This window comes from Desulfobotulus sp., from assembly GCF_034006065.1.
Classification (GTDB): domain Bacteria; phylum Desulfobacterota; class Desulfobacteria; order Desulfobacterales; family ASO4-4; genus Desulfobotulus.
Map to the genome: position 1 here is coordinate 1 of NZ_JAVETM010000003.1, position 57,671 is coordinate 57,671.

42 protein-coding genes (1 of these 42 running past the window's edge) are annotated in these 57,671 nt (G+C 56.9%); 19 read left to right on the plus strand and 23 right to left on the minus strand.

Translation table 11 applies throughout. The annotated features are described in order from the left end of the window. The 8 genes from RBR60_RS02340 to RBR60_RS02375 all read right to left on the minus strand — a co-directional run. Positions 1-1,012, minus strand: a 1,012-nt coding sequence (locus RBR60_RS02340) for a TolC family protein (RefSeq protein ID WP_320354138.1), incomplete at its 3' end; no start/stop codon positions are given. A 78-nt stretch (positions 1,013-1,090) separates the two neighbouring features. Then, positions 1,091-4,210 (minus strand): efflux RND transporter permease subunit, encoded by a 3,120-nt coding sequence (locus RBR60_RS02345; RefSeq protein WP_320354139.1) that lies wholly within the window; start codon positions 4,208-4,210, stop codon positions 1,091-1,093. After that, positions 4,210-5,265: an efflux RND transporter periplasmic adaptor subunit gene (locus RBR60_RS02350; RefSeq protein WP_320354141.1), complete on the minus strand. Its 1,056-nt coding sequence runs from the start codon at positions 5,263-5,265 to the stop codon at positions 4,210-4,212. Before RBR60_RS02350 ends, RBR60_RS02345 begins: the two co-directional genes overlap by 1 nt. A 96-nt stretch (positions 5,266-5,361) precedes the next feature. Beyond that, the gene (locus tag RBR60_RS02355) at positions 5,362-5,886 is read right to left on the minus strand and encodes a MarR family winged helix-turn-helix transcriptional regulator (RefSeq protein WP_320354142.1); all 525 of its coding nucleotides are present in this window, start codon (positions 5,884-5,886) and stop codon (positions 5,362-5,364) included. 174 nt (positions 5,887-6,060) lie between these two features. Next, on the minus strand, positions 6,061-7,401 hold the full coding sequence (locus RBR60_RS02360) for an MATE family efflux transporter (RefSeq protein ID WP_320354143.1): 1,341 nt from the start codon (positions 7,399-7,401) through the stop codon (positions 6,061-6,063). A 5-nt stretch (positions 7,402-7,406) separates the two neighbouring features. Further along, positions 7,407-7,832, minus strand: a complete 426-nt coding sequence (locus RBR60_RS02365; protein WP_320354144.1) for a MarR family winged helix-turn-helix transcriptional regulator — start codon at positions 7,830-7,832, stop codon at positions 7,407-7,409. Between the two features lie 253 nt (positions 7,833-8,085). Next, positions 8,086-9,387, minus strand: coding sequence for a histidinol dehydrogenase (gene hisD / locus RBR60_RS02370; RefSeq protein WP_320354145.1), 1,302 nt, complete (start codon positions 9,385-9,387; stop codon positions 8,086-8,088). A 131-nt stretch (positions 9,388-9,518) separates the two neighbouring features. After that, a complete protein-coding gene (locus RBR60_RS02375) occupies positions 9,519-12,560 on the minus strand; it encodes a PEP/pyruvate-binding domain-containing protein (protein WP_320354146.1) in 3,042 nt (1,013 codons plus the stop codon). A gap of 359 nt (positions 12,561-12,919) precedes the next feature. Between RBR60_RS02375 and serC the strand changes: the two genes are divergently transcribed. Next, positions 12,920-14,008, plus strand: coding sequence for a 3-phosphoserine/phosphohydroxythreonine transaminase (gene serC, locus RBR60_RS02380; RefSeq protein WP_320354147.1), 1,089 nt, complete (start codon positions 12,920-12,922; stop codon positions 14,006-14,008). A 234-nt stretch (positions 14,009-14,242) separates the two neighbouring features. Continuing rightward, on the plus strand, positions 14,243-15,448 hold the full coding sequence (gene chrA, locus RBR60_RS02385) for a chromate efflux transporter (protein ID WP_320354148.1): 1,206 nt from the start codon (positions 14,243-14,245) through the stop codon (positions 15,446-15,448). 134 nt (positions 15,449-15,582) lie between these two features. Here the strand turns inward: chrA and RBR60_RS02390 are convergent, their stop codons facing one another. Next, the gene (locus RBR60_RS02390) at positions 15,583-16,431 is read right to left on the minus strand and encodes a flagellin (protein WP_320354150.1); all 849 of its coding nucleotides are present in this window, start codon (positions 16,429-16,431) and stop codon (positions 15,583-15,585) included. Positions 16,432-16,692: 261 nt separating this feature from the next. On the opposite strand from RBR60_RS02390, the gene RBR60_RS02395 reads away from it, so the two are divergent. The 3 genes from RBR60_RS02395 (at position 16,693) to RBR60_RS02405 (ending at position 22,021) form a co-directional block, all read left to right on the plus strand. Beyond that, positions 16,693-17,382 (plus strand): metal-dependent hydrolase, encoded by a 690-nt coding sequence (locus tag RBR60_RS02395; protein WP_320354152.1) that lies wholly within the window; start codon positions 16,693-16,695, stop codon positions 17,380-17,382. Between the two features lie 201 nt (positions 17,383-17,583). Continuing rightward, entirely contained in the window at positions 17,584-19,701 is a 2,118-nt protein-coding gene (locus RBR60_RS02400) for a PAS domain-containing protein (protein WP_320354155.1), read from the plus strand. Between the two features lie 103 nt (positions 19,702-19,804). After that, positions 19,805-22,021, plus strand: coding sequence for a putative bifunctional diguanylate cyclase/phosphodiesterase (locus RBR60_RS02405; protein ID WP_320354156.1), 2,217 nt, complete (start codon positions 19,805-19,807; stop codon positions 22,019-22,021). A gap of 308 nt (positions 22,022-22,329) precedes the next feature. Here RBR60_RS02405 and RBR60_RS02410 read toward each other — a convergent pair whose 3' ends face one another. Continuing rightward, the gene (locus tag RBR60_RS02410) at positions 22,330-22,749 is read right to left on the minus strand and encodes a hypothetical protein (RefSeq protein ID WP_320354158.1); all 420 of its coding nucleotides are present in this window, start codon (positions 22,747-22,749) and stop codon (positions 22,330-22,332) included. Positions 22,750-23,007: 258 nt separating this feature from the next. Here RBR60_RS02410 and RBR60_RS02415 point away from each other — a divergent pair, with 258 nt between their 5' ends. Continuing rightward, entirely contained in the window at positions 23,008-24,495 is a 1,488-nt protein-coding gene (locus RBR60_RS02415) for an ATP-binding protein (protein WP_320354159.1), read from the plus strand. Positions 24,496-24,517: 22 nt separating this feature from the next. Next, complete coding sequence (locus RBR60_RS02420) at positions 24,518-25,207, plus strand: response regulator (protein ID WP_320354160.1); 690 nt, start codon at positions 24,518-24,520, stop codon at positions 25,205-25,207. Positions 25,208-25,257: 50 nt separating this feature from the next. Here the strand turns inward: RBR60_RS02420 and RBR60_RS02425 are convergent, their stop codons facing one another. Together RBR60_RS02425 and cydC are read right to left on the minus strand one after the other, a co-directional pair. Then, a complete protein-coding gene (locus tag RBR60_RS02425) occupies positions 25,258-26,064 on the minus strand; it encodes a hypothetical protein (RefSeq protein WP_320354162.1) in 807 nt (268 codons plus the stop codon). 277 nt (positions 26,065-26,341) lie between these two features. Next, a complete protein-coding gene (cydC, locus tag RBR60_RS02430) occupies positions 26,342-27,991 on the minus strand; it encodes a thiol reductant ABC exporter subunit CydC (protein WP_320354164.1) in 1,650 nt (549 codons plus the stop codon). Positions 27,992-28,177: 186 nt separating this feature from the next. Between cydC and RBR60_RS02435 the strand changes: the two genes are divergently transcribed. Both RBR60_RS02435 and RBR60_RS02440 read left to right on the plus strand, forming a co-directional pair. Further along, positions 28,178-29,422, plus strand: a complete 1,245-nt coding sequence (locus RBR60_RS02435; protein ID WP_320354166.1) for a DUF262 domain-containing protein — start codon at positions 28,178-28,180, stop codon at positions 29,420-29,422. Beyond that, complete coding sequence (locus RBR60_RS02440) at positions 29,415-30,479, plus strand: AAA family ATPase (protein WP_320354167.1); 1,065 nt, start codon at positions 29,415-29,417, stop codon at positions 30,477-30,479. Before RBR60_RS02435 ends, RBR60_RS02440 begins: the two co-directional genes overlap by 8 nt. A 233-nt stretch (positions 30,480-30,712) precedes the next feature. On the opposite strand, the gene cydD is transcribed toward RBR60_RS02440, so the two are convergent. The 3 genes from cydD to RBR60_RS02455 all read right to left on the minus strand — a co-directional run bounded on the left by cydD (position 30,713) and on the right by RBR60_RS02455 (position 34,728). Then, positions 30,713-32,404, minus strand: coding sequence for a thiol reductant ABC exporter subunit CydD (gene cydD / locus RBR60_RS02445; protein WP_320354168.1), 1,692 nt, complete (start codon positions 32,402-32,404; stop codon positions 30,713-30,715). Positions 32,405-32,563: 159 nt separating this feature from the next. Beyond that, complete coding sequence (locus RBR60_RS02450) at positions 32,564-34,018, minus strand: ATP-binding protein (RefSeq protein WP_320354170.1); 1,455 nt, start codon at positions 34,016-34,018, stop codon at positions 32,564-32,566. A gap of 11 nt (positions 34,019-34,029) precedes the next feature. Next, positions 34,030-34,728, minus strand: a complete 699-nt coding sequence (locus RBR60_RS02455; protein ID WP_320354172.1) for a response regulator transcription factor — start codon at positions 34,726-34,728, stop codon at positions 34,030-34,032. A 203-nt stretch (positions 34,729-34,931) separates the two neighbouring features. On the opposite strand from RBR60_RS02455, the gene RBR60_RS02460 reads away from it, so the two are divergent. After that, entirely contained in the window at positions 34,932-35,339 is a 408-nt protein-coding gene (locus RBR60_RS02460; protein ID WP_320354174.1) for a hypothetical protein, read from the plus strand. 78 nt (positions 35,340-35,417) lie between these two features. Here the strand turns inward: RBR60_RS02460 and RBR60_RS02465 are convergent, their stop codons facing one another. Next, complete coding sequence (locus RBR60_RS02465; RefSeq protein WP_320354175.1) at positions 35,418-36,005, minus strand: isochorismatase family cysteine hydrolase; 588 nt, start codon at positions 36,003-36,005, stop codon at positions 35,418-35,420. Positions 36,006-36,231: 226 nt separating this feature from the next. Here RBR60_RS02465 and RBR60_RS02470 point away from each other — a divergent pair, with 226 nt between their 5' ends. Next, positions 36,232-37,101 carry a hypothetical protein gene (locus RBR60_RS02470; protein WP_320354176.1) on the plus strand — a complete coding sequence of 290 codons (870 nt, stop codon included), beginning with the start codon at positions 36,232-36,234 and terminating at the stop codon, positions 37,099-37,101. 77 nt (positions 37,102-37,178) lie between these two features. Here RBR60_RS02470 and RBR60_RS02475 read toward each other — a convergent pair whose 3' ends face one another. The 4 genes from RBR60_RS02475 to RBR60_RS02490 all read right to left on the minus strand — a co-directional run bounded on the left by RBR60_RS02475 (position 37,179) and on the right by RBR60_RS02490 (position 43,686). After that, the gene (locus RBR60_RS02475) at positions 37,179-40,337 is read right to left on the minus strand and encodes an efflux RND transporter permease subunit (protein ID WP_320354178.1); all 3,159 of its coding nucleotides are present in this window, start codon (positions 40,335-40,337) and stop codon (positions 37,179-37,181) included. Positions 40,338-40,340: 3 nt separating this feature from the next. Continuing rightward, entirely contained in the window at positions 40,341-41,552 is a 1,212-nt protein-coding gene (locus tag RBR60_RS02480) for an efflux RND transporter periplasmic adaptor subunit (RefSeq protein WP_320354181.1), read from the minus strand. 62 nt (positions 41,553-41,614) lie between these two features. Beyond that, entirely contained in the window at positions 41,615-43,048 is a 1,434-nt protein-coding gene (locus tag RBR60_RS02485; RefSeq protein WP_320354183.1) for an efflux transporter outer membrane subunit, read from the minus strand. Next, entirely contained in the window at positions 43,045-43,686 is a 642-nt protein-coding gene (locus RBR60_RS02490; RefSeq protein ID WP_320354184.1) for a TetR/AcrR family transcriptional regulator, read from the minus strand. The genes RBR60_RS02485 and RBR60_RS02490 overlap by 4 nt, the downstream gene beginning before the upstream one ends. A 294-nt stretch (positions 43,687-43,980) precedes the next feature. Here RBR60_RS02490 and RBR60_RS02495 point away from each other — a divergent pair, with 294 nt between their 5' ends. Both RBR60_RS02495 and RBR60_RS02500 read left to right on the plus strand, forming a co-directional pair. Continuing rightward, on the plus strand, positions 43,981-45,420 hold the full coding sequence (locus RBR60_RS02495; RefSeq protein WP_320354185.1) for a PLP-dependent aminotransferase family protein: 1,440 nt from the start codon (positions 43,981-43,983) through the stop codon (positions 45,418-45,420). Positions 45,421-45,484: 64 nt separating this feature from the next. Next, positions 45,485-46,429: a DMT family transporter gene (locus RBR60_RS02500; protein ID WP_320354186.1), complete on the plus strand. Its 945-nt coding sequence runs from the start codon at positions 45,485-45,487 to the stop codon at positions 46,427-46,429. A gap of 23 nt (positions 46,430-46,452) precedes the next feature. On the opposite strand, the gene RBR60_RS02505 is transcribed toward RBR60_RS02500, so the two are convergent. The 3 genes from RBR60_RS02505 to RBR60_RS02515 all read right to left on the minus strand — a co-directional run bounded on the left by RBR60_RS02505 (position 46,453) and on the right by RBR60_RS02515 (position 50,970). Further along, positions 46,453-49,422 (minus strand): hypothetical protein, encoded by a 2,970-nt coding sequence (locus tag RBR60_RS02505; protein WP_320354188.1) that lies wholly within the window; start codon positions 49,420-49,422, stop codon positions 46,453-46,455. Between the two features lie 74 nt (positions 49,423-49,496). Further along, positions 49,497-49,910: a rhodanese-like domain-containing protein gene (locus tag RBR60_RS02510; protein WP_320354189.1), complete on the minus strand. Its 414-nt coding sequence runs from the start codon at positions 49,908-49,910 to the stop codon at positions 49,497-49,499. A 133-nt stretch (positions 49,911-50,043) separates the two neighbouring features. After that, positions 50,044-50,970 (minus strand): TIGR01212 family radical SAM protein, encoded by a 927-nt coding sequence (locus tag RBR60_RS02515; protein ID WP_320354190.1) that lies wholly within the window; start codon positions 50,968-50,970, stop codon positions 50,044-50,046. A gap of 135 nt (positions 50,971-51,105) precedes the next feature. Between RBR60_RS02515 and mnmG the strand changes: the two genes are divergently transcribed. The 6 genes from mnmG to RBR60_RS02545 all read left to right on the plus strand — a co-directional run. Beyond that, complete coding sequence (gene mnmG / locus RBR60_RS02520; protein ID WP_320354192.1) at positions 51,106-53,001, plus strand: tRNA uridine-5-carboxymethylaminomethyl(34) synthesis enzyme MnmG; 1,896 nt, start codon at positions 51,106-51,108, stop codon at positions 52,999-53,001. 66 nt (positions 53,002-53,067) lie between these two features. Then, positions 53,068-53,673 (plus strand): ATP-binding cassette domain-containing protein, encoded by a 606-nt coding sequence (locus tag RBR60_RS02525; RefSeq protein WP_320354194.1) that lies wholly within the window; start codon positions 53,068-53,070, stop codon positions 53,671-53,673. 11 nt (positions 53,674-53,684) lie between these two features. After that, positions 53,685-54,488 carry an ABC transporter permease gene (locus RBR60_RS02530; protein ID WP_320354195.1) on the plus strand — a complete coding sequence of 268 codons (804 nt, stop codon included), beginning with the start codon at positions 53,685-53,687 and terminating at the stop codon, positions 54,486-54,488. A gap of 150 nt (positions 54,489-54,638) precedes the next feature. Next, on the plus strand, positions 54,639-55,529 hold the full coding sequence (locus RBR60_RS02535; RefSeq protein WP_320354197.1) for a J domain-containing protein: 891 nt from the start codon (positions 54,639-54,641) through the stop codon (positions 55,527-55,529). A gap of 139 nt (positions 55,530-55,668) precedes the next feature. Continuing rightward, on the plus strand, positions 55,669-56,187 hold the full coding sequence (gene hpt, locus RBR60_RS02540) for a hypoxanthine phosphoribosyltransferase (protein ID WP_320354198.1): 519 nt from the start codon (positions 55,669-55,671) through the stop codon (positions 56,185-56,187). 15 nt (positions 56,188-56,202) lie between these two features. Next, a protein-coding gene (locus RBR60_RS02545) for a DUF3426 domain-containing protein (RefSeq protein WP_320354199.1) crosses the window boundary here: on the plus strand, positions 56,203-57,671 show its 5' portion. Its footprint extends 814 nt past the window's final position; 1,469 of the gene's 2,283 nt are visible here — the first part of the coding sequence; it begins with the start codon at positions 56,203-56,205; its stop codon lies off the right edge, out of view.

Sequence of the window (57,671 nt, forward strand, 5' to 3'; positions counted from 1 at the left end):
CCTCCTGGCGCTCATGGTCCAGACGACTCACCGCCATCCGGTTGCGGGCCAACACAGCGGGCTTTTTCAGACCGTCAAACAGGTTGACGGACAAAGAGAGGGTCAGCCGGGTCTCATCCTTCACCTGGTCGGAAAGGGCGTAGTTATCCGCAGACTGCCCGTGGGAAAGGCTGAGATCGGCCTTGGGGAGGTAGGCGCTTTTTGCCTGACGCACCCCCTCTTCGGCCATGTCCCTTGAAAGGGCAAGAATTTTCAGCTCACTTCTGCCCGCCTGCATCCTCTCCCGCAGAAGCACTTCCTTTTCCAGGGAAGGAAGGTTCTCAAAATCGGAAAAATCCAGATCAGAAAGCCCAAGTGAAAGCCCTGTTGTACGGGAAAGCTGGTTCATGGCCTTAGCCACCGCCGCATCCGCCCGCATCCAGGCCTGTTCCGCATCATCCAGCACCACCTTGATCTTCAGATAATCGGCTTTACGAATCACCCCCACCCCGTGGCGGCTCAGGGCATGCCCGTATTCCTGACGATAAAGGTTACGGGCACTCTGGGCCACTTCCCGCTCCGCCAGAGCCCGGTGTACCCCAAGGAAGGCTAAAGCCACCTCCAGCCGCACATCCTGACGCAGACCTTCCATCAGGGCCTCCTGCACCCCGACCTGACTGCGGGCCACAGCAAGGAGACTCTGATCCTGAAATCCGGAAAAAAGGTTCCACCGAGCCGCGATCTTCCATGCGGCATTTTCATCATTTTCAAAAAGGGTACTGTCGTTCAGGCGATGGGCCGTGTAGGAGGCATCCACACCGGGAAGAAAGGCCGCCTTCCTTTCCCTGACCCCCTCTTCGGCCTGACGCCGGGAGATTTCATACATTTTCACGATATCCCGGTTCTCCAGAGCCGCCTCCATGAGGTTTGCCAGGCAGCGGTTTGCCTCCGAGGCCAGGGCCGGTCCTGAAAGGAGAAGGAGCAGGGCAAAAAGGCAACACCTCATGCCGGATATCTGCAAAGAACTTTTCATGGGAGATCTTCCTTATGTTCCGCATCTTTTCATGGCCGCATGCCTTCAGATGGCAAAACGCCATGCGCCTTGGGGTTTTTAGGTGAAAACGCTGTCATCCCGTTTCTTCTCAAAACCGATGAAAAAGGCGAGAAGTGCGGGAATCACAAAAAGGGTGAACACCGTGGAAAGGGCAAGCCCCCCCAGAATCACGCTCCCAAGCCCCCGGTACAGTTCGCTGCCCGCTCCCGTGGAAAGGGCTAAGGGCAGCATGCCGAAAATGGAGGTGGCGGCACTCATGAAAATGGGCCGGATACGGGTACGCACCGCCTCCCGCACCGCTTCCACCCCATAAAAGCCCTCGTAGCGCACGTTGTTCAGGGACTGATGCACAATGAGAATGGCGTTGTTCACCACCGTTCCCACAAGAATGATGAAACCCAGCATGGTCACCACGTCAAAACCCTGGGGTGCCACAAAGGCATCCACCAGACGCAGGCCCATGAACCCTCCGGCTGCGGCCAGAGGTACGGTGAACATGATGATGAGGGGATAAAAAAAGTTCTCAAACAGGGCCGCCATAAGCAGATAGGTGATGGCAACGGCCAGAAGAAAGTTCCACTGCAGGGCATTGCGGGTCTGGGTGAGCTTGTCCGCGTTGCCGCCGATGCCGATCTCCACGCCGGGAAGCCTACCCGCCTCCTGCATGGGACGAATCACGCCTTCGGAAAGAATATCAATGGCCTCCTGCAGGGGAATAGAGTCCGGCGGGGTCACCTGAAGTCGTACATGGCGCTTTCTTTCCAGATGGTTCACCTGGGTCATGCCCTGGGTATAGACAAGGCTTGCCACATCCCCCACCCGCACAAGGGAACCCTGGGGGTTCACAAGGGGGATGTTGAGCAGCGCCTCCGGAGTGCGGGCCCTGTCCTTTGGCCCTTTCAGCACGATATCCAGCTGGCGATCCCCTTCAGGCCGGAATTCATCGATCTTTCTGCCGTCCATGAGCACATCCACATACACACCGAGATCGCTTTCCGTAAGGCCGATGGCCGCAAGCCTCTCTTTCATGGGAATGAAATTGGCTTCGGGATAGGCCGTTTCCAGGGAAGGCACGGGCCTCACCTGAGCGCCCTGCATGGCCCCCATGATGGATCCGTAAAGCTGCCCGCCTGCGGCGATGATGAGATTGAGATTATCTCCCGTGATATCCACATCAATGGTGCGGCTTCCGCCCAGATCATCCTGAAAGATCCCCGCCTGAAAGCTGACCCCGAACATGTCCGGAATCTCGCGGATAATGCGGGTGAAGAGGGGAATCATGCCAGAAGCTTCCGTTTCATGGGCCGAGACCGCGCCCACAAGACTCAGCTGCTCCGTACCCACGTACCAGATGTCGGAAATCCGGGGAACTCCGTCCTTCCACTCTTCCTCAAAGTAAGGCCGGGTTTCCTCCTTGATGAAGTCTCCCACAGCCGTGCGCTTTTCCACAGAACTGCCCGGCGGCGGAATAAGAATATTGATCACAAGGTTCCGGTTGCCCTGGGGCAGATATTCCGCCTTGGGTGCCAGGCCCACGACAATGGCAAGGGCAATGCCCGTAAAGGCCAGCACACAGAACACCCGGGTCATCCAGTTCTGAAGGAAAAATCCCGCAATGCGCATGATGTTCAGGTGGATGAAGGCACCAAAGGCATAGATCAGCCCCTTTTTTTCCTGAACCGGCTTTTTGGCGTATCCGTAAAGGCGGTTCATGATGGTGGGAATAACGGCAATGGACACAAGAAAGCTGAAAAGGATGGCAAAGGTAATGGCAATGGCAATGTCCCGGAAAAGCTGGCCCGCCTCTTCCTGAATAAAGATAACGGGCAGAAATACCGCCACTGTGGTGGCTGTGGAGGCAAAAATAGCTCCCTGAACCTCCCTTGCGCCATCATAGGCGGCCCGGAAGGCGGACTTACCAAGGCTTCGGTGACGGTCAATGTTCTCCAGCACCACGATGGCGCTGTCCACCAGCATGCCTACGGCAAAGCTGATGCCCGCAAGGCTCACCACGTTGAGGTTACGGCCGAAGATCCAGAGAAAAATGAAGGTGCCGATGATGGAAACGGGAATGGCAAGGGCTGTGGTCAGGGTGGCGCTGGCGCTGCGCAGGAAGGTGAACAGTACGATGATGGCGAGGATGCCGCCCACCATGACGTTCTGCTTCACAAGATCAATGGCCTTCAGAATATAGGAGGCATCCTCATAGACACACTGCAGCTTCAGGCCCTGATCCTTGAGAACCCGCGCGTTCATGTCGTCAATGACAGCCAGCACCCTTTCCACCAGATCCACCACATTGGCGCCTTCTTCCTTGCGTATGCCAAGCGCAATGACATCATCCCCGTTCTGCTGCACGGAAAACTGCACGGTCTCATAGCCGTAATAGGCCGTGGCGATGTCTCTCAGGTAAACCCGTTTCAGACCATCATCATAAATGACCGTGTTCAGGGCGTCTTCCGGTGTCTGGAACTGACTTACGGTGCGGATGCGGTAATCCTTTTTGCCGATGCCGAGAACTCCTGCGGATACGTTGCGATTGGCTCCCCGGATACGGGCCGTCACCTGGTCGATGGTGAGCTTGTTACGGGCCATCTTCTCCGGATCAATCTCAATGTGGATCTCCGTTTCCGTACCCCCGCCCACAAAAAGAGCACCCACACCCTCCACGCGCTCAATGTACTGGCGCAGCTCATTTTCAAAATAGCTGCGGTAGGTGTTGATGTGCCTCGGGTTGTCGGGAAGGGTTTTCAGCATCACCCACATCACGGGATTGGACTGGGCTCCGGAAGCCTCGATGGAGGGATTCTGCACGTTGTCGGGATAGTTGCCCACCTCGTTCATCTTGTTGGAAACCCGCAGAAGGGCCGCATCCAGGTCACTGCCCACGGGAAAGGTAAGGGTGATTTCCCCGTAGTTGTTGTAAGAAGCGCTTTCCATCTTCTCTAAACCCTGAAGACCCTTGAGCACCTCTTCCTGCTTTTCAATGACCTCCTGCTCCACCTCATAGGGGGTGGCACCAGGCCAAGTGGTGCGCACGGAAATTTTGGGCTTTTCCACATCCGGTGTGAGCTGTTTGGGGAGTTTTGAAAGTCCGATGAGACCGAAGAGCAGCACAAGAATCACGGCCACAGCCACGGTAATGGGCTTTTCAATGGCATAGCGAATGGTATCCATCAGCGTTCTCCCCGCACAGAAACGGCCTGTCCGGGCCGCAGGCGTTCATTGCCCTCCACCACAACGGACATGCCGCTTTTCAGGCCATTGGCCAGAAGCCCCATCTGGCGGCCCTCATAGGTCAGCACCGTAACGGGCATGAAAAGGGCCTTGCCTTCTTCAATCACATACACCCCGTCCCCGCCCGGGCTTCGCACCAGGGCATCCCGGGGGGCCAGAATCGCGGCCCGCTTTTCCGAAACCGGCACCCGCACCGTAACGGACATGTTCTCCGCAAGGGGACCTGTGTAGGGAAAACGCAGGCGTAAAACCACGTTTTTGGTTTTGGGGTCTGCCACGGGCCGGATACCTTCCATCACCCCCGTGCCCTCAAAGGCATAGGCATGGAGCAGCACGGGGAGTCTTGCACCCTTCTCGGCAAAACGCACCACGGATTCGGCCACAGCCACCTGAACAAAAAGCTCATCGAGCTTTCCAAGACGACAAAAGGGCTGCCCCGGCTGGCTCCAGTCTCCCACATCCACGGATTTTTCCAGCACAAGGCCGTCAAAGGGTGCCCGGATTTCGTATTTCTCCAGACGGATTTTCAGAATTTCAATTTCCCGGAGCTGGGCCTCCCGCTCCTTTTCCAGACCGGCATAGGTAAAACGCAGCTCATCATAGGTGGCCTCGCTCGTCGCTTCCTTACGGAAAAGCTCGGTGTAGCGATCAAGATTCTTCCGGCTATGCTCCATGCGCACATCCAGCTGGGCCAGCCTTGCCCGCTGCAGGCCCAGCTGGGTTTCCAGCACCCGGCTGTCAAGGCGCAGCAGCACATCCCCCTTTTTCACCTTATCCCCTTCCCGGAAATGCACGGAAAGCACCCGGCCTCCCTCTTCCACGGAAAGGTGGCCTGCGGTTTCAAAATAAAGGGTGCCGATCATCTCCGCATGTTCCGCCACCACACCGTCATTTACCCGGCTCAGCACCACACCCGCAGCAGGCCCTTGGGCATAGGCGCTTCCCAGGATCAGGCAAAACCATATTCCACATCCAAGCAGCGCAGATTTTTTCACAGGGGATGTCTCCTTGTTCCAGGTTATGCGTAAAAATAGACGTCTTTTTTTAAGTCCAATGATTCCGGACTTACGGACTTCAGGCTCAGGATGTCTTCACGCTTCCGGCTCCGGCTCCACGCCTTTTCCCTCCTGCAAGGAACGTGTACCTTCAAGGGGGGAGGCAATCCGTCCACGACCGATGCGGGCTGTGATCTTTTCCATGAGCTCCAGATGCTGTCTACGCTCATCCGCATCCAATACCTCCAGAATGTCCCGGCTGTAGCGTTCCTTGATGGCCCTGTGATCCATGAAAAGCCGCTCTCCCCCCGGTCCCAGGGAAACCAGCACAATGCGCCGATCCTCTTCGGAGCGCGTCCGCACCACAAAATCCTTGGCCACAAGCTTATCCATGATGGCCGTCAGGGTGCTGCCACCGATAAAAAGATGCTCTGCGATGTCTCCCATGCGGGAAGGCCCGTTTTTTCCGAGAAAAACCACCACCTGCAACTCCTGCAGGCTCACCCCCGTTTCAATGAAAATGCTGAGACAGTTCTGTTCCAGCACCCGGATGCTGTAGAGCATCTGCTCCATGAAGCCCACAAGGCGACCCACCTGCTCTTCGAGAATATCCTCTTCCATATGGACCCTATGTATTTCCCATTCCGATATACTTCCGATCCTGACTTATTTCTGATCTTTAAAATTTCAATTTTTGAACTAAATACCCATACGCCTCTCCAAAAGAACTGTCAAAGGATATTTCGAGAACCTAAACTTCAGGCTCTGCGGCCTCCTCGCATGCCTCCCTACCCATCATTCAGCCAAAAACCCCGGTTTTTTCAGTCCTTCCAGCTGACGCATAAAGAGCAGCAACACCAGAAGAGAAAACAGGATATTGGAAAGGGGAAGGGCCAGCCACACGCCATAAAGTCCCAGGGTTTTCGGTAAAAAGGCCAGGAAGGGCAGCTGGATGAGCATGTTACCCACCGCAATGAGAGTGGCTTTCTGCGCCATGCTCATGGACTGGAAAAAACTCGCCGCCAGCACGATGAAACCATCCAGAAAAAGGGCAAAAAGGTGCAGACGCATGCCAAGAGCCGCTGCATCAAAGAGATCGGGATCTTCTTTCACAAAAATGGAAACCGCCCACATGGGGTACAGTACCAGGGAAAGGGTCAACAGCACTCCAGAGCCCAGTACCACCCAAAGCCCCAGACGAACCACCCTGCGGATGGCCCGCGCCTGACCCGCTCCGAAAAAGTGGCTCACCAGGGGCTGCATGCCTCCGGCAACCCCTTCGGCAAACATGTAGTAAAAGGCCATCACATAGCCCACAACAGCGAAGGCCGCCACCTGTACCGCACCGCCGTATTTCATGAAAAGGGTATTGTGCAGGAGGATTTCAAAGCTGATGTAAAGGTACATGACCATACTGGAAAACCCGGCACCCAGAATGGCTGCCCAGAGGCGGGGACGAAGCCTGAAATGCCTGTGTCCAAGGCGTACCCGGCCGTAAGACCCCAGGATAAAAAAAAGACCCATGGCAACGGAGAGGCTTTCTGCCACTACCGTGGCCAGGGCCGCACCCTTCAGCCCCCATCCGAAGTGGGCAATGAAAAGATAGTCAAGGCCGATATTGCCCAGCGCACCTGTAACAATGCAGAAGGTGGCAAGCCTTGGGGCTCCAAGATTCCGGATCCAGAGGGGAAGGGCGATGCTGCCCAACACCACAGGCGCGGAAAAACCCATGACACGGAGGTATTCCGTCCCAAAGGCCTCCACCGGTCCCCTTGCCCCCTGAAGCGCCAGGAAAAAGGCGCTCCCCTGAATCAGCAGCAGGCCCGTGAGGCCTCCCAGAAAAAGAAGAAGCCAGAACCCCTGTCCCAGAATTTCTCCAGCCCTTTCCCTTTCTCCTGCACCCTGAAAAATGGCGCACTGCACGCCCCCTCCCATGCCCACCATAAGTCCCACACCAAAAAGAACCCCGATCCAGGGCCAGGCCATGTTGATGGCCGCAAGCCCCTCCACGCCCAGAAAATGACCGATGAACATCCCATCCACAATCTGATACATGCCGCTCACCATGAGGGCCGCCACAGAAGGAAGGGTGTAGTGCCGGAAAACCCGGGCGATGTTTCTGGATTCTATCTTCATAATGCCTATTCCCTTTTGATTACAGGACATCCCTTGGCCATCAGCCGACAGAATTCCTGGTACTCCGACGCATCCAGGGCCTTTTCAAAGGCCTTTGCCGTGCGCCTGTAAACATTGTCTTCTTCCTTTTCCAGACTGAAGGACTTTTCCGTTGCCTGGAGAAGGGTGGCCCGCCCATCCTCAGGACAGGGAATGCGCCTCAGATATCCCCGGCCTTCGAGTTTTCTCGTCATGGCACTGGCCGAGGCCTTACTCACCTTCATGGACTGAGCCAGATCCGTAAGGCGCATACCTCCAGGCTCTGCCATCAGGGCATAGAGGTAAACCATTTCACTGTGCGTCAGCTCCAGGCTGCCGCTTTCCCGGGCAATCTCCCGCCAGAGCTGCCACATGTGTGATTCCAGTTTTTTAAGACTCTTTGTGAGATCCATGTCCCTCCTCTCCCCTTTTTGTTAGTAAGCCTAACTAATAAAAATTCCCCTGTCAAGCTCCCCAAAGGAGCTTCTCCCGAAGTCCAAGCCATCCCAATCCATAAATCAAAAGACCTTCCAGATCCCCCCACAGGAAAAACCCCATGGTCTCCGCCCCTCCCCTTTTATGCATCCTGAAACAAAAAAAGCGCAGCCCACAGGGGATGCGCCCTTTGTTAAGATCTCATCAAAGGCCCACAAGGGGCCTTGATCCCTATTCTTCCAGCCTCACCCGCACGGAATGGGCATGGGCCTCAAGCCCCTCAATGCCCGCAAGGTGCATGACATCGGAAGCTTCCTTCAGAAAAGCCTCCCGCGTATAAGAAATGAGGCTGGTCTTCTTCACAAAATGATCCACCCCGAGAGCCGAGGCAAAACGGGCCGTGCCTGCGGTGGGCAGTACGTGGTTGGGGCCTGCGATATAGTCCCCCATGGGTTCCGGCGTATGGCTGCCGCAAAAAATAGCCCCTGCGTTGCGCACCTTTCCGATCCAGGACAGGGGCTCTTCCATGAGCAGCTCCAGATGCTCCGGCGCAAGACGGTTGGACACTTCAAAGGCCTGCTCCAGGGTATCCACCACAAGGATGGCTCCGAAATCCCGCAGGGAAGCCTCGGCAATTTCCCGTCGCGGAAGACGGGCCACCTGGATCTCCAGCTCGGCCTTCACTTTCTGGGCAAAATCCCCATCCGGGGTGACCAGAATGGCGGAAGCCAGGGGATCATGCTCGGCCTGGGACAGAAGGTCTGCCGCCGCATAAGCCGCAGGGGCAGAGCCATCGCTGATGACCAGAATCTCCGAAGGCCCTGCGATCATGTCAATGCCCACGGTGCCGGACACCAGCTTTTTGGCAAGGGTCACCCAGATATTGCCCGGCCCCACAATGACATCCACCCTGGGCACCTGGGCCGTTCCCCAGGTCATGGCCGCAATTCCCCAGGCGCTGCCCGCCCGGATCACCGTGTCGATGCCCACCTTCCGGGCCGCCACCAGCAGATGCGGGTTCACGGAGCCGTCCGCCATGGGAGGCGTGGTCATGATGAGCCTTTTCACCCCTGCGATGCGGGCCGGGATACCGCCCATGAGTACGGAAGACACAAGGGGGGTCATGCCGCCGGTGGCGCCGGGAACATAGACCCCCGCCGCATCCACGGGTTTCACAAGCTGGCCCAGCATCACCCCGTCCCTCGGGGTGTCAATCCAGGAATTCTGCACCTGCCTTCTGTGGAAGGAGGCGATCTGCTCCACGGCCCGGTCCAGGGCCTTCATGAAGGCAGGGCTGACGGCCTTTTCCGCAGCGTCCATCTCCGCCTCGCTCACGGCAAGGGCATCTTCCGCCAGATCCGGGGCATCAAAACGGCGGGTATATTCCAGAACCGCCGCATCCCCGCGGGTCCGGACCTCTTCAAGAATCCGGGCCACCTGGGCCGTCATGTCTTCTGTTTCACCAAGCCCTCTGGCCACAATGGCCTGAAGCCGGGCTTCCGCCTCTTTTGAGGGATATTGCAACATTTCCATAGGAATTATCTCGCCTGGATGGGTTGATCTTTGTCTTCTTTTTCCGTCCGATTTCCTCAGATCCGATGAAACGAGGCCTTCATACCACAACAATGATCTTTTGTGTAAGCAGAAGGCCTTTTTTTCCCTTTTCAGGTCCAATACAGATCCCTGAACAGGGTCACGCTGTCCGCTTTCGTCCACAGGCCAAGATACCCCACAAGCTCACGGTCAGCCTCAAAATCCATCACCGCCTCTTCTTCAAGAAAGGCACGAATCCGCCTTCTTTCCAGAATCACGCCCAGGGTTTTCCACACCCCCGATTCCACGGGCCGGTCCACGCGCGCCCGCTCCATGCGCCTGCCGTTTTTAAATTCAAAGAGAATGGCGTTATCTTCCAGGGCATTGATGCGGAAAACAAAATAATTATCCGCATCCCGGATGCCAAAGGCCAGCCCCCCAGCCTGGTCAATCCGGCCGCCCAGGGGTTTTACCTGAACCCGGACGACCCCTTGCCGGATGCGGCTTTTACGGGCCACGAGCAGGGGGAAATAGTAATATGCGCCAATGGCATCAAGAAAATCCTGGTACCGCCTGCCCAGAAAACGCCCCATGGCTCCGGAAACCCCTGCCGCAAACCAGGAACCAAAACCAGTCCCTTCCTGAAGCAGGCCTTCCTCCGCCCTTTTCCAGTTTCCCGTCACACGGTAAAAGCCCTCGGGCGTCTCCTGGCTTGTCGGCCAGAGCCGCTCATATTGGCCATCCATAAAGGCCTGGGCAAGCGTATCGATTCTTCCCTGACCTTCAAGATCCCCATCCAGCCAGCGACTCGCAGCCAGAAGACGACCAAGCTGTTCGAAAATCCCATGCCCCGTATCCGCATCCTGACCCGTAAGGAGAGCTTCCACAAAATCACTCTGCACCCGGGTTTCAAGGCCCATGCGCTCCAATACCCGGGCCATGCAGCGGATGCGCAGGGATCGGTCAAAATAAGCCCCAGTTCCCCCACCGATCTGGAGGTGAATGTAATTGTCCTCCGGCCTGTCCGAGGCCAGTCCGTCCAGAGTGACGAAAAGCCCCATAAAACTCACGCTGAGGTTGAGATAATCTTCGGAAACAAAAAGATAACCCTGAGAGTTTCCCTCGGTTTCTTCAAAAAATCCCCCCTCAATTTCTTCCGCTCCCTTGGCGGATCCAGAATCCGGCCTGTTCCAGGGAATTCCCGGATGGGTAAGCCCCCGCCACAGGGCCCGGAAGGGGCGGCTGGTCACATCATAGGCGTCCACCTCATCGCAGGAGGTGAGCCCGAAACGCAGGCCCCCGCCCAGATCCACGGCAAGGAGGGAAAAGGGCAGGCAGAGCCTGAGCCGAACGGCATTGGCCGACGCCTCGGTGGACGCACCAAAGCGCAGCATGGCTTTCAAGGCCATGTCATGGCAGACCCGGACAATATCGTGCACCGTACGGCAACTCCAGGCCTCAGGCGCATCCCCCTCCAGGGTCAGAGGCGTCGTGAGATCCAGAAAAATCTGCATGCGCAGGCGCAAAGGGCTGGCAAAAAGAGGGGCTGCCTGGGTCAGGGCCGTGGTCAGGGCCTCGCCTGCAATGCCTTCGTACACCTTCTGACCACTGGCCCAGAGGGTGATGGGCTCGCCCTGTCCCAGAATCTTTGTGGCGCCAGATAAGTCAAAGAGCGCCGGAACCCCGAACTCCCGCGCCACAGAGGCCAGATGGCAGGCCATGTCCCCTTTTTCCGCAATGAGGCCCTTTACCCTCCTCACCCAGGGGGTCACGGCGGTGGATGCCCAGGGAATCACCAGAATGGTATCTTCTGAAAAATCAGGAATTTCTGAAACTTTTTCCGGATTTTCAAGAACCCATACCCGACCGGAAGCAAGACCCGCAGCCGCGCAACGTCCCCCTTCCATACGCAGCCGGGCTTCCACAGGTTCTCCCTTTCCCCCTCCCTCCCCCGGATCCAGAGCCGGGTGCAGGGGGCGTACCTGCAAAAGAAAAAGCCTGTCCCTTCCATCCACCGCCCACTCCACATCCAGAGGCCTGCCAAAATGGCTTTCCAGACGACAAGCCATTTCCCAGAGTTCCCGGAGCAGGGGCCTTTCCGCCTCAGCGCCCTCGCCATGGGGCAAAAAACTTTCTTTTTCCAGCACCCAGGAAAACTGGGGCGAAAGGCGGCCTCCCACCAGGCCTTCTCCCAGCCCGCAGAGGGCGCTCACCCATATTCTCGCCCTTTCACGCCCCAGGGGATCCGCCGTATACAGCACCCCGCTCAACCGGGGTTCCACCATTTCCAGAATCAGCACGGCCATGGGCGTTTCCCGGTAATCCAGACCCTGGGCCATGCGATAGGCCATGGCTGCGGAAGTAAAAACGCTGGCCATGACCCGCTTGCAGGCTTCAGCGATCTTTTCCGGCGCAACATGCAAAACGGAAAGGTACTGCCCCGCAAAGGAGGCCTCCCCGTCTTCCCCCATGGCGCTGCTCCGCACAGCCAGGCTAAGCCCCTCACGGTCCGCAGCCAAACGCGCCACCGCCCCTTTCAGGGCGGAAACAATGGCCTCGGGCAAGGGCGTTTCAAGAATACGCGCACGAATCTTCTCGCAGGTTTCTTCCATAATCAGTGGATTTTCCCCGTCCATCCCTGCCATGTATCTTCCGATTTCTCCGGCCAGTCCGCTTTCCCCGAGAAAAAGATGCCAGGCCCGGGTCGTCAGCACAAAGCCCCGGGGAATCCTCAGATCCAGATGCCGTTTCACTTCCCCAAGATGGGCGGCCTTGCCTCCCACTGCGCGTCCTCTTTCCGCAGAAATGTCGTCCAGCCCGAGAATGAGCGGATCGGAAGCTCTGCCAGCCGGAGGGATCAGGGCTTCCCGCGCTGCCCTGTGGAGACTTTCCACAGGAAGAAGGGAAAGATCCGTCTCCGTCCAGGACAGACGACGCAGGGCCTCCACCATGCCTTCCAAGGTAGCGAAAAGCGCCTCCGCCCTTTCTTCCACAGCAGACAGGGTGAAAGGTCGGGTGTCGTAATACATCTGCTCCAGCTCTGCCATCTGCGCATGAATTTCGCGATGCCCCTCAAGAAAGATCCGGAAATTCCGGTATCGCTCCGCCTGGGCTTCGTGCAGGGTGGGAAGCAGAATGCACTCCCTGATCCAGTATTTTCGTGAAAAGGGCATGGAATCCTCCGGCTGTCATTAAGTGACCCATCATACCGTCCTTTCAAGCCACGAGGCAACGCCTTTCCCCTCCGGCCTGTTCCAGAGCAAAACCTGGCGGGAAGAGAAATCCCGCGCTAGGCCCATGGCAGCGATTCCTCCTTAAAAGACCCAATCCCCCTTCTCAGATTTCCGGGAATACCGCCCACGCCAAGGCCTCCTCTTGCCCCCCCACCCATAGGGATATTGACAAGACCTTCCCTTGCGTGGATAACCCTTTCCCATTTCAGCGGATACGCAAAAGAACTCCGCGATGCACGAGAACCCATCCCGGAACCGCCTTCCTTTAAAACGGTTTCCATCCCGAAAGGGGGTTTTTCATGACCAGACGCATCCACAATTTCAACCCAGGCCCTGCGGCCCTGCCCCTGTCCGTTCTGGAGGAAGTGCAGGCGGAAATGCTGGATTTCAGGGGATCGGGCATGTCCATCCTGGAAATCAGCCACAGATCCGATCTTTTCGGTGAGGTGCTGACCGAAACCCGCAACCGGGCCAGACGACTTTTCGGCCTGCCAGACAACTACCGCGTGCTTTTCATTCAGGGCGGGGCCAGCCTTCAGTTTGCCATGGCACCCTTAAACCTTCTTGGCGAAAAAGACAGGGCCGACTACATCAACACCGGCACCTGGGCCACCAAGGCCTTTGAGCAGGCGATCCTTCTCGGTAAAAAAGTACGCTACGCCGCCTCTTCCGAAGAAAAGGCCTTTTCCTTTATTCCCAAAACCGCAGATTTTGACCCTGAAGCCCGTTATGTGCACATCACCTCCAACAACACCATCCGGGGCACCCAGTGGCAGACCTATCCGGATACCCATGGTATTCCCCTTGTCTGCGACATGTGCTCGGACATCTTCAGCAGGCCCGTTCCCGTGGAAAAATTCGGGCTGATCTACGCCGGAGCCCAGAAAAACATGGGGCCTGCGGGGCTGACCCTGGTCATCATCCGGGAAGATCTTCTCGGATGGAACCCGGAGGCCGTCATGCCCACCCTGCTGCGGTACAAAACCTATTCGGATCATTATTCCATGTACAATACCCCGCCCTGCTTCGGCATCTATGTGGCGGAAAAGGTGCTGGCCTGGCTGGAAAAGGACATCGGCGGGCTTGAAAACATGGCGGCCCTGAACCGGGCCAAGGCGGATCGTCTTTACGGAGCCATCGATGCCACAGATTTCTACGCAGGCACCGCCGCCAAAGAAGACCGCTCCCTGATGAACGTGACCTTCCGGCTCAGAAATCACGATCTCGAGCCCCTCTTCATAAAAGAGGCCCTGGCCGCAGGGCTTGGCGGACTCAAAGGGCATAAAAGTGTGGGCGGATGCCGGGCTTCCCTTTACAACGCAACGGGCATGGATGCCGTGGAAAGCCTTGTAGCCTTTATGCAGGATTTTGAAAGACGCATGGGCTGACAAAGGCAGGTATAAGCAGAAAGGCCCAGGAAAAAGGGGGTTTCCCCCTTTTTCCTGGGTAGATTTGGGTAGGTCTGGCAGAATGGAGACGTTCGAGCAGGTGTTGGAAGTCCTCAGGAAAAAAATATCCTTAAGGACGCTAAAGACTTTAAAGTCCTTAAAGACCTTAGTTTTAAAGTCCTTAAGGCCCTTACCCCACCCCTTTTTCCTGAACCCCGAAAGGAAAAAATGCCCATGACAGACAAAAAATTTCAGAATCGCAGCCCTCTGACCGTCTTTCTCATCTTCCTGCGCCTTGGCCTCACCTCCTTTGGCGGCCCCATCGCCCATCTCGGATACTTCCGGGAGGAATTTGTCAGTCGGCGCAAATGGCTGACGGAAAAAAGTTACGCAGACCTCGTGGCCCTCTGTCAGTTCCTTCCGGGGCCTGCCAGCAGTCAGGTGGGCATTGCCATCGGCCTTTCCCAGGCGGGCTACACCGGAGCCCTTGCCGCCTGGCTGGGCTTCACCCTGCCCTCGGCGTTCGCCCTCATCCTCTTTGCCCTGGGCATTTCCCACTACGGGGATATGCTTTCTCCGGGCGTTCTCCACGGTCTCAAGATCGTGGCCGTGGCCGTGGTGGCCCATGCGGTGTGGGGCATGGCCAAAAGCCTGTGCACGGATACCCTGAGAATCAGCATCATGGCCCTTGCCACCTGCTGGGTGCTGCTCTTTCCCACGGCCCTGGGGCAGGTACTTGTCATTCTTGCAGCTGGACTCTTCGGCGCCCTTTTCTTCAAAGCCCAGGCCGCCACAGCCCAGGACAGCCTGCCCCTCACCCTGGGCCGGAGGGCGGGCTTCTTTTTTCTCTTCCTCTTTTTCCTCCTTCTCGGGGGCCTGCCCCTCCTGGCCAGCCTCTTTTCCCATCCGGCCCTGGCCATGACCGACGCCTTCTACCGCGCAGGCTCCCTCGTCTTTGGCGGCGGACATGTGGTGCTGCCCCTCCTTCAGGCAGCTGTAGTGCCTTCGGGCTGGGTAAGCGGAGACGCCTTTCTTGCGGGCTACGGTGCGGCCCAGGCCGTTCCCGGCCCCCTTTTCACCTTTGCCGCCTTCCTCGGCGCATCCATGCAGAAAGTCCCATCCGGCCTCATGGGTGGCCTCCTCTGCCTCGGGGCCATTTTTCTGCCCTCCTTTCTTCTCGTTTTCGGTGCTCTGCCCTTCTGGGAAGGTTTACGCCGCAGCCGCCGCATGCAAACCGCCCTTGCGGGCATCAACGCTGCTGTCGTGGGCCTTCTCCTTGCCGCCCTCTACACGCCGGTGTGGACCAGCGCCATCTTCAGACCCCAGGATTTCGGTCTTGCCCTCATCGCCTTTATCGCCCTCATGTTCTGGAAGCTGCCACCCTGGCTGGTGGTACTGGGGGCGGGTTTCGGGGGATGGGGAATGAGCCTTTTCTTCTGAAACTCTTTACCCACTTTTCTGACAAACAAAAGAGCGGGGTTTTCCGAAAACCTCCGGAAAACCCCGCTCCAGCATTTTTTCCCGACAAATCCTGCCACCGGAAGACCGTCCGCCGGTTTTCCATGCAATCCTCGTCACCCCGCTCCCCCCATGAGAAGGGAAAAGATGTTTTCCCGGTTCGCATGGCCCTGGGCCTGGGCAAAAAGGCTGGCGTTGGTGAGATTTTTCATCCGGTTCATGTTCATGGATTCTTCGGCGAAATCCACATCCCGTAGAGTCGATACCGCAGACAAGGTCTGCACCCGCGCCGTGGAAAGACTGCGAACCGTACTGTCCACCTGGCCATAGGCAGAACCAAGGCGGGCCCGATTGCCGTTCACCTGCCCCAGGGCCGCATCCACGATCCCCAGTGCTTTCTCAGCACCCTCCATCGTTCTCACATCAATCTCGGCCACGGTTCCCAGATCCGCATGACCCAGACGCCCAGAATTCACCGCACCAATGGAAAAGGTCACGGTCTGACCGGGAAGGCTGCCGATCTGAAAGGCCTTGTCCGTAAAGGTTCCGGAGAGAAGGGGCTGGTTGTTGAAACGGGTGTTGGCCGCGATGTCGTCCATGGCCTGGACAGCCTTGGCAATGTCCGACTGGATGGCGCTCCTGCTTTCCGGCGACTGGCTGGCGTTGGCCGCCTGCAGCACCTTTTCCCGGATACCCTGGAGGGTGGCGGATACGCCGGAAAGGCCTCCTTCGGCCACCTGGGCGATGCTTGCCGCATCACTGGCATTGCGCATGGCCTGGCCAAAGCTGCGGGACTGGGAAAAAAGGGAATTGGCAAGGGTCATGCCCGCCACATCGTCTGCCGCCTTCTGGATGCGCTGCCCGGATCCCAGACGGGAAAGGGCGGTTTCAAAACCCTGCTGCAACCCTGAAAGCCGATGGGCCCCGAACAGACCTGCCGGATCGGTGTTTAATCGGAGAGTCATGGGAGACCTCCTTGTCTCAAGAGGAAATTTCTCCGTGACAGACAATGGGAACACTTCACGGGTATAAAAACTATAACCCATAGATTTTAAATGTCAATTTATTCCGTTTTCCTTCCTCTTTCCGTCTGTCCGCACCTCAAATCCGGCCCTGGAACCCCACGGCTCTCCTGACTTTTCCCCCTTCAGGGGAAATGAGATTTGACTTCCTGGGCTGCCTTTGTCTATGTGTAGGAAATCCTGAAAGCCAAGAAAGGAATTCCCATGCCTACCTTTACCTGGTTCGGTCACGCCAATTTTAAAATTGAATCCTCTGGAAAAACCCTTCTGGTGGATCCTTTTTTTCACCATAACCCCAAAGCCCCTGTGAACCCCGACACCCTCACCCATGTGGACCATATCCTCATCACCCACGATCACAGCGATCATCTGGGAGACGCCCTTGCCATCGCCAACCGAACAGGCGCCTCCGTGATCGCCATTTATGATCTCATCTGCACCCTTGGGGAACAGGGACTTGCCCAGGAAAAGGGACTGGGCATGAACATCGGCGGAAGCCTTGAACTTGACGGCATGAAAATCCGGATGACACCCGCCCTCCATTCTTCCGGCTCAGGAGCACCTGCGGGTTTTGTCGTCACCCTTGCCGATGGCTTTACCTTCTACCATGCGGGCGACACAGCCCTTTTCAGTGACATGACTCTCATTGCCCGCCGCCATTGTCTGGACCTTGCCATGCTGCCCATGGATGGCCGCTTCAACATGGATGCCGAAGATGCGGCGGAAGCCTGCCGTCTCCTCGCATGCAAAAAGGTCATGGCCATGCACTGGGGAACCTTCCCCGTGCTCGCGCAGGACACCCTTTCCTTTGAACAGGCCCTGAAGGAAAAAGCGCCGGATACCCGGCTCATCCCCATGACGCCGGGCGTCCCCCTGTTCCTTGAAAAAACCTGACCCTGGGAACGCGTCTGCCCGGGAACCTGAAGGATCGGCACCGGCTTTGGCCGCAAAGTCCCCTCCCATGGAGACAGGCCCTATGCAGCTTTTTTCCCAAGCCCTCTCCCAGGACGGATGACGGCTTTCAGCGACGTGGGAAAAGTCTGAACCCAACCCCCTTACCCGGATATCCCCAGAACCCCTTTGCAAGGCGTATCCATGAAGGTCTTTTTCCTTAAAAATCTTTTTTTCACCGCCTGGGGTCTCATCCTGCTTTTTCCCCTGCCGGGTCTCTGCGACCCCCCTGTACCTTCTTTTGAAAGCTTCTTTTTTCAAAAAAATCCCTGCGCAAGCCAGCTGCTTCAGAAGCATGGCAGCATCATGCTCCTCATTGATCCGGCAACGGGCCACATTCTGGACGCCAATGCGGCTGCCTCACGTTTTTACGCCTACCCCCATCTTGTGGGAAAGAACATCAAGGAGATCAACCAGCTCACAGCCCAAGAGGTAGAGGCGGAGATGGAAAGGGCACGGCTGCTCAACAAAAACTTTTTCCGCTTCAGACATCTTCTCGCCGACGGCCGCATCCGGGATGTGGAGGTTTACGCCTATCCCATCACCATCCAGGAAAAAGACCTCCTCTTTTCCATCGTGGTGGATATTACAGACCGCATACGCGCAGAACAGGAACTCCGGCAGAAGGAAAAGCACATCCGCATGCTCATTTCCTCAGGCCTTTTTCTTCAGTTTCTTCTCATCCTTCTGCTGTTCAGAAGCCATCAGAAACGAAAGGATGCGGAACAAAGGCTGCGGGCCATTCTGGATCACAGCCCCCTTCTCATCTCAGAAATGGATCCTTCCGGTCATTACCTCCTCTGCAACGAAAAAACCGCTCAGTTTTTTGGCAGAACACAAGAAGAAATCAGGGGAAAAAGCTTCCATGAACTCCTGCCCCCAGAAACTGCAGATCGTTTCATGAAACGCATCACCCGGGTTCTCGATGCCAAGGCCCCGATTTTTGTGGAAGACACCCTCAGGACCGACCATGGGGAACGCTCTTATGAGACTGTGCTTTTTCCCCTTCTTGACACAGAGGGCCACATCCGCTCCATTGCAGGAATTTCCCATGATGTGACAGAAATGCAGCAGAAAATCCGGGAAAAGGAATGTCTGGAAACCCAACTTCTCGATGCCCAGCGCATGGAATCCATCGGCATGCTGGCCGGTGGCATTGCCCATGATTTCAACAACATCCTCTTTCCCATCATGGGGTATGCGGAAATGCTCCTCATGGAAATCCCCGAAGACCATCCCCAACACAGAAAACTTGACGAAATTTACAAGGCTGCGCTGAGAGCCAGGGATCTTACCCAGCAGATTCTCACCTTTGCCCGCAGGGAAAACCACGAACCCAGCGCTCTCAAAGTACAGCCCATTATCAAGGAAGTGCTCAAGTTTGTCCGGGCCACCATCCCAAGCTCCATTGAAATCCGGCCCTACATTCAGAACGATTGCCGCCCCATCCATGCGGATCCCACCCAGATTCACCAGATTGTGATGAACCTTGTCACCAACGCCTTCCATGCCATGGAAGATGCGGGTGGCGAACTCCGCATCCACCTCCAGGAGGTGCAGATGGACCAGCCCCGTCGTCTGCCCCCTGCAATGACACCCGGAAGCTATGTACGGCTCAGTGTGGCGGATACGGGCCTCGGCATTCCCCAGGCGCTTCTTGACAGGATTTTTGACCCCTTTTTCACCACAAAACCCAAGGGCAAGGGTACGGGGATGGGGCTTTCCGTGGTGCGGGGAATCGTGCAACGCTGCGGCGGTTTCATCCAGGTGGACAGTGAGGAAGGCAAGGGCAGCACCTTTTGCGTCTATTTCCCTGTGGCCGAAGCCTCCGCAACTCCCAGGGAAAAAACGCAGACAGCCCAGCCCCTTCAGGGAGGAAACGAACACATCCTGCTTGTGGATGATGAAAAGGCCATTGTGACCCTCCAGGAAAAAATTCTCGAATCCCTGGGATATCGCGTTACTGCATGCACGGACAGCGGCCAGGCCTTCGATCTTTTCCGCGCAGCGCCTGAGGATTATGACCTCATCCTCACGGACATGCACATGCCGGGCATGTCCGGTGACAGATTGGCCCAGGCCATTCTCGCCATTCGCCCGGACATTCCTGTTCTTTTATGCACAGGGTTCAGCGAACACACAACACCCGAAAAGCTTGCGGCCTCAGGCATTGGCGGGCTTCTCATCAAACCCATTACCGCAAGGGATCTTGCCGCTAAAATCCGGGAGCTTCTTGACCTCAGCTCAGGAAAATCCGTCTGACAGCAACCCGATCCTCCTGCAAAGCGTTTGTCACCCCTGTAGAAATCCACCCCATGAAACCGCCCCAAAAATCCCAGCCCAGCCATAAGGAAGGAGTCCGTTCTTGCTCACACAGCTGCGCCACTATCTGATGATCGGAGAAGAATATTACCGCCAGAGCGATCCGGAAATCTGGCGTCAGAGTGCTCTGCGCATCCTCACCCTGAGCGGACTCTGCCTTGTGGGCTGGATCGGCATCCACAGCGGTTGGCAAGCTTTTTCCCAGGGGCTCTACCATGTCCCCCTCCTTGTGTTCTTCTTTTACTCCCTGCTCGCATGGATTCTCATGGGCCTACGCCACAACAGCCGCGCTGCGGCCCTGATCTTCATTTCCCTCATCTACCTGGCCGCCCTCTGCATCCTGCTTTTCGTCCGCATTCCCGAAGTCGCAAGAATGGGTGTGGTTTTTCTCTACATGGCTCCGCTTACCATGCGCGTCTACTTTGGCATGCACGCCGCCGTATGGGCCATGGCCTTCAATGTCTTTCCCTTTCTTCTCATCGCCGGAAAATATGAATTCCCCAATATTCTGGGCATTGATATCACCCTGGAGGACAGCCACCTCTATATATCCTCCCTCATCTTCCTCTTTTTCAATTTCTGCGTCCCCCTCTCCGCCTTCCGGGTTTATCGTTCTCTGGAAGAAAACGCCCTGCGTCGCAAAAAAGACTATCAGCGCATGCACCGGATGAAGGTCATGTTCGAGGAAATTTTCCAGCATTATACCGTTGCCCTGATCCAGTGCGATAGCAAAGGCCGCATTCAGCGCGCCAATCTCCAGGCTCAGACCCTTTTCGGATCAGAAGGGCTCATTGGAAAACCCCTCCAGCACCTTCTGGATTTTCAGACCGATCCCAGCCCTTCCCCTCGAAGGGGGGAGACCTGTAAAGCCCGTTTCAGATTGCCCTCTGAAGAATGGATCGAAGTGGTGGTGGAGGTGGCGGATGTGCGCCAGGACACCCTGCTTTACTCCCTGCGGGATGTGACCGAACTCAAACGTATGATGCACCAGCTGCATGAGGTACAGGAAAAAGCCCTCTTCCTGCGCAGCCACGACCATCTCACAGGACTCTACAATTACGAGCATTTCTGCAACGTGACAGCCGAAAGATTCGGGGACACCCGCGTCCATTTTCTGTGCATCCGCATCGCCCATCTGCGCTATATCAATCACAAATACGGTATGCGAACCGGAGATGCCGTGGTGCGTCATGTGGCCGAAGCCCTGCGCATCTCCGCCCCAAAGACCTGCATGGTGTATGGCCGCCTGCGGGGCAGTCTCCTCATTGCAGCATCCGATACCCATGGGGATATTGAGTTTATCCGGAGACAACTACCCGAAAACCTGAATATTCAAGGCAGAGAACTTTCAGTGGAATACAGTTTCGGACTCGCCGTGACCAGGGCCAACATGGCCCCAAAGGGTGTGCAGCGTGCGGAAATGGTCATACAGCAACAGCAGCATATCCTGGGAGACATGCCCATCTATCAGGAAGGTCTTGCGGAAAAACAAATCCTCAGGCGGGACATTGAAATTCACCTGCGCGCTGCGCTCAATGCCCGCGAATTCACCACCTTTATCCAGCCCAAGGTGAACAGTCTCGGCGAGATTGTGGGAGGAGAAGCTCTGGTGCGCTGGCTCACGGACAAACCCTACGCCTCTCCGGCCCATTTCATCCCCGTAGCGGAAGACAGCGGCCTTATCCATCAGATCGACCTTCAGGTCATGGAAGACACCGCGGTCCTGGTCAAGGACATCAACGCCCACAGGGAAAATCCCCTCAGCATCAGTTTCAACCTTTCTCCCCTGCATTTTCTCAAACCCGGCATTGCCGACCACATCGATCGGATGGTGGAACGCCACGGTATCCGCCCCCAATGGCTTGAGATTGAACTGACTGAAACCTGCCTCATGTCCGCAGGGGATGTGGCCTTAAACGAACTGGAGAAACTCAAAAAAAACGGGCACCACATCGCCATGGATGATTTCGGGGTGGGGTATTCTTCCCTGAAACTGCTGGCAGAACTTCCCATCACCACCCTGAAGCTGGACCGCAGTTTTGTCTCCGGCCTGCCGGACAACACGCGTCACACCAGCATCACCCAGACCATCCTCACCTTAGGACAGGAACTGGGATTTGAGATGGTCGCAGAAGGCGTTGAAACCCCCCAGCAGCTGGACTATCTCAAGGAGAAAGGCTGCGGTCTCTTTCAGGGATTTTTCTTTTACCGCCCCATGCCTGCGAAGGATTTTATCTCTCTTTGCCTCCGGGAATCTTAAAGCCTCTTTTTCTCTTTCCCTCCCGCGACTGCCTTCCAAAAAACCTTTTCAAAAGACAGGATCTCCAAAAAAAGAAAAAACGAAATCCGATCCGCTCAGTTGGATATGGTGAAACTTCCAACCTGGATTCCGGGGATATAGCCTCCTCACGTGCACAAACCATCCCTTGTCGAACCCGTGACACTTTGACCAAAATACACGTCTAACGTATGCCCGCAACAAGGATCAGAGAGGAAAAAGTCAGGGACCATAGGCCTTGGCCAGTGCGAAGGTGAAAGGGCGCTGTCCGCTACGGTCCTGAATATGGATCAGGGTGTGGGTCGTCCCGCCTTCGGAGGCCCTTCCGGACGATTCCGAAGAAAGGCAGCGCCCTTTTCAGCCTCTTCTCGGGTGAGAAGACCATTTTTTTCCGCAACCCTGATCCTTTCCATCACCTGCAGATCCATGGCCTCACGAAAGGCTTCCCTGTCCACATCCAGATCCTCGAGAAGATCCAAGACAAGCCCGTCGTCCAACCTTTCCCAGAGCTTTTCCTCATTTTCTCCGGTCATGTCCGCCAGCACCGAAACAGCTATGGCATCCATGGCAAAACGATCCATCAGGAACTTCAAGGCTGGGGGAAAGGCCGATGGTCTGCCCGGCCCCCGCTGCTCACGGGCCGAGGCCGACACGCACACGCCCAGAGCAAGAATCAGAAACAGAAAAACAACAACGCGGTTTTTACCCATGCGCCACCTCTTGATAAGGGGATGAATGAAAAGGCTCTCTTCTGTCAGCCGGACGAATCGTAGTGGGAAAATATGGAGAGACTGTGGAGAGCTGATGGGGATGTTGTGGGGGCTACGGGAAGCATTTGAGTTTCGGAGAGAGGCTGCGTACAGTAAAAAAAATACCGGAAGGGAATCCGCTGACCCTTCCGCCCCTTCCCATATCGCTTTCGTCCATCCAAAACATGGAGAAAAAAACTGAAACTTCCACTCCGCTTCATGATTCTTTTTGGATGCTACGCCCTGGTGCTGGTGGGAGGGATGAGTCTTTCCATGATGGCCCTTTCCTACCACAATTTTTCCGACTACATGGCCCACACCCTGCTGGAAGGCATGGACGGTCTGGTCGAAGATCTGATTACCTTCCATGAAAGGGAGGGCGGCTGGGAAAACCTTAGCCGGAATCCCGCCGCGTTCCATCGTATGGTCAGGGAGGCCCTGCATGAGAAGGGGCCTTCCGCTCCCCTGGACCCCTCAGGGAATCCCGTGCCCCTCCGACCGCCTTTCCGGCCAGAATCCGGGCTTCCCCATGGCCAAGACTCTGCGTCCAGGCCACCTCTGTCCGGAGAGGGCCCCCCGCCCCGTCCTATGGCGGCGGACATGCCCGGCCCCTTTCCCCGCCCCCTCTGGGACGCGCTCACCGTATTCGATGCCGGACAAGGTCCAGTGACGGGATCCGCACGCTCTTCCGAAGGACAGGCCCTCAGGGAACTCACTTCCGGAGACCGCACCATCGGCTGGCTGGGGCTCCGGAAAAACGAAAGCCTGCGCCATCCCCTGGACTTTGACTTCATGGCCCGGCAGACGCGCGCCCTGTACGGTGTTGCGGCGGTGGTGCTTTTCCTCTCCGTTTTCATGGGCCTGCTGCTTTCAAGATGGCTTTTAACCCCCATACTCCGCCTCACGGAAGCCACCCGCGCCCTGTCCCTCCGCAGGTTTGAGGCCCGGATTCCCGAAACCCGCAGGGATGAACTGGGCCAGCTCGCCGCAGACTTCAACCGCATGGCCGCAACCCTCAGCCGTTACGAAGCCATGCGCAGGCAGTGGCTTTCCGACATTTCCCACGAACTCCGGACACCGCTGGCCATCCTCCGGGGCGAAATCGAGGCCCTCATCGACGGCATCCGTCCGCCCTCACAGGAAAATCTTCTGTCTCTGGATCAGGAAGCGCGGCATCTCTCCAAGCTTGTGGAGGATCTGCATCAGATCGCCCAGACCGAATCCGGCGCCCTGACCTGTGATCTCCGTCCCCTGCGGCCTTGCGCCATTCTCGCCCGGACAGCGGAGGCCTTCCGACCCCGGCTCCTTGCTGCGGGATTCGAGCTGGATCTCCGGCTGCAAGACCCCGGCCACGAAACCCTGGGCGACGCCGACCGGCTCACCCAGCTTTTTTCCAACCTCTTGGAAAACACCCTCCGCTACGCCACGCCACCAGGCCCGATTGTGGCCTGGGAAGAAGAGGGGGAGGAAAGCTTCAGTCTCTTGCTTGAAGACGGAGGACCCGGCGTGCCTCCGGCCTCCCTTCCCCTGCTCTTTGACCGTCTCTACCGGGTAGACACCGCCCGGAGCCGCGCCATGGGCGGCAGCGGTCTCGGCCTGTCCATCTGCCGTCAGATCATGGAGACCCACCGGGGGGAGATCCGGGCCGAGGCCGGTGCGCGGATGGGGCTGCGCATCGTGATGACCTTCAGAAAAAAAACCGCATAACAGCGCAAAAAAAGGAGACAGGGTGGCCGAACAGCATATCCTTGTGGTGGAAGACGAGGAAAAGATCGCGGCCCTTCACCGGGATTATCTGGTGAACAGCGGATTCCGGGTCACGGTGCTGCACAGGGGCGATACGGTGCTGGCGCGGCTACGCCAGCACCCGCCGGATCTGGTGCTGCTGGATCTGATGCTGCCCGGCATGGACGGGGTGTCCCTCTGCCAGGAAATCCGCAGATTTTCCGACGTGCCCCTTATCATGGTAACAGCGCGGGTGGATGAGGTGGACCGGCTCATCGGACTGGAAATCGGAGCAGACGACTACATCTGCAAACCCTTCAGTCCCAGGGAGGTGGTGGCCCGCGTGAAGGCCGTTCTCCGTCGTCTGCGGCCCCCGGAAAACCCCGAGATCCTCACCTGGGGTCCCATCTCCCTCAGCACCCCCGCCCACGAGGCCATGATTTCAGGAACTGCCCTGAAGCTCACGCCCAGTGAATTCGGCCTACTTCGGATTTTCATGCAACGGCCCGGCCGGGTTTTTTCCAGAAACGAGCTGCTTCAGCAGGTTCAGGGCTCTGATTTTGAAGGCTATGACCGTACCATTGATTCCCATATCAAGAATTTGAGGAAAAAAATCGCGGCCATGCTTCCCGATCAGGAAGTCATCGCCTCCGTGTACGGGGTGGGCTACAGGCTCAGTGAGATAAGGTCGTGAAGACACCGGGACCGGAAATACGTCTCCGGCCCGGTGTGAAAAAAGCCCTTTCAGGCAAAAAGACCGGAAAGGGATCCCGAGCCTGCCGTTGCTGCATAAAGGCCCATGGCCCCATAGGCCTGAAGCCCCGCCTGCCGGATTCCGGCGGATACGGCACTGTTATCCCCTGAGGGTGGCATGGGAGGCATCCCCCCTTCGCTTTTCCGGGATTCGGCGTAGGCCGTCAGCTCCGCAGAACTGGCGTATCCGTCTCTATCCGTATCCATGGCGACCCAGAGTTCCTCGTCAAAACCCGATTCCTCAAGGCTCAACTGACCGTCACCATCGGCATCCAGCTCTCCCATGAGGCTCGCAGCCATGTCCTCGGAAGAAGGAGGAGGCCCCATGCCTCCGGGAGACCCGCCGCCCTCCCTGCTTCCTTCCGGCGGAGGCGGCGGCTCCATAACGTAACGGCCCAGCGTTTCCTCCAACCCTCCGGCCACTTCCTCTGACGAAACCTGCCCGTCTCCGTCCGTATCCAGGGCACTCCAGACCTCTTCAGACAATCCCGATTCCTCAAGGGTGAGCAGGGCATCGCCATCCGCGTCCAGCTCGGCCATCACCTCTGCGGCCATGTCTTCCACAGAATAAGGCGCTCCCATGCTCCAGTCCACCCCGCCCATGGGCGGAGGCGGCCCCAGGGGCGGCCGCTGCCCTTTTTCCTGAACCCTCTGCAAGCTGCTGGCAGCTTCCGCTGCCGACTCCGATCCCGCACTGCTCCCGTTGCCCGCTTCCGTCAGACCGGCAAGAACGCTTCCTCCCGAATACCGGCTCTGGATGCTGTAGGCATAGGAACGGGTACTCACACCACTGATCATCTCCGCATCCTTTCCTTACAGGTGATCTTCACGCCCGCTTTTCAGCAGACATAACGTTTTTCACATGCAGCTGAGGCATCCCTCCTTCCGTTTCAGGGTGTGGGACAGATCTGCCAGGGGATAAAAAATCCCTATTTCATCTTAAAAAGAAAAAATGGAGGGAATGTGTAGAAAAAGTGGGGATACGGGGGGATAAAAAATTGGGATATGGAAACTCCGGATTCTTTTCGCCGTTTTGGGAAAACCTCCGTTAAAAACCAACCGCACGCTTTTATTTTCAGAACCCATACTTCCGGGTGAAGCCTCCGCCCAGGGCCTGGTGGCTGATGAGAATCAAAATGCCCTCAGCCTGGCGCTCACGGAGCATGGCGAGAAGGGCTTCAGCGGTAGGGCCGTCCAGTCCCTCAAAGGGCTCGTCCAGAATCAGGATGGGGGTTTTCATGAGAAGCAGGCGCGCCAGGGCCAGTCTCCTGGCCTGACCACCGGAAAGGCCCGCACCATATTCTCCCAGCAGGGTATGGAGCCCCTGGGGCAGCGTTTTGGCCCAGTCCGCAAGCAGCACCGCTTCCAGCACTTCCCAGAGAGTTTCATCGGAGGCCTGGGGTGAGGCAAGGCGCAGATTCTCCCCAAGGCTCAGGGGAAAAAGATGGATCGCCTGATCCAGAAATCCCACATGGCGGCGCAAGACCTTCTCCTCCACCTCTTCCATGGGAATCCCGTTCACAAAAACCTTGCCTGAAAAGGGCCTGAGCCATCCCCCCATAACCGCCGCAAGGGTGGATTTGCCGCAGCCCGAAGCCCCCTCCACCCAGAGACTTTCTCCTTTGTGCAAAGAAAAGGAAACCCCGTCCGGCCCGCTCAGGGCCCCATCAAAGCGCGCGCTGACGCTTTCAAGGCAAAGCCTGGGATCACCCGGAAGCGCTGTGATTCTTCCCTTGTTTTCCCCATCCTCCTGCGCCGCTTCCCGCAGGCGCGTCCTTGCGCTGTGGGTAAAACCCTGGGCCTGAAAGGTCTGGGAAAGGGAAGCCAGCACCTCCTGAAGTCCCAGAAGAACACAGGAAAAGCCCACAAGAAGGGCGGAAGAAAAAAGGCCCTCCTGCACGGCCCTTCCTCCGTACAGCACCATCATCCAGAGCCCTGCGGAAAGAAAAAGAAAAATGAGAAGCTGAGCCAGAATCCCAAGACCCTGCAAGCGCCACTGATTGTGGAAAAACTCTCCGTCCAGATGCCAGAATTTCTCCAGCCTCTCCCCAAAGCCTCCTGTGGTACGCAGGGTGATGAGGCCAGCGAGGGTTTCAAGCAAAAACTGTCTGCGTTCTCCGGCTTTCCGGGTCTGCATGCGGGATAAGGCCAGGGCCGGAGAAGAAAAGACAAAGGGCAGTACGCCTAAGATCAAGACCAGCACCCCCGAAAAAATCAGGGCCAGGGGAAAAGAAAAGAAGAAAAGAACCAGCAGAAACAAAAGTCCCAGAAAAATCGACCATATCCAGGGCGCCAGTCCGCGCAGAGGCCACTGATCCAGAAGATCAATGTCCGCCAGCATGCGCTGCATAAGTTCTCCACTGCCCAGACGGGTCAGCCGGAAACGATCCTTCCGGGCAAGGGCGTCAAAGAGCCAGAGTCGCAGACGGGCAAGGAGCCGCAGGATGCCATCATGGGAAACGATGCGCTCTCCGTACAGGGCCAAAGTCCGGGTAATGGCAAGAAGCCGGATCAGAGCTGCGGGCTGAAGATAATTGAAGGTATGGAGGGTGGAAAGACAAAGACCCGCCACACCCGCTGCGGTGAGAAACCATCCGGAAACCGCCAGCAGAAAAACCGAAGCCGTCAGCCCCAGAGCCCCCAGCGCCAGTCCCGCAAACCCCATGATTCCCTGCTGGGAAATAAGAGAGCTTAAAGCCAGCTTTTTCTCTACAACAGGTTTCATTCCTCACCCTTTCCAAAGCCATGCCTCCCCATGGTGTCAACCTGAAGAGGATGGCAAGCGCCATATGGTCTGCTGCTATCTGTCGGCTTGTCTTCAATGAGACCTTATGCTAAGCCTTCCGAAAAGAAAAAAGGCTTGATCCTGATTCCATAGCCTCTTCCGGCATCAGGCTTTAACATTTTTTCGATGACGACATACCGCATCCAAGGAGAACCAATGGCGGTAGAGACAGAGTCAATGGCCAACGAAGATACCTTTGAGGGAGAAGAAACCCTCGGTGCGGAGTTAAGAGAAAAAAATTCTTCCCCTGAATCAGACACGGCGGAAATCTATCCTGATGCCCTTGTCAATATTGCTGCGGAAAGCACTTCCGTTTTCCAGCTGAAGCGTAAATACGACAAAGAGCCTCCCCTCATCAAGCTTGATCCGGACTTCCAGCGCCACACCGTCTGGACAGCCCAACAGAAAAGCGAGCTGATCGAATCCATACTCATGGGTATCCCTCTTCCCCTGATTTACGTAAAAGAAGATGATCGGGGGGTCCATATCGTTGTGGACGGCCGCCAGCGTCTGACCACACTTTTCCAGTTTATGAACCATGAATTCCCCTTACAGAAACTCACCATCCTCAAAGATCTGAACGGCTCATATTTCAGTGAAAGCACAAAAAACGGAACCCGTTTTTCAAAGCATCTGAGCCAGGCGCAACAAACTAAAATTGAAGACTGCCAACTGACTCTGCATATCATCAAGCCACCAACCCAGGACCGTGTCACCTTTGATCTGTTTGACCGGGTCAATCGAGGGGGGACACGCCTGAACAATCAGGAAATGAGAAATGCCATCTACCAGGGGGCTGCGACAAAACTGCTGAATCATCTGGTTGCACTTGACAGTTTCAAATTGGCAACTGAAAATTCTGTAAAATCCGATCGAATGAAAGATAAATACCTTGTTCTCCGGATGATTGCCTTTTACCTGTGGCGCAAAAAAAAACTTCTTGCGGTCAAAGAACCAGGATTTCCTCCCGTGGACTACCGAAGTGATATGGAAGATTTTCTTGGTAAAACCATGCTTTTTCTGAATCATCCGAAGGGCGGCATTTTCTGCTCAGAATTCCCCCCTGTATTCGACAAACTCATGCAGGCATGCAAAACACTTTTGGGCAAAGGCTGTTTCCGCTTGCCCAAAGCAGGCAATGGCCCCCGTCGCCCCATCAATATGGCTTTGTTTGAAACCGTGAGCTATTTCATTCTTGAAGTCATGGATCAGCCCATAGAAAAACATCCGCTGATAAAAAAGAGCTTTGAAACGCTTCTCGTAGACGAAGAGTTCCTGCGATGTACAAGTTACACTGTGGACAGCAAAGTCAGTATAAACCACCGATTCGAGTCCATAGAAAAAAAAATCCAGGAGATACGAAATGATTGAAACCATTCAGATAAAAGGCTTCAAATGTTTCAGTGAGGCTGAAATCTCCTTGAGGGGTATGAATATTTTTGCGGGCACCAATTCCTCCGGCAAATCTTCCGCCATTCAGGCTTTCCTTCTCCTGTGTAACAATGCCCTGAAAAATGCGCCATCGCCACTGAATGGCATGTGGTTGCGCCTGGGAACCTTTGACGAATGCCGCAATCACCGCACAGGTGCACGCAGTTTTCAGGTAGGCGTTGCAAACGGCAAAGACTTTTTTCAGGCGGAATTCTGTGCCGCAAATGAAGACAGCCAGGACACTCTTGTTTCATTCAACCATGAAGCACATACAATACAGAATTTTCTGAACCTTGAAAAACGGCATGTATATTATTTACCCGCAAACCGTATCGGGCCTGAAGATCTATATCTGAAAAATTTTGACCAGGTAAATTTTCTTGGGAACAGATGTGAATTTATTGTAGATTTTCTATACAGAAACCGGAAAAAAAATATTGCTCCTGCGCTCATTGCAGATACAGCAAGTGTTACACTGGAACATCAGGTCAACCACTGGCTCGGCAAACTGTTTGGGATAAAAAACAGAATCCATGATCTGGGTCTCAGCAATACACTTTCACTGGAATTATCCCTTCACAACAGCAAGGCTGTCCGTCCTTACCACATGGGCTCCGGAGTCAGTTTTGCCATGGGCGTACTGATCGCATGCCTCAGCGCCGATCCGGGTGACATTGTCATCATCGAAAACCCGGAAATCCATCTGCATCCCAAAGCCCAGTCCGAGCTGACGGCCTTTCTCTGCTTCGCCGCCAATGCCGGAATTCAGATTATTCTTGAAACCCATAGTGACCACGTATTCAACGGAGTCAGAAAAGCCATCGCAAAAAAAGAGATTGCCCATACCCTGGTGGCCATCCACTTCTTTCAGCTTGACGACAATGCGTGCGCCCAGAATATCCTCATACCGCTCAATGCGCACGGTCGCAGCATGACCCATCCCAAAGGACTCTTTGACCAGTTTGATGATGATCTTGACCAGATTCTGGGGCTCTGACATGCAAATTCTCTTTAAGGAATATCAAAATACAATCAATCAAAACTATCGCCACATGAAAACATACAAATTCAGGGTATCGCAAAAGTTCCGATGCCACGGATTTCGAAAAAATGATCTTTTCATGGTGATCGGCTTTGAAACCGACCATAAACGAAGTGACAGAGGCTAAAAAAACAACCACTACCCACACTACACATCTTCAACCTGTTTTAAGCTTTCAAAACAAATCATTACCCAACCCTCCCCTCCTCCACCCGTACCAGAAAATCGAGCCACTCCAGCCCTTCCAGGTGGTGGGTGGCCAGGATGAGGGTTTTTCCCGCACTGAGCCGACCGAGATGCGTCCGCACCGAACGGGCCGTTTCCGGGTCCAGGTGGGCTCCCGGTTCATCCAGTATCCAGAGCCAGGCATCCTGCAAAAGGGCCCTGGCCAGAGCAAGACGCTGCAGCTGCCCACCGGAAAACCCCAGCCCCCCTTCACCCATGGGACTCTCCAGCCCCTGGGGCAGGACCTCAAGAAAATCCAAGGCTTCAGCAGCTTTCAGGGCTTCCCGGAGTGCCTCCTCCGAAGCTCCGGGCCGGGCAAAGCGCAGATTCTCCGCAACGGTTCCGGAAAACCACTCCGGCCGCTGCCCCAGCCAGGCAATCTGTCTGCGAAAAAAATCCACATCCAGGGTATCAAGGGGCCGATCTTCAATAAGAATACGCCCTTCCGAAGGAAGATCAAAACCCAGGAAAAGCTGAAGAATGCTGGTTTTTCCGGCACCGCTGGGCCCCACAAGTCCCACCCTCTGACCCGGCCGGATGCAAAGATCCACATTCTTGAGAATGGGCTCCCTCCCATCCATGCGTAAATCCACCCTTTCCATGCGAAGACCGGGAGGCCCCGTCAGCGTGAGCCGCTCCCCGCCGCATGCAGGAAGAACCGCCTTCATCCTGATCAGGGGCAGAAGGGCTGAAGCCGCAGCAAAAGCCTGGGCCTTTGCATGGTAATCCGCACCAAAACGACGCAGGGCCATGTAATACTCCGGAATAAGCAGAAGAATGAAAAGGGCCGACTCCAGGGGGACGGGAACCCGTCCCCTGTCCCAGGGCACATGGCCAAGAAGCCCCATACCGAGATAAACCGCCACAAGGGCGATGGCAAGGGAAGCAAAAAGCTCCAGCACGGCGGACGACAAAAAGGCAAGGCGCAGAACGAAAAGGGTTCGTTTTCTGTAGGCTTGTGCCGAGGTGGCGAGCTTTTCCCTGGCGGCCTCCAGGGCGTTCAGCTGACGCAGTACGGAAAACCCCGCCAGGAGATCCCGCATACGACCCGCGAGCAGGGCCAGAGCCTGAAACTGCCTGCGACCGGCCCGGCCCGCCTCTTCACCGACAAGAATCATGAAAAAGGGAACCAGAGGGGCTGTGAGCAGGAGCAGAAAGGCCACAAGAAGGCTGTGGGGCCAGACCGCCAGCACGATGATGAAAGGGGTTACAACGGCCAGGATCTTTTGGGGAAGGTAGCGCACCACATAGTCATCCATGGCGTCCACCTGCTCCAGCACCAGAGCCGAAAGGACGCCATCCCCTGCGATGCGGCTTCTGCGGGGACCTGCCCCCACAATTTTTTCCAGAAGCTCCCGCCGAAGCTGCTTACGGAACAAGCGCCCCGCCTTAAGACCAAGGCCGTCCTTTGCCGCAAGAAAGAAGGGGCGCAGCAGAAGGCAAAGCCCGAGAAGCCAGAAAGTCCGCATCTCAAAACGGGATTCAAGGGCCAGTCCCACCAGCAGGGCAGAAAGAAAAAAGCACTGCAACACCATGAGAACCGAAGCCAAGGCACCCATAAGGCCGGAAAACCAGAGCAGCCCCCGCACCCCTTTCACCTTTTCCTGCAGCCAGAGGCGGGCCTCTTTCTCCATTGTGTTCTGATTTTCTTTCAAAAGAGTTTTCTTTCCTTAAGCGATTTCCTGAAATAAAAACATCTTATACACCCTCCTCCTGAAATGAGGTTTACCCACACTTCATCCGTCTCATTCACACTCCCCCACCCATCATATCCGAACATGCTGGCATCCACAGCAAATTCAGATGATTATCGTTTATATCGGAACGTTTTTACGGGTACTGACACACCCGGTTTGCCCCTCGCCCCCGGCCCCCCTCCCAATGGGGGAAAAAAACAGAGGTAAACGAATTTCCACGCAAAAACCCGGATTGCGATTTTCAGCCCGGATGCGCCCCCCATGCCGACGCACGGCCTGCCCCGTGATGGCCAACCCAAGCCCCACGCCGCCCGTGCGCCGGTCCCGATGATCCTCCACCCGGTAAAAGGGCTCAAAAATGCGCACAAGAGCCTCTTCGGGCACGCCGGGGCCGGGGTCTTCCACGCGCAGCACCACCTCTTCACCCTCCAGGGAAAGAAAAACCCGGACTTCCTCCTCCTCCGGCGTATGTCTAAGGGCATTGCGCACCACATTTTCCACAGCCCTGTGCAGGAGGGTGGGAAAGCCCTTAAGCCCAAGATCTTCCGCACCGGAAAAGACCACGGAACGCCGCTCTCCCTGGGCCTCAAAATCCGCATCCGCCACAATGTCCATGACCAGGCGGGAAAAATTCATGGATTCCGGAAGATCGCCCTCATCCTTTCCCGAGGCCAGACGGGCCAGGGTGAGGATTTCTCCGATCATGGCATTGAGACGCTCCATCTCCATTTCCATGCGCAGAAAGGCGGCCCCGTTGCCTCCATCCTTCCTTGCAAGCTCAAGTGCCACGGCCATGCGGGCCAGGGGCGAACGCAGCTCATGGGAAATATCCCGCAGCAGTCGGTCTCTGGCTTCCAGAAGATCCGCCATGCGGGCCGTCATGGCGTCAAAGTCCCGGGCTAAAAGCCCCAGTTCGTCTCTGCGGTTGCCCAGATCCGGGGCCACCCGCACCAAAAGATCGCCCGCCGCCACATTGCGGGTTGCAGAACGCAGCCTTGCAATGGGCTCCGTGATATGCCTTGCGATGGCCCAGCAGAGCAGAACAGCAAGGAAAATGGAACTCCAGAACCGGATCCCCAGGTCCTTGGGAAAACGAAACAACAGACGTTCCGCATGGGGAGGAAGGGGCACCAGCGCCGCCATGAACCAACGTTCTCCCTTGTGAAGAACCGGCGTCAGCACAAAAAGCTCCTCACCCACAAACTGCACCACCCCCTCCCTTTCTCCGGCAACCCGGCCAAGGGCGTCGGCAAAGGCCGGAGGTGGCGTGTCGCCGGTAACCGCTGTCAGATCCGGATAAAGAAGCCAGGTTCGGGTGCGCATTTTTTCCAGAAAACGCCTTCTGTAATCCTGATACCCCGAAAGCCCTTCATCCTTGAGTACGGCCACGGCTCCGTATCCGTACAGCTCCATGGACTGGCGGAACATCTCCTGCCGCTCCTGGCGCACCCGCTGCCGGTGTTCGCCCCAGGGCCCCTTGGATGCGGTGAAGGCGAGAATGAGGGAAAGGGCCATGCTGGCCAGGGTGAAGGCCAGAAACCCAAAAAAAAGCTTGAAAAACAACCGATGCATGGTCACTCCCTTCAGGAAGCCGCATAAAGATATCCCACACCCCGGATGGCCCGGATACGCTCCACGCCGTCGGGCCTTGGCCCCAGTTTGCGACGCAGACTGCTCACATGCACATCCACACTGCGATCGTAAACCCCAAGGTCTCTGCCCAGCACCTCGGAGGAAAGAAACTCCCGGCCCAGGGCTTCACCCGCATGGCTGAGAAAAAGAGCCAGAAAATCAAACTCTACCATGGTCAGGGAAACCATCTCGCCCCCTCGCAGCACCCGCCTGCTTCCGGGATAAAGCCGAACATCCCCCAGCTCCACAGGGCGGCTCTCTTCCATCCCTCCTGAGCCTTCCCCATCACCGCCGCTGCGGCGGAGAACGGCCCGGATCCGGGCCACAAGCTCCCTGGGGTTAAAGGGTTTACCGAGATAATCATCCGCGCCGATCTCAAGGCCCACAATGCGGTCCACATCCTCGCCCCGGGCCGTCAGCATGACCACAGGCAGGGTACTCTTCATCCGCAATCTCCGCAGGACCTCAAGCCCGCCCATGCCGGGCATCATTACATCCAGCACCACAAGATCCGCATCTCCGGTCAGCGCTTTTTCCAATCCTTCAGCCCCATCCTGAACGCCTTCCACAGCAAATCCTTCTGAACCCAGATATTCGGCCAGAAGGGCCGTCAGCTCCCTGTCGTCGTCAATCACCAGAATCCGCAGCATATACGCCTCCCTTTTAAGCATGCCATCATGCCAGAGACCGGCCTTTTCCGGCCGTAAATAATTGTAAAGGGATTCTGCGTCCTGCTTTACCCAAATTCACGCCCCTTTACGCGAAAAAGGGGTATCTTTTTTAAAATTCCGGTTTTTAAAATTCCGGAAAAAATCCTTTTCCGCTTCATTCCCATTCATCCAGGAGGCCTGCCATGAAAAAAAAATTCTCCCCCCTCATCCCCCTTGCCCTCATCCTTTTCCTTCTTCCGGGTTTTGTCCTGGCCTATGGCGGTAAGGGGCATGACCAAAGAGATCCTGAACGCATGGCGGATCGTCTGGAAAAACACCTGGATCTCAACGCCACCCAGAAGGAAGCGCTCAAACCTCTTCTTTCCGAAATGATGGAAAAACGTCAGGCGCTGATGGAGGATTTCCACCAAAAGGCCAAAGCCGCCATGGAAGCTCTGGATGCCGAAGAAGAAACAAAACTCCAAGGTCTTCTCAACGAGGATCAGATGGAGGCTTTCCGCAAGCTCCGGGAAGAAAGACGGGAAAAAATCATGGACCGGCATCCGGGCAGGGGCAAGGGGCATCCGGGTCTCAGATCCCAAGGATCTTGAGGCCACTGAGCCTTTTTTGCAAAGCTCTGCCTGTCCCAAACCAGGGCCTCCCATGGAGGGAGGCCCCTGGACCTTTCCTTACCCTCCGGATTTTCCCCTTTCTGCCAGAAAATCCGCCACAGACTGACACGTCACGCCCATGGCTGCGATGTCCCGGATATTGGATGCTGCCACCTCTTCCGTCTGGGCGGATGTGGCATCCACCACGCTGGTCACATCGTAGCCCAGGGCCAGGGCGTCAAAGATGGTGGTGCGGATGCACACGGGATACTGGGTGCCGCAGACCACAAGGCGGGTCACCCCGAGTCGACGGAGCATGAAATCCAGCTCCGTCTGCATGAAGGCGCTGAACCTGCGCTTTACCAGCACATACTCCCCTTCAAGGGGCTTCAGTTCATCCACAATCTCCACTCCCCGGGTACCCGGAACGGCAAAGCCCCCCTGCCTTGTGAAAAGCTCCATGCGAAAAGCCTCCACATCCACACCATCTGTGCGATGCTCCCGGATCACATGGATCACAGGACGTTTTTCTGCACGAAAAGCATCCAGAAGCCTCCGGATGGCAGGAAGGGTTCCCGCAGCTCCGGCAATGCGCAAAGGCGCTTCCGGAAGCACAAAATCCTTTTGCATATCGATGATGACAAGGGCCAACCTTTCTTCTTTCATAACCTTCCTTTCGCCTGAAAAAAGATTCCCCCAAACCCGCCACAGACCTCAGCCAGAGGCTCTGAAGGGCTTGGGTCCGCATCCTGAAGCCCAAGACTTTAAAAGGATTTTCCCATGGACGAGGACGCAGGCGGATGCTATGAAAAACGCATCCACCCCATGCCCTGCCCAAGGGAACACCCTTGCATGGCTTTACCTTTTTTTCCACCCATGAAAGGCCAGGTCCATGAAAAAATCCCTATGGATACTCATTCTTTCCCTTTTTTTCCTTTCCTTTTCCGCCTACGCTCAGACAGAAAGCCACACCTGCCGCCTTGCGGCTTCCATTGTGAATGACGGCTCAGGCGACAGCATCACCAAAAAAAGCGGTGGCAATTACGCAGCCATTCTGCTCGATACCCTTCAGGATGAGGACATCCTGACCGTCACCAATACCTCCGGAACACTCCGCTATCTCACCCTGCACGCCCGTTATCAGAACGGTGTCTGGAAAACCATCTACACAGGACCCCTCACGGAATTTCCTGTCAGCACCTACCTGGCCACCTACAAAAAAGACCCCACCTGCACCCATGTCATTGTTTCCGTCAATGGCGCCCATGAAAAATACGATCCCCTTGCCTGCAAGGCCAACATCCGGATCTGTTCCGTCCGGCCAGAAAGCCCCAGCGCCACGGTGACACCCGCCCCTGCCCTGCGGACCCGGAAAGTGGCTTTCAAGACCCACAATGGGCACTTTCTCTGTGCAGAAAGCGGCGGCGGCCAGGCCCTGGTGGCCAACCGCTCCCACGCCAGGGAATGGGAAACCTTTACCCTCATTCCCATGCCCGGTGACAACAAGGTCGCCCTCCAGGCCTACAACGGCCAGTTCGTCCGCGCAGAAGGCGGCGGAGGCCGGGCCCTGATCGCAGACCGCACCACACCCGGAGAAAATGAAACCTTCACCCTGGTCCGCATGGCCGGGGAAAACAGCATTGCCCTTCAGACCGCCAACGGATTGTATGTCTGCGCAGAAAACGGCGGCGGTGGCACCGTGGTGGCCAACCGACCTGCGGCCAGCACCTGGGAGACCTTCACCCTCATCCCTCTGGAGTAAACCTTTTCCTATACCTGAGGGGGCTTTTCAGAAGCCCCCTGCCCTCCTTCTTTCAGGCCCAGAGCCCAAAACGCTTCTCAGGGGTCCGGAATTGTCGCTTCCTTGCCAAAGACCCTTCCCACTCTTCTCACCCCGCCCTTCATGTCTTCGAGGATCAGATACAGAGCCGGAACCTGCACCAGAATGATCAGGGTGGTGAAAAGGATTCCGAAACCCAGACTGATGGCCATGGGAATAAGAAAACGGGCCTGCATGCTGGTTTCAAGGATCATGGGCATGAGACCGCAGAAGGTGGTGAGGGAGGTCAGCAAAATGGGCCGAAGCCGCCGCTCTCCGGCCTCCAGTACCGAAGCTTCCGCGTCCAGGCCCTTCGCACGATTGACGTTGATGCGGTCCATGAGCAGCAGGGCATTGTTCACCACAACTCCGGAAAGGGCCACAATACCGAACATGCTCAACATGGTCAGGGGATAGCCCATGAGCAGATGCCCCCAGATGGCACCCACCACGCCAAAGGGAATGGACACCATGATGAGAAGGGGCTGACCATAGCTGTTCAGGGGAACGGCCAGCAGCACATAGATGGCCACAAGGGCCAGCAGAAAGCCCTCCTTCATGCTCTCTCCCACCTTTCTCTTCTCCTTGTCCTCGCCGCCGAAGGAAAGGCCTAAGCCCGGATGGTCCGCCAGCAGGGCCGGAAAAATATCGGCTTTAAGGGCTTCAAGGATCTCGCCCGCATTGGCTTTGCCGCTGTCCACACTGGCGGTCACATGGGCCACCCGCTTCTGCCGGTTCCGGGCAATGAGGCTGTAGCCCTGGCTCTCTTCAATGTCCGCAGCCATGGAAAGGGGCAGGGAAAGGCCTTCGGCCGTGCGGACCCTGAAATCCTCCAGATTCCGGAGAAGTCGCCGCTCGTCTTCGGGATAGCGCACCATGACCTTCACCTCATTGCGGCCGATCTGAAGGCGCAGGGCTTCCGCCCCATAAAAGGCGGCCCGCACCTGACGGGCAAGATCCGTTTCCGTGAAACCCAAAGTCCGGCCGCTGTCCTTCAGCCGCAGCTTCAGTTCCCGAGCACCCGCCACCAGGCTGTCCTCCACGTCCCGCACACCGGGATAGGCTCCGATGGCCGTTTTCAGATCTTCGGCCACCTTTTCCAGCACGGCAAAATCCCCATGGGTGGCCTCCACATCAATCTGTGCGCCCATGCGGATCAGGTTGGTCTGAAAGGTGAGGGATTCCACACCGGGAATCTCGTCCACCCGCTGCCGCCACAGATCCCGCACCTTTTCGCTGGATACGGCCCGCCGCTCTGCGGGAACAAGGCTCAAGACCACCTCGCCGATATGGCCACCGCTCTGAACCTGCCCGTCATTGCCCGGCCCCATGGCTGCCATGGACGCGCCCACCTGGGCGTAAAGGCTCCGCATCAGGGAGCTTTCCCCTTCTTCCGCCTCCACCGCCGCAACGGTCTCCATCCCCAGCGCCATCAGCCTGTCCACCAGAACGCGGGTCTCTTCCACAGCCGTTCCCGGCGGCATGCGCAGGGAAACCCGCACCTGATCGCCCTCCACCTCGGGCATGAACTGGAACTTCACAATACCACCGCCCACAAGGCCCAGGGTAATGAGGAGAGCCGCCACGCCGCTGGCTGCGGTCAGGTAACGGTTTTTCATGGCAAAGGCCAGAACGCGGGAAAAGGGGCCGGAGCTGAAGCCTTCCAGAGCGCCTGAAAATTTCCCCCAAAGACCCGCCATTTTTCCCGAGGTTGTGGTTTTGCGGATGGAAGCCAGATGGGCGGGCAGCACAAAGAGGGATTCCACCAGAGAAACCAGCAGGATGGCGATGACCACAATGGGCACATCCCGCATGAATTTTCCCATGGTTCCGGCAATGAAGGCCAGGGGCAGAAAAGCCGCCACCGTGGTGAGTACGGAAAAGGTCACGGGCAGGCCCATCTCCTGTACGCCCTCAATGGCGGCGGTCAGCCTGTCCATGCCCTGCTGGCGTTTTTCATAGACGTTTTCCCCCACCACAATGGCATTGTCCACCACAATGCCCAGCACCAGAATAAAGGCGAAAAGGCTCACCATGTTGATGGAGGTGTCAAAGAAGGGCATCACAAAAAGCCCACCGAGAAAACTCACGGGAATGCCCAGCATGACCCAGAAGGCCAACCGGAAATGAAGAAAAATCCCCAGCACACAGAGCACGAGAACAAGCCCCAGCTTCGCGTTCCGGAAAAGAAGATCCATACGGCTTTCAAAAAGCTCGGAGGTGTCATTCCAGACCTCCACCCGCAGGCCCTGGGGCAGAAGACGATTTTCTTCCGCAGCATAATCCAGCACTCTCCGGGCGATCTCCAGGGGCTTCTGGTCTCCGGTGCGAAACACCTTGATCATGGCTGCGGGTTTTCCGTTATAGCGCGCCGCCACATCCGTTTCCGCAAAGCCCTCCCGGATTTCCGCCACCTCTCCCAGTCTCAGGATGCCGCCGTCAGCAAGGGCCATGAGCCGGATATCCGCGTAGTCCCGTGCAAGGTATTTTTTCTCCTTGGTTCTCAGGAGAATCTCCCCGCCCTGGGTGCGCAGTTTGCCGCCGGGAAGATCCAGGGAAGCGGCCCGCACCGCCGCCGCCACCTGATCCAGGGTGAGGCCGTAGCGCCTTAAGGCTTCCTCCCGGATCTCAATGGCCATCTCGTAATCCCGCAGGCCGTGCAGCTCCAGCTGGGTGATCTCCGGAAAATCCAGAAGCGCCTCCCGCATCCTTTCCGCCTGTTCCCTCAGGGTGCGCTCGGACACCTCCCCCCAGAGAACAAGGCTCACCACTTCAGCAAGGTTGAGCATTTTGGTGATAACGGGTTTTTCCGCCTCTTCCGGGAAGGTGATGATGCGGTCCACCTCGCTTTTCACCTCATTGAGCACCCGGTCCGCATCCACGCCTCCGTAAAGCTCCGCCGTAACGAGCCCCAGACCCTCGGAAGCCGAGGACCGCACCTCGTCAATGCCGTCAATGCCGGAAAGATTCTCCTCAATCTTGAGCAGCACCCCTTCCTCGATCTCCTCGGGAGAAGCGCCCGGATAGGCCACCTCGACACGGATTCTGTCCAGGGAGATTTCCGGAAAAACCTCCTGTTTCACCCCCAGCCCCTTGATGAGGCCGCCGGCCACAAAGACCAGCATGAGAAGGTTGGCCGCCACATGGTGCCGCGCCATCCACGCCATCGCGGATTTCATGGCCTATTCCTTTCCGGCTTGCGCCGCCCGGAGTTTCATGCCTTCCACAGCTCCGCCAATGGCGGAAACCACAAGATCCGTCCCTTCGGGAAGGTCTGTGCGCAAAAGCACCCGGCCCCCTGTCCTGCGCAGTACCTCAACCTTTTCCATGCGCAGGGTTCCGGCACTGTCCATCCACCAGAGACGGCTTTCCTCCCGCAGGACGGAAGCCTCGATATCCAAAACCCTCTCCGCCACCCTGCCGGGAATGAGGGCCTCCACAAACTGGCCTGCGTTGAGGGCACTGTTTTTTTCCCGAAGGCCATAGGGATCGGGAATACGGACCAGAATGCGGGTCATGCGGCCCTTGGGCTCCACATCCCCCAGCACCCGAAGCAGCACACCGGAACGCCGGGCCTGGGGCGCTTCCGGAATCCGGATCTCCACAGGCGTATCGCCCTCCGCGCCGGGTTCCGGCAGCAGAAGCCAGTCCAGATCCGAAGGGGAGAGCGAGAGCAGAAGATCCGCCGATGCCGTGGCCGCCACCTGCATCACAGACTGCCCCGCCATGAGAAAGGAGCCCGGAGCCAGGGACTGATCCATCACCCGAAGATCAAAGGGCGCTTTCACCGTACACCGGGCCATGTCCCGCCCATGCCGGGCCACCGCCGCCCTTGCGGCGGCCACAGCGGCTTCGGCCTGCCTGCGCTGGGGTTCCCGCAGCACCAGGGGCGAATCCGGTGTTTTTCCCGGATGACTGAGATCCCAATCCGCACGGGCCGCCAGTCCCCGGCCTTCCTCTTCCAGCAGGAGAGCCTCGGTGCGGGCCAGCTCCGCTTCCGCGGCCATCCGCGCCAGCCGGTAGTCCGTATCATCCAGCACAAAAAGGATTTCATCTTTTCCGATGAAACCGCCCACTTCCAGCCGGGGATGAAGATGCAGCACCCGGCCGCTCACCTCCGCGGCGATGGCCGCCTCACGGCTGGCCGTCAGCGTTCCCGTGGCCCGCACCCGAACGGGCACATCGGAAAGCGCAAGACTGCGGGTTTCCACAAGAATTCCCGGAGACTCCGGAAAAACCGGCTGTGGTCTTTCCCGATTGGCAATGAGAAAGCCCATGATGCCCGCCCCCGCCGCCAGCACCAGCAGGGGAAGAACGCCCTTTATGAATCCCCGGCCCGCTTTTCCCATGACCCTTTGTTCCCTGTCCCCTTGTCCCCCGTCCCATTGTCCCATGATCCCTTCCTTTTTTCCCTGGCAGGCGTCAGGTCCACACGCCTTCTTTTCCTGTTCTTTTTTCATTTCCGGAAATGCCCTTCCGATGATCGGGCAGATTCCCTGCCCTCCTGTGCAAGGGTCTCGGCCAGAGCCCCCGAAGTCCAGGAGCCCCCAAGACTCCGGGCAAGGAGAATGCGCTGGCGCAGAAGCTCCAGCCGGGCACCCACCACGGCCTCTCTGGCCTCAAGATCCCGGTTTTCCGCGCTGAGGTAGTCCGCATACCCCCAGACGCCCTTTTCATACCGGAGGCTGGCCTGGGAAAACTCCAGCGCCGTCTGCTCCTGCTGGCGTTTTCTTGCCGCAAGCACCCTTTCCTGAGCCTCATTACGCACCAGGGCGTCAGCCATTTCCCGAAGTCCGGTGAGAAAGGTCTGTCGCCAGGCATCCACCGCACCTTCAAGGGCCGCCTCCTGGGCCTTCACCAGGGCTTTGCGCCGCCCCCAATCCACCAGCGGAGCGGCAAGGGAAGCACCGAGATTCCATGTGATTCCGGAAAGATCCGTGACCCCTGTTTCCTCATGGGCCCAGCCCGTCCCGGCTTTCAGCTGAAACCGGGGAAATCGGTCGCGGATGGCCATGGCCACATCCTGATCCGCCGCCTCCACCCGCAGCCAGGCGGCCTGAACATCGGGCCGCTGGCGCACCAGATCCGAAGGCAGGCCTTCCTCGTAAAAAAGAGGCGGTTCCGCGGGAAGGTCTTTGTAAGTGGGAAGCTCCGCACCCGGCCCAAGGCCGGAAAGCACCGAAAGGGCATGCCCATGCACCTTCAGGCTCGCTTCAGCGTCCGCAACCCCTGCCTCCAGCACGGCAAAGGCCGCTTCGGCCCGGGCCAGCTCCGAAAGGGCCAGAAGCCCCCGTTCATAGCGCTGCCGGGTCCAGGCCAGAAGATCCGAGGAGACCAGCAGCTTTTCCCGGAGAAGGGTAAGGCGCAGGGCTCCGGTCTGATACTGAAAATAAAGGGTTCCTGCCTCTGCGGCCAGCATCCGGTACAGGCTCAGAAGATCCGCCTCCGAAGCCCCGGCCAGAAAGCGGGCCTTGTCTTCCGCAGCCTCCAGCCGCCCCCAGAGATCCACCTCATAGGAAGCGGCCAGGCCCAGGGAAAGGGTTTCTTTTTCCTTTCCCGAAACCAGCCGGGATTGGCCTGCGCTGAGATCCCCATCCAGCTTCGGCATCCTGGCCGCAGCCTCGCTTCCCATCAGAGCTCTGGCCCTTTTCAGACGGGCCAGAGCCTGCATGGCTTCGGGATTGCGCAGGGTACGCTCCACCACACGGGTCAGTTCCGGATCATCAAAAACCTCCCACCACCGGGCTTCAGGCTCCAGAGTCCCAAAGCTTCTCGCAGGCGCGGGAAAATCCGGACCCGGCGCAGGCGCATCCAGGTCCAGGGACGGCCTTGGAGTACAGGAAAAAAACATCAGCGCCAGCATCAGCATCAGACAGCCCCGCATGGTCATACCCCCTCCATCCCCCGGACAAGAAAACGGATCAGGCTTTCCGTCACCGCTTCCACGTCCAGTTTTTCCGGAAATTCCCGGATGATACGAATAACGGGATGACTGCCATGCAGACAGTGCACCGTATGCAGCATGGCGCCGATGACAAACTGAAGTCGCATCACAACCCTTTCCATGGGAAGGTCCGGGAGCGCTCCACAGAAGGCCGACACAAAGGCCAGGATGGCCCTGTCCATGTATTTGTGGAAGATGGCCTGAAGCTGGGGATCCGGGTCCGTCACCATGCGGGCGGCCAGCACATGGAAACGCAGCTCCGGCCCCCCCTGCACAAGCCCCCGGATCGTGGGGGCAACGAGCGCCCGCACCAGGGGCTCCATGGGTGGCTTGATCCCCTGCCTTTCCGCCTCCAGCAGCACCGCCTCCAGCAACGCCATGCGCTCTTCGTTAATGGGCACGATTCTCCGTTCGATCACCGCCTCCAGCAGTTGTTCCTTGGAGCCGAAGTGGTAGTTCACCGCAGCCGCGTTCACTCCTGCCATCTGTGTGATGGCCCGGATGCCAGCACCCCTGAACCCCTGTTCCGCAAAAAGCCTTTCAGCGGCATTGAGAATGCGATCTTTGGTATTGCTTTCTTCCATGGGACCTCCATGACACACCCGATTCAATCAAACGATTGTTTTAATCTTTTGTATGAAATTACCCCTGCCTTGTCAAGACCCCAAAAAAACTCTCAGCACAAGGGAAGGCTCAGCGCCAGACCCCGGCTGAATCACACGAAAATCCCACCAAAATAAGGGACCTTGGGTCTTTTTTCCGAAAAGCCTGCAATTGTCTCGCCTGCCTTCTGTTTCTTTTTTTTAAAAAACTGTACCCATGGGGAAAGAAAACAATTGTATCTGTTTTTTTTCCACCAAAAGCTTAGGCTGGGATCCATGAATACGAAAACGCAGGACAAAAAATACCGCTACGAAGAAATCCACGAACGCATGACCCGGCTTGTCAGCACCGGCGTCTACCGTCCCGGAGAGCGGGTTCCCTCCATCCGGGAACTGAGCCGGAGCATGGGCGTGAGCCTCAACACCGTCAAGCAGGCCTATCTTCTTCTGGAAGACCAGCGCATCCTCGAATCCCGTCCCCAGTCCGGCTATTATGTGCGGCCCAGGGGCTTTGACCTGCCCCGGCAGCCCGCCTTTTCCGGTCCGGACCTTGCGCCCGCAGCCGTACCCACAGAACACATTTCCTCCCAGATCCTGCGCCACGCGGCCGATCCCCGCATGCTGCCCTTTGGGGCGGCCATCCCCGCCCAGGACTGCGTTCCCTCAGCCCGACTCTCCGCAATGATGGCTGCCCAGTGCCGTAAATTCAAAGCCGAAAGCACCGCCTACGCCATGCCCCCGGGCAGCCTGAAGCTGCGGGTGCAGATTGCCCGCAGGCTGACACTGGCCGGCTGTGACCTGGATCCTGATGAGATTCTCATCACCTCCGGTGCCTGTGAGGCCGTCTTCCTGGCCCTCCGCGCCCTGTGCAGACCGGGCGACACCCTGGCCATCGGCTCGCCCATCTACTTCAATTTCCTTGAAATGTTCCGGGAACTTTCCCTTAAGGTCCTTGAGATTCCCTCTTCTCCGGAAACAGGACTCTGCCTGGATACCCTGGAAAAGGCCCTGCAGACCCAGAGTCTTGCGGCCTGCCTTGTGATCTCCAACTTCAATAACCCCCTGGGAGTCACCCTATCCGATGAGAAAAAAAAGCGGCTCGTAGGTCTCCTTGCCCGCCACGGCGTCCCCCTGGTGGAAGACGACATCAACGGAGATCTTTCCTTTGCCAACACCCGTCCTTCCGTGGCCAAGGCCTGGGATCGAAACGGCCAGGTTCTGCTCTGCGGATCCTTTTCCAAAACCCTTGCCCCAGGATACCGCGTGGGATGGCTGGCCGCAGGAAAACACCAGGAAAGGGTGATCAGGCTCAAGATGATCTCCACCCTGGCCTCGGCCACGCCCACCCAGCTTGCCGTGGCTGAATTTCTCCAGTCCGGAGGCTATGAGCATCATCTGCGCCATATCCGCAAAATGTACGCAAAAAAAACAGCGGACATGGCCGAAGCCATCCGCCAGCTTTTTCCCCAAGGCACCCGCATCACAAGCCCCCAGGGCGGCTTCACCCTCTGGGTGGAAATGCCGGAAACCTGTGACGCCATGCAACTCTATCAAAAGGCCCTCTGCGCAAAAATCAGCATTGCGCCGGGCACCCTTTTTTCAACCACAGACCACTACCGCCATTACGTCCGGCTCAATGCAGCGGCCTGGTCCGAAGAAACCGCCTGGGCCGTGGAAAGTTTAGGCAAAATGGCCGCTTCCATGGACACATCCTAAAAAAAAAGACGCCCAATCCTTTGCCCTATACGATTTTTCCCCTTTCCCCATTGCGGAGTTTTCCATGCGTAATCTCTTCTTCTATGCCCTCACCGTTCTCATCTGGGGTTCCACCTGGATTGCCATCACCTTTCAGCTGGGCGAGGTGGACCCTATGGTTTCCGTGGCCCTGCGCTTCACCCTGGCCGCCCTGCTTCTGCTCGCCTTCTGCGCCCTGACCCGGATCCGGCTGAAATTTCCCCCCAAAGCCCACTTGGCCATGGCCTGCCAGGGTTTCTTTCTCTTTGCCCTGAATTACTGGTGTTTTTATCTCTGTGAACTTTATATCCCCAGCGGTCTCGCCGCTGTGCTCTTTTCCACCATCGTACTGATGAATGTGGTCAACGCTGCCCTGTTTCTCAAAAACCGGGTGGACATGCAGGTGCTCTGGGCCGGAGCCCTGGGCCTCAGCGGCATTGTTCTCGTCTTCCGACCGGAACTGGAAGCCTTTCACCTGTCTGACAAGGGCTTTGTGGGGGTTCTTCTCTGCCTGGCTGGTACCTGGCTGGCCTCCATCGGCAACATTCTTTCCGCACGTAATCAGAAAAAGGGCCTTCCCATCCTCCAGACCAATGCCTTCGGCATGGCCTATGGCGGCCTCTTCATGCTGTGCTTTTCCCTGGCTTCAGGGAAAAATCTCATGCCTCCCCTCACCCTTTCCTATATGGGGGCTCTGTTTTACCTGGCCATCTTCGGCTCCATCGTGGCCTTTGGCTGCTATCTCAGCCTTGTGGGCAGCATCGGTCCGGAACGGGCCGCTTACGCCACCCTGCTCTTTCCCATTGTGGCCCTTGTCTTTTCCACTTTCTTTGAAGGCTACCAATGGACCCTTTCCGCAGCCTGCGGTGTGCTCTTCATCCTCAGCGGCAACTTTCTTATGATGCGCAAGAAAAAAAAGGAGCCCCAGCCAGCCCCACGAACCCAGCCCCAAGCCTTGTCAGGAACCGATACCCTGAAACAGGCCGCATAAAAATCCGGGGGGCTTTGCCCCCCCTATCCCGCCTCCCCATCCGGATGCAGATCCTCCTTCCACAAGGCCAGACGTCTGCGGGCCTCAGCCACGGCTTCTCCAAGGCTGCCTGCCTCCTCAAGGCCCAGCACCTCACCGCTGTACGCCCCCCTGTCCAGAGCCGCCGCCTGGGCCAGATGGGCCTCGGCCATCCAGGGACAGCCTGAAAGTCTGGCCTTTTCCGCAGCAGCCACCTCCTCCAGATAAGAAAGGGCATCCACGCTCCGGGGAAAAAGGGACAGCACCCCATTGTTCAGCCCAAGACAGGCCGTGGCCCCCTTGCCCAGATGCTGCCCCAGCACCCGCCTGAGCCGTGAAAGGGCTGCATCCATACTGGTACGCGCAGATTCTGCCATCACATGGGGCCAGAGCCTTTCCTGAATACCGGAAACGGACATGCTGTGCCCAGGCGAAAGGATGAGCAGCCCAAGAAGACTGCGGTGCAGGGGAGAAAGATCTGCGGCATGCATGCGCCTTTCACCGCACACCAGGGCAAAGCCGCCAAGAAGACGCACCTCCGGCAGGTCAAAGGCCTTGCCCCTGGCGTCAAAACCCAGACCCAGCCCTTCCCTGGCCAGGGCCTCCACCCTTTCTCCTTCGATGCCCCGCTCCATGGCCAGGCTGAGAACCGAAGGAAGCCAGGCCGGAGCAAATAGAAAATGCGGCGCATTCCGGATCCGGGAAAGATAGAGCGCTTCCTTCAGATCCCCACAGGCCGTATCCGGATCTGCCTGCAGACGCACAAAGCTGCGTATCCAGAAAGCGCCTTCCCGCAGACAGATTTCTTCCGCCACCAGCTGCTGATCCAAAACCTTTTCCATTTTCCTTTCCGCTTCCGCCCTTTCCCCGCACAGGGCCGCCACAGCCCCGGTCATGAGAAGATTCATCAGCTGAAAGAAGGCGTTGCCTCCCGCGGCCTGGGCGGCTTCCGAAGCTGCGGCCACGGTCAGCGCTGCGTCTTTTTCTCCAAGGAGAGCCAGAGCCCAGGCGCGGTACTGAAGAAATTCACCCGTAAGAGCGGGCTGGGCCGCCACCTGGGGATCCTGAAGTCTTGCTGTTGCCAGACCTTCGGCTTCCCGGTACCGGCCCCTTTGTATGAGAAAGCAGATTTCCCGGATACGGATAAAGGGAAGGGCCAGGGTGCGGTCCAGCAGGGGACGCGGAAGACAGAGAATATGACGGCTTTCCTGAACAAAGGCCGCCTCCATGCCGCAAAGCCCCAAGGTGTTGGCCCTGGCAAAGCGCAGACAGAAAAGGCTCCAGGAGGAAAGGGCCGGATCCTGTAAAAGGCTGTGGCCCTGTTCGGAAATTTCAAGGGCCGTTCTGTGCCTGCCTGTCATGGCCTCCCCATGGGTGAGGATGGCGATGAGCTCGGCCTGTATGGAAACCAGAGCCGGTGGAACGCCCCGGACCAGAACGGGTGCTACCCGTTTTTGCACCATTTTCCGGGAAAAGGCATGAAGAATGGCAAACTGCCCCCACCCCAGGGCCACAAGGAGATCATCTGCAAAGCAGAGACGAAGATCCGGATGATCCAGAAGTTCCGTCATCCGAAGAAAAAGACGATCCGGGGCGTCGTAAAGAAGATCTCCGAAAAGCCGCCTGCGTATCATGAGTACCAGGCTGCGCAGCTCGCCTGTGGGATTTTTTTGCCTTGCATAGCCTCTGGCAGCCGTATGAAGAAAAAAAGCCGTTTTTTCAGGATCCGCCTCCGCCAAGGTAAAAAAAGCCAGTCCCAGGGCCAGACCGGGATGCTCTTCCGACACATCAAAGGCCAGGAGATACCGCGCAATCCTGGCATCCTGACGCAGGCTCAGAAAATCCGGAAAATGGGCGTCCATCAAGGTTTCCGCACCGTCTCCATCGCCTGAGGCGGCAAAACAGCACAAGGCCTCGGTCAGCAGCCCCCTCTCCCCATGCCAGGCTGCCATGGCCCCAAGCAGAAACCGCCGTACGGATAAGGGTTCCTCGGAATCTCTCTTTTGCCTCAGCATATCCAGAATCAGGTGATGAAAGGCATAGGTGTCCGAGCCCGTCTTCTGCACAAAAAGCCCTTCTTCCCCCAGATTCTGCAGAAGACCGGGAAAAGTGCTGTCCGGCGCCAGATCCTGAACCATGCTTACGGGAATACGCTCCAGGGCGCTGAGACAGAGCACAAAGCTTCTGCGCAGCCCCGTGAGCCGTCCCAGGAAAGTATCATGGAAAAACCGATGCAGATCCGCATCCAGGCAGGCTTCGGCCTGGATGTGCTCACCTTCCGCAAGCCTGCGGCGTACAGACACCACCCCCATGGTCCAGCCCTGGGTGGCCTTGTGAATGTCTTCCGCCACCTCCGATGAAATGGGGATGGCATAGACAGAGGCGTAAAGCCTTTGGATTTCAGACGGCCGCATGGCCAGCCGTTCCATGGAAATACGGGGAAAATCCCCTGCGCTGAGGCCCGCCGCCAGGGGCTGGGGAAGGCTGCGGGAAAGCCAGAGCAGACGAATGCCCAAAGGCCTTTCCTGGGCCAGCGCTTCCAGAAGGGATTGGTTGGCGGGATGGGCGGCCAGATGCAGGTCATCCATGACAACCAGCAGATCCGGAGCCTGATCCGCAAGGGAGGCGTAAAAAGCGCGGACAAAGCCCAGAGGGCCCTCCAGCAGAAGCTCCGCCCTCTGGGCACGGGTGCGAAGGCCCTGGCCTTTCCAGCTCGAAAGGGCCGCTCCCGCCGCAAGGAGCAGGTCTGTGGCCAATACGGAAGGATCCGCATCCGCGCCATCGCAGGAAAGCCATAGGACCCTTCCCTCCGACGCCACCTGGGCTCCGAACTGACTCTTTCCCTGGCCTGCCGGTGCAATGGCGGCAAGCCTGCCGGATTCCGCCAGAACAGAACGGCCGAAGGACACCAGATCCTCCCGAAACAGATGCTGTTCCCGCCGTACACCCGGCGGAAAAAAACGTCCAGATACCATAGGTGGCAATGCTCCGGAAAATCTCCTTGAAAAATTCGGCCCCACCGATTCTCTCCTTTCGGAAAGGCCCGAACTCAGGGCAGCAGCCTGTAAAAACGCTCCGGCTTCATGGCTCCGGCCAGCTCATCCAATCGACCCTTCAGGGCTTTGACCTCATCAAATCCCTGGGTACGCAAGAAAGCATAGCCCATGGCCGCACGGAATCCCGAAAGACAAAAGGTGATGATGAATTTATCCCTGGGCACCTCATCCACCCGATCCGGCAAAGCATTCAGGGGAATGTGCAGGGAAAAGGGAAAGGTCAGGTGGTCCCGCTCTTCCTGGGTCCTTACGTCGAGGAAAATAAAGTGGGGATGATGGATGAACCTGGCTGCCTCATCCACCGTGATCCCGTACTCACCGGCCACGATAAAATCAATGTCCATCTCTCGCAGCACATCTCCGATGGACAAAAACTCCCTTTGGGACAACAGCTCTCGGTCTGCCATGGGAAACCTTTCTTTTTCCTGATGTTTCCGGAACAGGTATTTTCTCCGCATACCGAAACTCTTCATGCCCGGCCCTTGTCCGGTAAACGGGAAAAACCCCAACTATGCCCACAACATAGCAAAAAACAGACCATCAGACCCCAAAACGGCTTCCCTGTCGGGTATCCCTTTCTTCCAGAAGCGCCAGGATGCGCTTGCGGGTTTCTTCCTTTTCCATGGCCCAGAGTGGGGCCACCAGTTCCTCTTCATGGGGGTCTCCGGTGAGGCGCTGGATCACCATGCGAGGGGGCAAAAGCTCCAGAAAATCACAGACCGCCCTCACATACAGCGCTTCCTCCATACACTGGTATTCCCCCCTGCGGTAGAACTCTTCCAGGGGCGTCCCTCTGACCACGTAGAGGAGGTGGATCTTCACTCCGTCAATGCCCATGGCCCCAAGCCGTCTTGCCGTTTCCCGCATTTTTTCAAGGTCTTCTCCGGGAAGCCCCAGAATCACATGGGCGCAGATGAAAATCCCCCGCCCCCGGGTCAGGGCCACGGCCCTTTCAAAGGCGGCAAAATCATGGCCTCTGCCGATTCTTTTCAAGGTTTCATCATGCACGCTCTGCAGGCCATACTCGATCCAGACCAGAACGCCCCTCTGCACGTAGCTTTGAAGAAGATCAAGGATGGCTTCGTTCACGCAATCCGGTCTGGTGCCGATGGAAAGGCCCACCACCCCTTCCACAGCCAGGGCCTCATCCCAGAGGGCTTTCAGTCGATCCAGGGGCGCATAGGTATTGGTATAACTCTGGAAATAGGCCATGAATTTCCTGGCCTTGTAGCGCCTGCCCATGTTGCGCTTTCCCTCCAGAATCTGCTCGGTGACAGACCGTCCCTCCCTTGCGGCTCCTGTCCCGGACCCCTTGGGATTACAATACACGCACCCTCCCACGCCCAGAAGGCCATCCCGGTTGGGGCAGGTCATGCCCGCATCCACACTGATCTTCTGCACCCGTTCTCCGAAATGACCCCGCAAAAAGGCGTTCAGGTCATAAAAACGATCATGGTTCTGACGCATTCCACAAACACTCCCTTGACCCGGACAAGAACAGGGCCTTATACTTTTATGTTTTTCGGGTACAGCTTTAAAAAAATTCTGAATGTACCCCAATATGGATCGCTCGTACAGCCCAGGGGAGAAGATCGTAAAACCATGCTCCATACGCCAAGCTATGATATCCTTGTCATTGGTGCCGGTCATGCGGGCTGCGAAGCCGCCCTGGCCGCAGCCCGCATGGGATGCAGCACCTGCCTTTTCGCCATCGACCTCGACAAACTGGCATCCATGCCCTGCAGCCCTTCCATCGGAGGAACGGCCAAGGGACATCTGGTTAAGGAGGTGGATGCCCTTGGCGGAGAAATGGCTAAAATAACGGATAAAACCGCCATACAGTATAAAACCCTGAATACCAAGAAAGGGCCTGCGGTCTGGTCTTCCCGCACCCAGAATGACAAAAACCGCTACCACAGGGCCATGAAGCAGGTGGTGGAGCAGTGCAGGAATCTGGATCTGCGCCAGGCCCTCATTGAAGAACTCCTTGTGGAAGATGGACATATCCGGGGCGTTCTGGATCACACGGGCTTTACCTACAAGGCCTCCTGCGTGGTGCTGGCCACAGGTACCTTTTTGTCGGGCAGGGTACACATCGGACTCAAATCCATGGAAGCCGGGCGGGCCGGAGAATTTGCCGCCTACGGCCTGGCGGCAAGCCTGCGGTCTCTGGGCCTTTCCCTCGGGCGCATGAAAACCGGCACCCCTCCGAGGCTGAAAAAAAGCTCCATCGATTTTTCAAAGTTCGAACCTCATACGGCGGATGCGGATCCAAAACCCTTTTCCTTTTCTTCCACAAAACCCTCCAGCCTGCCCCAGTTGCCCAGCTTCATTGGCCGAACATCCCCGAAAAACCGTGAGATCGTACTGGCCAACCTGGATCGATCCCCCCTTTATTCCGGTGTGATTCAGGGGGTTTCTGCCCGGTACTGCCCCTCTTTTGAAGACAAGGCTGTGAAGTTTCCGGAAAGGGAAACCCATCAGGTGATTCTCGAGCCCGAAGGCCTTGATACCGATGAAATCTATGCCAGCGGTCTGGGCAACAGCCTGCCCATGGATGTGCAGATTCCCTTTGTCCGCTCCGTTGCAGGACTTGAGGAGGCTGAAATCATCCGACCGGGCTATGCCATTGAATACGACTTTGTGGATCCCTTGCAACTGAAACCCACACTCGAAACCAAAACCATCTCCGGTCTTTTTCTGGCAGGCCAGATCAACGGCACATCCGGATACGAGGAAGCCGCAGCACAAGGTCTATGGGCTGGCATCAACGCCGCATGCAAGGTGCAGAACCGCCCCCCCTTTCTGCCGGATCGCTCCGAGGCCTATATGTCCGTCATGGTGGATGATCTCGTCACCCGGGGCACCCGGGAACCTTACCGCATGTTCACCTCCAGAGCCGAATACCGCCTGCTGCTCCGGGAGGACAATGCGGACCTCCGCCTTGCGGAAAAAGGCCATGCCCTGGGCCTTGTGGACAAAATTGCCGTGGAACGGGTCCGCGAGTATCTGCGCAGAACAAGCCTTGAAATCCAACGTATCCGCAGCATCCACATCGGCCCGGCCCATGCGAACCCCATCCTTGAAGCCGCAGGATCTCCCTTGATTAAAAACGGCGTGCCCCTCGATCAGCTCCTCAAAAGGGCGGAAATGGACTATACCTGCATCCAGACCCTCTGCCCACCGGACGCCCCCGTGGAGGATCGGGTGAAGCGACAGGTGGAAATCGCCATCAAATATGAAGGTTATATCCAAAGGCAGATGCAGGAGGTGGAGCGCTTCCGGGATCTTGAAAAAATCCGGATTCCAGAGGACTTCTCCTATGAGGGACTCCCCGGACTCTCCAACGAGCTTGCGGCCAAACTTCTCAGAATCCGACCCCGCACCCTGGGGCAGGCCTCCCGCATGGAAGGCATCACACCCGCCGCACTGGCGCTGATCCGTGTGGCCCTGAAAAAAAACCGGGAAAATGAGACAGGCCCGCCCTCAAGGCCTTAAAAACAACACACCCCTAACCCCATCGCCGCCAAAGGACCGTTTTATACCGGCGATCGCTGAGGCCCCATGTTCCGTGCCGAAAACCTCCGGATCCATCATATCGGCCCCCTCTCCTTTTCCGTAAAAGAAGGAGAATGCGCGGGCATTTCCGGTCCTTCCGGAACAGGCAAAACCATCCTTTTACGCGCTCTGGCGGACATGGAGCCCTTTTCCGGCCGACTCTGGCTTGAAGAGCTTTCCCATGACCAGATTCCAGCTCCCCAGTGGCGCAGGCGAGTGGCCCTCCTGCCTGCGGAAAGTCAGTGGTGGTTTCATACCGTTGCCGCCCATTTCCCCGGCGGCTTTCCGGAAAAGGCGGCCCAGGTTCTGGGCTTAGGCCCGGAGGTGGCTGCCTGGGAGATTCATCGCCTTTCCAGCGGTGAAAAACAACGCCTCTCCCTTTTGCGTATCCTCGAAAACCGACCCAGGGTGCTGCTTCTGGATGAACCCACAGCCAACCTCGATCCCAAAAGCGCCAGGGCCGCCGAAACCCTGATCCTGGATTTTCAGAAAAAAGAACAAGCGGCCCTGCTCTGGATCAGCCATGATCCCGAACAGCTGAATCGGGTCTGTCACACCCTCTACCATCTGGAAAACGGATACCTCTCCCTCAAGGGAAAGGTGCTTCATTAAAGGAGTCTTCCATGGTACTGCTCAGCCCCCTGGATCTGGCGCTGGCCGCCCTTCTCATTTTCATCAACGCGGGTCTCTCCCTTCTCCTGCGCCTTGGCATTGGCCGCCAGCTTCTCATCGCGGCCACACGCACTGTGGTGCAGCTTTCCCTTCTGGGCTTTGTACTGAAGTTCATCTTCAATCTGGTTCATCCAGGCCTGATCGCCCTGATGGCCCTTTTCATGGTCTTCACAGCAGGCTGGGAGGTCATGGGCCGTCAGAAGTATCGCTTTACAGGACCCTGGAGTTTTGGCATCGGCGCTTCCGCCATGTGCATATCCTCTTTCATCATCACCCTTTTCGCCCTGATGGCCATTATCCGCAACGATCCCTGGTACGAGCCCCAGTATGCCATTCCCCTCCTGGGCATGATCCTTGGCAATACCATGAACGGCATTGCCATCGGCCTGGATCGTCTCACCCAGACACTCTGGGAAAAAAAAGCCATCATTGAAACCCGACTCATGCTGGGCCAGACCTTTTCCGAATCCGTAGCCGATATCCGAAGAGACAGCATCCGCAGCGGCCTGATCCCCATCATCAACGCCATGAGTGTCGCAGGCATTGTCAGCCTTCCGGGCATGATGACAGGCCAGATCCTTGCGGGCACGCCCCCCATGGAAGCGGTGAAATACCAGATCCTCATCATGTTCCTCATTGCAGGGGGAGCAGGATTCGGAACCATCTTTGCCGTGAATGCGGGGGCAGGCAGACTTTCGGACAAAAGACACCGCCTGCGGCTGGACAGGCTGCGAAGGACTGGGCGCGGCGGATGAGACCTCCATGCTCCAATGGTGAGGCCATTGCATCGTGACAAAATCAAAATCCATGCCAATTCTTGACAGTGTTCCAGGGGCACCTATATTTTCTGCGTCCAACAATCCTTTTCCCCCATGGTTTCAGGGCGGAAAATCCAGAGAGGTTCTATGAGCAACACGGATTACTACGATATTCTCGGCGTGGACCGCAAAGCCAGTCCGGAAGAAATCAAAAAAGCATACCGCAAGCTTGCCGTGCAGTACCATCCGGATAAAAATCCCGGCAATGCCGAAGCCGAAGCCACCTTCAAAAAAATCAGCGAAGCCTATGCCGTACTCAGTGACAAAGAAAAGCGCCAGCAGTACGACACCTACGGTTCCGCAGGTTTCCAGCAGCGCTATTCCCAGGAGGATATTTTCAGGAATTTCGATTTTTCTGATATTTTCAGGGAGTTCGGTTTTGGTGGCTCCGGTTTCGGCGCCTTCTTCAGTGGAGGCCCCCGGGGAAGCGCCCGCTTTCATCATGCTCCGGCCAAAGGACGAGACAGGGTCTATGAATTGCCCCTGACCCTCAGGGAAATCGCCGAAGGAGCGCAGAAGACCATCGGTTTTTCCATACAGGGACAAACGGAACAGCTCCAGGTGCGCATTCCCAAAGGCCTCTTACCGGGTAAAAAAATCCGGCTTTCCGGCAAGGGAGATCCCAGCCCCTACGGAGGGCCTCCGGGCGACCTTTATATTCAGTGTCGTCTGGTACCCCACTCCCTTTTCCGCCATGAGGAACACGATCTTTTCATGGATCACAGCCTCCGTCTCAGTGAGGCTATGCTGGGTACCCAGATCCGCGTTCCCACCCTGGATGGCAAGGAGCTTGAAATCCGGATTGCTCCGGGAACCCAGCACAAAACCCGCATGCGTATCCCAGGCCGAGGGCTTCCCAAGATGCAGGAGCCTGAAAAAAAGGGGGATCTTTACGTACAGATTCTCATCTCCCTTCCCAGAGAGCTGACGGAAGAACAGAAAGATCTGCTGAAAAAACTCAAAGATAAAGGCCTGTAAGCCTTGTTTCTGTCTCCAAAACCCGCCTTCATCCGGTACACCGGTTGACTTTCTTCCGGATACCGGATATTTTTTTTATGTTTCTATATTTAAAAAGATTCCAAAGACTGCCAAATGCCCGCGAGGACTGCCTTTTTTTATGACCGAACTTATTCCCGTACTTTCCGAAGAACAAATTCATGCCCGAATCCAGGCCGTTGCCAGACAAATTTCTGAAGATCACCAAGGCAAACCCCTGATCATGATCGGCGTGCTCAAAGGCGCTTTCATTTTTCTTGCAGACCTTGTCCGCCAGCTCTCCGTTCCCTGCACCGTGGATTTCATCTGCGCCTCCAGTTACGGCAAGAATCAGATCTCGTCAGGCCATGTGCGTATCACCAAGGATGTGGACCTTGATCTTGTGAACGCCCACGTGGTCCTTGTGGAAGACATCGTGGATACGGGGCTCACCCTTTCCCATCTTGTTAAACACATTGAAAATCGCGGCGCTGCAAGCGTAAAAATATGCGCCCTTTTGGACAAACATGAACGCCGTCAGAAGAATATTCATGTGGATTATGTCTGTCACACCATTCAGGACGGCTTTATTGTCGGATACGGCATTGATTATGCAGAAAATTACCGTCACCTGCCGGCCATCTACCATTTAAAATCCTAAGGAGAGGATGCTTTTATGATCATCACGTGCGAGGCCTGCGCCGCCCGATTCCGACTTGACGATCATTATATCCAGCCCACCGGCACCAAGGTTCGCTGCGCCCGATGCCGTCATGTTTTCACGGCTTTCAGGGAATCCGAACCTGAAGCTCCACAACCTGTTTCCCAGGACACCCAGCAAGACGACGTCCCGCACCTGGAAGATGCCCACAAGCCCCCAGAAGCAAAAGACGTCTCAGAGTCCGCATCTTCTTTTTCTCCCTTCGCCCTGCCGGATCTTCCGCCCCTGCCTGTGCTTACGACGCCCCCGGAGGACCTCAGCCCCAATCCCGATATTCCCGCACTGGACCTTGACGACATACGCCCGGCAAAAACCACTCAAGGCGAAGAAGAACCCACCTCCTCTGAGCATAGAACTTCCAGAGAAGAACCTGTTCTTGAGGATTTTGATCTGGACTCCGTTCTGAAAACCCCGCCCGAAGACAGCAGGGCCCTGGAAGAAGGTTTCGACCCCGATTTTATGTCAGAAGCGGAAAAAACAGGAGCCAGGGCATCCTTAGAAGACCTGGACCTTGACCTGAAACAGGCCCCTGACCAGAATTTTGAACTGGACTTCCACCTGGACGAAGACCCTATTCCGAAAAAAGAAGTCTCTGATGACTTAGACCTCTCCTTTGATCTCGACGAAACACCGGATACGGAGACCTCCACCCGCACGGAAGAGCTTGAACTCGACTTCAGCCTGGATGAAGACCCCGTTCCGAAAAAAGAAGTCTCTGATGACTTAGACCTCTCCTTTGATCTCGACGAAACACCGGATACGGAGACCTCCACCCGCACGGAAGAGCTTGAGCTCGACTTCAGCCTGGATGAAGACCCCGTTCCGAAAAAAGAAGTCTCTGATGACTTAGACCTCTCCTTTGATCTCGACGAACCACCGGATACGGAGACCTCCACCCGCACGAAAGAGCTTGAGCTCGACTTCAGCCTGGATGAAGACCCCGTTCCGAAAAAAGAAGTCTCTGATGACTTAGACCTCTCCTTTGATCTCGACGAAACACCGGATACGGAGACCTCCACCCACACGGAAGAGCTTGAACTCGACTTCAGCCTGGATGAAGACCCCGTTCCGAAAAAAGAAGTCTCTGATGACTTAGACCTCTCCTTTGATCTCGACGAAACACCGGATACGGAGACCTCCACCCGCACGGAAGAGCTTGAACTCGACTTCAGCCTGGATGAAGAAAAACCCCAAAAAGACTCCACAGACGATTTCAGCCTTGATCTCGACTTTGACCTTGACTTCAAAGAACCCCAATCCGCTTCTTCCGAAGACCTGGACCTGGATCTCCATCTGGACCTTGAAGGCGATGCCTCCAAGCAAAAGGATTTTCTGGAAGATCTGGATCTGGACCTGGATTTTGAATCCGCTCCGGCCGCACCTGCGTCTGAAAAAACCCTGGATGACTTTGATCTCCAACTGGA

Coding starts and splice junctions, on each gene's coding strand:
- RBR60_RS02440 (WP_320354167.1), top strand. CDS start 29,415: ATGATTGAAACCATTCAGATAAAAGGCTTCAAATGTTTCAGTGAGGCT.
- RBR60_RS02530 (WP_320354195.1), top strand. CDS start 53,685: ATGGTACTGCTCAGCCCCCTGGATCTGGCGCTGGCCGCCCTTCTCATT.
- RBR60_RS02460 (WP_320354174.1), top strand. CDS start 34,932: ATGAAAAAAAAATTCTCCCCCCTCATCCCCCTTGCCCTCATCCTTTTC.
- RBR60_RS02395 (WP_320354152.1), top strand. CDS start 16,693: ATGCCTACCTTTACCTGGTTCGGTCACGCCAATTTTAAAATTGAATCC.
- RBR60_RS02365 (WP_320354144.1), bottom strand. CDS start 7,832: ATGGATCTCACAAAGAGTCTTAAAAAACTGGAATCACACATGTGGCAG.
- serC (WP_320354147.1), top strand. CDS start 12,920: ATGACCAGACGCATCCACAATTTCAACCCAGGCCCTGCGGCCCTGCCC.
- hisD (WP_320354145.1), bottom strand. CDS start 9,387: ATGGAAATGTTGCAATATCCCTCAAAAGAGGCGGAAGCCCGGCTTCAG.
- RBR60_RS02475 (WP_320354178.1), bottom strand. CDS start 40,337: ATGAAATCCGCGATGGCGTGGATGGCGCGGCACCATGTGGCGGCCAAC.
- RBR60_RS02450 (WP_320354170.1), bottom strand. CDS start 34,018: ATGCATCGGTTGTTTTTCAAGCTTTTTTTTGGGTTTCTGGCCTTCACC.
- hpt (WP_320354198.1), top strand. CDS start 55,669: ATGACCGAACTTATTCCCGTACTTTCCGAAGAACAAATTCATGCCCGA.
- RBR60_RS02415 (WP_320354159.1), top strand. CDS start 23,008: ATGATTCTTTTTGGATGCTACGCCCTGGTGCTGGTGGGAGGGATGAGT.
- RBR60_RS02360 (WP_320354143.1), bottom strand. CDS start 7,401: ATGAAGATAGAATCCAGAAACATCGCCCGGGTTTTCCGGCACTACACC.
- RBR60_RS02435 (WP_320354166.1), top strand. CDS start 28,178: ATGACGACATACCGCATCCAAGGAGAACCAATGGCGGTAGAGACAGAG.
- RBR60_RS02375 (WP_320354146.1), bottom strand. CDS start 12,560: ATGCCCTTTTCACGAAAATACTGGATCAGGGAGTGCATTCTGCTTCCC.
- RBR60_RS02500 (WP_320354186.1), top strand. CDS start 45,485: ATGCGTAATCTCTTCTTCTATGCCCTCACCGTTCTCATCTGGGGTTCC.
- RBR60_RS02390 (WP_320354150.1), bottom strand. CDS start 16,431: ATGACTCTCCGATTAAACACCGATCCGGCAGGTCTGTTCGGGGCCCAT.
- RBR60_RS02455 (WP_320354172.1), bottom strand. CDS start 34,728: ATGCTGCGGATTCTGGTGATTGACGACGACAGGGAGCTGACGGCCCTT.
- chrA (WP_320354148.1), top strand. CDS start 14,243: ATGACAGACAAAAAATTTCAGAATCGCAGCCCTCTGACCGTCTTTCTC.
- mnmG (WP_320354192.1), top strand. CDS start 51,106: ATGCTCCATACGCCAAGCTATGATATCCTTGTCATTGGTGCCGGTCAT.
- RBR60_RS02510 (WP_320354189.1), bottom strand. CDS start 49,910: ATGGCAGACCGAGAGCTGTTGTCCCAAAGGGAGTTTTTGTCCATCGGA.
- RBR60_RS02400 (WP_320354155.1), top strand. CDS start 17,584: ATGAAGGTCTTTTTCCTTAAAAATCTTTTTTTCACCGCCTGGGGTCTC.
- RBR60_RS02485 (WP_320354183.1), bottom strand. CDS start 43,048: ATGACCATGCGGGGCTGTCTGATGCTGATGCTGGCGCTGATGTTTTTT.
- RBR60_RS02495 (WP_320354185.1), top strand. CDS start 43,981: ATGAATACGAAAACGCAGGACAAAAAATACCGCTACGAAGAAATCCAC.
- RBR60_RS02465 (WP_320354175.1), bottom strand. CDS start 36,005: ATGAAAGAAGAAAGGTTGGCCCTTGTCATCATCGATATGCAAAAGGAT.
- RBR60_RS02470 (WP_320354176.1), top strand. CDS start 36,232: ATGAAAAAATCCCTATGGATACTCATTCTTTCCCTTTTTTTCCTTTCC.
- RBR60_RS02410 (WP_320354158.1), bottom strand. CDS start 22,749: ATGGGTAAAAACCGCGTTGTTGTTTTTCTGTTTCTGATTCTTGCTCTG.
- RBR60_RS02425 (WP_320354162.1), bottom strand. CDS start 26,064: ATGATCAGTGGTGTGAGTACCCGTTCCTATGCCTACAGCATCCAGAGC.
- RBR60_RS02515 (WP_320354190.1), bottom strand. CDS start 50,970: ATGCGTCAGAACCATGATCGTTTTTATGACCTGAACGCCTTTTTGCGG.
- RBR60_RS02355 (WP_320354142.1), bottom strand. CDS start 5,886: ATGGAAGAGGATATTCTCGAAGAGCAGGTGGGTCGCCTTGTGGGCTTC.
- RBR60_RS02505 (WP_320354188.1), bottom strand. CDS start 49,422: ATGGTATCTGGACGTTTTTTTCCGCCGGGTGTACGGCGGGAACAGCAT.
- cydC (WP_320354164.1), bottom strand. CDS start 27,991: ATGAAACCTGTTGTAGAGAAAAAGCTGGCTTTAAGCTCTCTTATTTCC.
- RBR60_RS02345 (WP_320354139.1), bottom strand. CDS start 4,210: ATGGATACCATTCGCTATGCCATTGAAAAGCCCATTACCGTGGCTGTG.
- RBR60_RS02525 (WP_320354194.1), top strand. CDS start 53,068: ATGTTCCGTGCCGAAAACCTCCGGATCCATCATATCGGCCCCCTCTCC.
- RBR60_RS02535 (WP_320354197.1), top strand. CDS start 54,639: ATGAGCAACACGGATTACTACGATATTCTCGGCGTGGACCGCAAAGCC.
- RBR60_RS02490 (WP_320354184.1), bottom strand. CDS start 43,686: ATGGAAGAAAGCAATACCAAAGATCGCATTCTCAATGCCGCTGAAAGG.
- RBR60_RS02480 (WP_320354181.1), bottom strand. CDS start 41,552: ATGGGACAATGGGACGGGGGACAAGGGGACAGGGAACAAAGGGTCATG.